Consider the following 57671-nt stretch of genomic DNA (forward strand, 5'->3'; position numbering starts at 1 on the left):
TTACGTTGGGCCTGACGGCCTAACTCCGGCCTGACGGCCGGAAGGTGTTTGATGTGTCATGCCTGACGGCATGACAGTGAGTGGTGTTCGGCCTGACGGCCGATGGGTGGTGGGTGTCAGGCCTGGCGGCCTGACGGTGAGTTGGTGGGTGGGGTTTGCCCTGGCGGGGCAAAGGGTGGGTGGATTAGTGTTTTGTTGGGGTGTCATGCCTGGCTGCATGACAGTGGGTTGGTGTGGTGTCTGCCCCTTCCCTGTCGGTCAGGGGTGGGGTTGTGTGTGCGCCTGTCGGCGCTGATGATGTCATCTTGGTTTTTGGGCAGTGATTTGATTTGGTGTCTCTCTCTTATCGGTCGTTGGAAATGGCTCGTCCGTGGTGGCGCGGTGCAGGGTTTGGCCTGACGGCCTGGCTGTTTCGGGCGAGGGTGTAGCCCCGCCTCGCCAGCAGGCTCTCGCTGGACACCGAAAGCGGCCAGCGTCCGGCACGGCCTTCTCCGGGTTGGCCGGAATCCTTAGTTGCCTGCCGACGTCGAGCGAGCAACGCTCGCTCGACGTCGGCGCTTGTTGGTCAGGGAGCCTCCTTGTGACGTCCTGCGCGTTGGCGCGCGGCCTGCAGCGTGTTTCGCTCGGTAGGGGCGCCGTCTGCCTGCCGCGGCAAGGAGCCGTAGCGATCGGTGGCGATCTGGTCGATGCGGGCGCTGTAACGGCTTGCCGCTGCTTTGAGTGCCTCTGCCGGCGGCAGAAGGTCTTCTGCCGCGCGCAAGGAGCGCAGCACGTCTCTGGTCAGTTGCATGAGCCGGGCCAGCTCGTCGTCGGCCGTGATGCTGCCCAGTTCCGCGTGCCCTTTCCGGGCCGCGGCACGACGGGCTTGTTCCTCCATAGCCAGGATCACTGCTTGGCGTCGGCGCTCGAGAGTGCGGAAAGTGTGGCTTCCGGAGTCGGCCGCTACCGCCTCGGCGGCCTGGACCGCCTTCGACAGCTTCGGTGAGAAGCGGGTGGCGGCCAGCGCGGCAGCCTCTCGTTCCTTCCGAGCAGCTTCCCAACGCTGTTGCTGCAGTCCAGGCCAGGCGGGAAACTCTTCCCTGCCGGCAAGCTGGGCCCTGGTCCGAGGACTCGCCTTCTCGGCCTTTGTCAGACGGCTGTCCCATTCACCACGCAGGGTGAAACTGTAGGCGCTGCATCCGACAGATCCCCATCCACCGTATCCGTGGCGTCCATGCGACCAGCGGCCGTCGAAACTGGTGATCGGCTCTCCACAGTGCCGACACAGCTCGGATTCCTGATTCGTCAAAATCTACCCCCACGGTATGTCTCCCGGCTGACGCGGGCATCGCACGAAAGCCAGCCGGGTCATCCTTCCATCGCGCACTGACAGCAGCACGTTGTGGGCTGGCAGCTGTCTGGCCTGGGTGTGCGTCTGTGCCGTGTGCTGCCGGGGTTGGCGGCCTGGATGCCGGCCAGACCTGCATGTTCACGATGGAGCTGCGGCGGATGGCTGATGACATGGACCGGATGACGGCGCGGCTCTGGACCGGCTCATGGCCAGGCAGCACACCGGGGGCGGCGTTGGCGGTCTGAGGCAGGGGTGAGATCCAGACAAGTCTGACGGGGCCTGGATGAGGCAAGGCGGGACACCCCTGAACCATGGTGAACACCGACGGACAACCACGACCGGCAACACCCGCCGTCGGGGGCTGGCGGAACCTCGCCGCTCTGCAGCCCTCGTTCGTTTCGGACCAGCGTCAGTGCGCCACACTCCCCCTATGCCGAGCTTTCAGCACAGGAAGGCCGTAGGCGACGCGCACGAACTGCGGGTCACCCAAGAACTCACCTCACGCGGATGGGACGTCAACGCATGGGGCCAAGGTATCTTGACCGACCTCGTCCGGTTCGCACTGCAGGGAACATCCAGCGCGTTGCGCTGGACCCCCGACCTGATCGCCGCCAAGGAGCAGCACATCGCGCTGATTGACTGCAAGAGCCGGATGACCAGCCGCACCACCAGCCGCCATGCCGTGGAACGGGCCGCGGTCACAGCCCACTTCCAACTGGTCGCCTGGACACTGCTCCCCGTCTACTACGTCTTCGACAACCTGGACGTACTCACACCTCACGAAGTGCTGGCCACCGGTCGGCACGGTCCCTACTCGGAGGCAGGTTCCGGCTCCCGTACTACCTCGTCGCCACAGACCGCACCCTGGCCTTCGACACCGCCTTCGGGGCCCAACAGGCCACCGAGCTGCCCGCTGCTGCCTGACGACCGGTCCAGGCCATCCGCCAGGCAAGAAGCCAGGAAGACTCACGATTCTGTGCCTTGAGCAGAGCCCCTACACTGCGACAAAAACCCGCCTGCGCCTTCGCATCCAAGACGCAGGGGCGCAGCCTCACCTTCGATTGGCAGATCCCTGTCCGTGAACGGTCGAACGCTCTGCTCAGCCTGTGGAAGGCACGCATTTCCTCTTGGCCCCTGCTTTATGTCTGCGGCACCCGAGCGCGGTGCCTGACGTAGGCGGTCGGCGCAGAGATCGGTGGAAGCCTCTTGTCGCGCACGCTCGGCGGTTGTCTCATGTCCCCGTCGTCTCCGGGCTGGTGTCTGAAATGGCGGCGTGGGTCACGGTCACAGCCTGCTATCGACTGAGCGTATTGGCTGCTGGCGGGTGTACAGCCAGACGTTTCAGTCTCGGCTTTCGGCGGGCCGGGGCACTATGAGCTTGAAGGCGCGCCTGGGCTGTTGAGGGAAGTCTCTTGTTGCCTACCGAATCGAGTGACAGCGGCCACAGCCGGGGCTGGTCCTTCAGGTCTGCGGATCCGTATGGAGGCTTCAATCCGTACGGATGGAACGCTGCTGATCAGGCGCGGTTCGCTGCGGTGTGGACGAAAGACGGCGACGAGCTTGTCGATTCTCTGATCGATGTGTACGGAGCGATGTGGCCCTGGGTGTGTTCACGGCGCCTTCTCACGCGCCTGCCGACGCTCGCAGAAAGTCTGCACGATCTTGCCCGCCGAAGGCTGATCGGACGGGGCCACACTTACCGGGACCGGGCAGAGATCGTGTATGAGCACGCTGCCATGTACGGCTCCTTCTACACTGCGCGCGCCTGCAGGTCCTGGCCTGATGCGCTCCCACAGACCTGCCCTCTGTGCGCAGCCGCTTTCACGGCCGGGGAGCTCAACCCATGGATCATTCGCCAATTCGGGCCGGCACGCTGGTGTAAACAGTGCTGCGTCCGGGCTCGCGACGGTCATGACGGTACGTTGGCGCCTCGCGCAGCCTGCCAGGCGCTGACCGCTCTCTCGGCGAGTATGCGCGCCGCACCACCGCAGGACTTCTCCAAACGCCCGTCCCTCTCGACCTTCCGGCCGAACAGAGGGACGCTATCGTCGGCGCCATGGCTGCATGCCCGCAGGCCGCGACCCTCCGCGGCCTGCTGAGGGCTGGCATCCGGATCGAAGTCCTGCGCATGACGGACATCGTCTCCGATGCCTGGAGCCCCGCCCGGGGAACCTACTGCATCGCCTCGGACGGCCATCCATGCCGGTCTCTGGCCGAGCGCACTATCGATGGCTGGCTGAGCCGCCACAATGTTGAGCACCAGATCGAACCCGCATGGCCGCACCACCCCGAGCACAACGCAAACAGCCGACGCCGCGCTGACTGGCGGCTGCCTGACGGCACCTACATTGAATACGCAGGCCTGGCCAGTGACGACTACCTCGCGAAGATCCAGGCCCAGCGTCAACTCGCACAGCACGCCGGTATCAAGCTCATCGTCATCACTCCGCTCGATCTGGCGAACCTGACCCAGGTGCTCGGAGCGTGGAGCAGCAAGATCCGCACCTCATAGTGCAGGCAGGCCATCCGGTTGAAGATCCATGTAGGTGCGTTGTCAGGGCCGAGCTGGCCGCGCTCAGGAGCTTCCGCTGAGCGCGGGTGACCACCCGAGCGCCTGGATCTGGGCCCCGATCGCACCGGCCTCCTCTTACCGTAACCACACGAGCTGGCCCGGCTCCCTCGAACACAGTGCAGCAGCCCTGTACAGCCGCTGCTGTGGTGTCGTCCGCCCCACAGCGGTTGGGAAAGGACGCCACGGCACCGCGGTGGCGGAGGCAGCCTGTGGGATTTCAGGGCTTCGGTGAGTTAGAGGTCATCTCATTTGGGTAACTCGGTAGTCTGTGCGCCATGGTGGGGATCGTTGAGCGGCTGGTACCGGACGAGTTGTGGGAGCTGTTCCAGCGGGTCGTGCCGGAGCCGCCACCCCGGCCTCAGGGCGGTGGTCGGCGTCGACACGGCGACCGGGAAGTGCTGGCCGCGATCGTGTTCGTGGCCACGTCGGGTTGCACCTGGCAGCAACTGCCTTCGGCGTCGTTCGGCCCGTCCGGAGCGACCGCCCACCGGCGGTTCTCGGAGTGGTCGAAAGCCAGGGTATGGGCCAAGCTCCACCGCCTGGTCCTCGACGAACTCGGCGCCCGCGGCGAGCTGGACTGGTCGCGTTGCGCGATCGACTCGGTGAACATGCGGGCCCTGAAAAGGGGGACCTGACAGATCCGAATCCTGTCGACCGGGGCAAGTACGGCTCGAAGATCCACCTGATCACGGAACGATCAGGTCTGCCCATATCCATCGGCATCTCCGGGGCCAACCTCCACGACAGCCAGGCCCTCATCCCGCTCGTGAAGGGCATCCCGCCCATCCGCTCACGCCGCGGCCGACGGCGGCGCAAGCCCGGCAAACTCCACGCCGACAAAGGCTACGACTACGCCCACCTGCGGCGATGGTTACGAGAACGCGGCATCACCCACCGCATCGCCCGCAAGGGAGCCGAGTCCACGCAACGACTGGGCCGCCACCGCTGGACCGTCGAACGCACCATGGCCTGGCTCGCCGGCTGGCGCCGCACCTGCCACCGTCCTGCCCGCGCCTGTACTGGCACCTGGAGGCCGACGACTGGAGCATCCTCGGCTACGAGGTAATCGACGGCCGGCACGCCAACTACACGCCGGGCTCGGCCGACCTACCACTCGTCGAAGCGGCTCTGACCGAGCTGCAAACGATCACGGCACAGGCCGACGTCGAAATCAAAGCTGCTGCTGCCCGATGGGCGCACTACGCACTACCGGGCACCCTCCACCACTTTGCGAGCGACGCACCGCTGCACACCGACTTCGCCCCGGACAACATCCTGATCACGCAAGGACGAGCTCGACTCGTTGACTGGGCGTGGCCCACGCGGGGAGCCGCGTGGATCAACCCCGGCGCCCTGGCGCTGCGCCTCGTGCATGCAGGCCACTCAGCCGAGCAGGCCGTCGCCTTCGCCGGCCGCTTCCCGTCGTGGCGTAACGCTGCACCTGAAGCGCTGGCCGCGTTCGGCACCGCGACAGCGACGCTGTGGCGGGAGATCGCGGAGCAGGACAGCGACGCATGGAAACAGGGCATGGCTGCGCACGCTGCAGACTTGGAGCGAGTGCTCGGCGCGAACCTGTAGGCACATGCTCTGGGCAGGCAGCCTGATCGCGCCGAGCACTCGTCTCCACGACGGACGATCAGTCCTTCCCGCTCTCCGAGCGGGCCCACCGCTCGGCGGCGCTGCCCGGCTGGCCTGGGACGGGAAGGCCTGGCCATCGTCGCGTTCTGGGAAACAAGATCGGATTGGTGAGTGTAGGTGTGGGTGGGCTGGGGGAGGACGGGAGTGGGCGCCCGGAGAAGGGCGCTGCAGCGGTCCGTCCCAGGGCCGCTGCAGAATTTGACCAGGGGGACGAGCATGGCCAGCGGCACCGTGAAGTGGTTCAACTCCGAGAAGGGCTTTGGCTTCATCGCCCAGGACGGAGGCGGACCGGATGTCTTCGCGCACTACTCCAACATCACAGGCAACGGTTACCGCGAGCTGGCCGAGGGCGAAGCCGTGACATTCGAGATCACGCAGGGCCAGAAGGGGCCTCAGGCAGAGAATGTCGTCCGGGGCTGAGTCTCCGGCCCCGCTCATCTTCCTTCCCTCGGCGCCCGCACCGTGCACGGGCGCCGTCGGCATGTCGTGACCACTCGTGCTACGCCAGCGACCTCGGACAGCGAAGGCCGATTCACGCGCAAGCAGGCGCAGCCTCGCTGTCAGTGCGCGGTGAAGCCTGTGCAGGTGATGAAGTAGCTCGAGCCGTCGCCAACCGACCAGACAACGGTGTACGTACCTGGCGGGTAAAGAGCAGCAGCGCCAGAAAAGTCTCCGGGCCACGTCACGCTGGCCGAAGTATCGGATTGCACTGCTGATCGCGCCAGCCGTGAGGTGCCGTCGGGCATGTACACCCTGGCCAGCACCGGCATTTCGGCCTGCACAGGATCGAAGTTGCCGTACTTGTTGCGCAGAGAGAGTTCCACAGCGTCTCCGGCGCGGACCTCACCGGGGGCAACGTACTGCCATGCCCCGTCGATCTCGGCCTGCTTCTGCGGCCTGCAGTCCATCTGGTCCGGGAGATAGACGAACGGGGGAGGCTGAGGTGGCGAGGACGGCGGCAACGCCTCGACGGAAACCAGTGAGGTTGTGTCGGGGGAGGGGAGCGGCGCGGAACTGGCCGGGTCCCCACTTTCGCCCGGCACCGTCGCGGTTCCGGCGCTGGACACCGCAGTCCTCGGTGTACTGCCCGGCGCAGCTGCCGCTCGTTGCCCGGGTTGGGAGGCGAATGAAGCAGCAACTGCTCCGCCGATGCCGCCCACGACAAGCGCGGCTGCAACAACAGAGCCATACAGCCTCACTCGCCGGCGCCCCCGCGGGGCGACAGCCCACACAGGGTCCTCGTACGCCAGATCCCAGTGGAGGCTCACCAGGTCAGCCACAAGAGTCGGCTGTTCCTCAGGACGAGACGCGACAGCCGTGGCCTGGACAGCGAGCAACCTTGCGCAGCCGAGGCTGAGTTCAGCCGCGGTCGGCCGGTCGCCGGGATTCTTGGCCAGTGCCTGCTCAACCAGAGGCTGCAGATCGCCAGGCACGCCGACCAGGTCTGGTTCAGCCGACATGACGCGGAAGGCCACCGCATCGGAGGCACCCGTGCCGAACGGCAGGCGGCCGGTCGCAGCATTGGCAATGAGAGCGCCCCAGGCGAAGACATCACCTTCCGGACCGACCACACCGGTGCGGTAGTGCTCAGGGCTGATCCAGCCCGGCGTGCCCGTCATCACCCCTGTGCGCGTCACTGACGTGCCGTCCAGGGCGTGAGCGATCCCGAAGTCCAGTACCCGTGGACCGCGAGATCCGAGGATGACGTTTCGCGGTTTGACATCCCGGTGGACGATGCCTGCATCATGCACCGCGGCGAGCGCGGCCGCGGTTCCCGCAGCGAGAGCGCACAGCCGCGCCCCGGACAGCGCGCCGTTCGCAGCCAAGAACTGGTCGAGGGTGGGACCGGGAACGAACGCTGTAGCGAGCCACGGGACAGGACCGTGGGTCTCGGCGTCGAGCACCGGCACCAAGCAGGGGCCCGTGACCCGTCTGGACAGCTGCACCTCCCGGCGGAACCGGGCCCGGAACTCGTCGTCCGCAGCATGCGCCGGATGCACGACCTTCACAGCGATCCGCATTCCCGAAGGGCCGAGCGCGGCATACACCGTCCCCATACCGCCTGCCCCGAGCCGGCCGACAACACGGTAGGGACCTATACGGCGGGGGTCACCAGACTGCGCCGACTGAAGACGGCTGGACACAAAAGCACCTCTAACGTGATCAGCGGCACGAAGCGACCGGGCCGGCGACGCATGCTATCGGGCTCTCGTCTCGCTTCCGTAAGGCTGCTCCTGATCCGGGCAAGGCCGATCCGCCGCGGGGCCGTATCGCATCGCTTCGTGCAGCCCGCTGCTGCCACAACGGATTACCCGCCAACCCGCTCACCAGGGGATTCCTCCTTTCTCACCCTGGTTGTCAGTGCATGCACCTACGGTTATGAAGTGCCCTTCCAGGGGTGGATGTTGGACAGGGGAGGACTGGTGCACAGGGTTCCGTCGGACATGTTCCGTTTCACGACGGGAGACCGGGCCGAGCTGTACGGGGCGATCCTGCAGGCGTTCGGCACAGCGAACGAACGACTGGAGACCGCGCTCGGCCTGGACGAGGTCCGGGTACGCCTTCGAGATGTCGGCTGGCTGGACGCGATAGCCGATGACGACCTGCACGAGGCTTTGAGGCAACTGCAGCGGTGGCAACTGCTGGACCTGGTGCAAAACCACGCCGAGAACTACCGCACCGCAGAGGAATACGAGCGCCGCAACCTGCAGTACTCGCTCACCGGTCGCGGCGAGGCAGCTTTCGCCGGCGTGCAGCATGCCATGTCGGTCCTAGCGGCAACCGGCGCGCTACAGAAGGCAGTTCTGGAAGCAATCACCGATCGTCTGGACGAGCTCTACCAGCTTCTGGGAGAGCCCAACTCGGCCGACCGAAGGATCTTCAGCACCCTGCAGGAGCTTGAGGCGCATCTCGAGGCCCTGCTCGACAACACCAAAGCCTTCAACGGGGAACTGCCAGAGGCTGTTGCGTGCGGAAGGCGTCGACCTGACGGTCTTCAGGGAGGTGAAAGCCGCCACCGTCGCCTACCTACAGGAGTTCCTGGTCAACTTGGACCGCCGAGGCCACGGTGTCGCCGCCGCCGTGGCACGCGTCCAGAGCAGGTCGGTGAGCATCCTGCACGAGCGGGACCTGCGCGGTGCGGAGCTCCCTCCGGTCACCGGCGCGGACCCGGGCACGGTGTGGCTGGAGCGCCGCCGCGCACGCTGGGCCGGCCTGCAAGCCTGGTTCCTGCCCTCTGACGAATCCCGCCCCAGGGTGGAGCAGCTTCACGACGTCGCCCGCCGCGCCATTGTTTCCCTGCTGCAGGTCCTGGACTGCATCACCGAAGCACGCCGCCGCTCCTCCAGCGCGGTGCAGGACTTCCGCGAGCTCGCCCGCTGATTCGCCGCCGCGCCTCGCAAGCAGGATCTGCACCGATTGTGGAGTGCCGCGTTCGGGCTCGGCCCTGCCCGTCACGCCCACTTGATGCACCCGGATCCCGAACTGATCCCCGCAGCCACTCCATGGTCCGAGGCGCCGCCGGTGGAAGCGTCAGCACTGCTACGCACCAGTGGCCGCACCGAACGCTTCTCCCGCACAGCGAAGGTCCGCGACATCGCCGTGGTAAAAGCTGCCCGCGCCGAACAGGCACGCCTGAAACGTGCACAGCTGGAAGCCGCCTGGGACCAACTGGCCACCGACGGCCCGGTACGCCTCTCCTCGGTCGGCGCGCTCGACCACACTGTCTTCGAGCGCCTGCTGGACCTGCTCGGCAGGGCCCTGGCCGCCCGCCCCGACCACCACGGCAACCGCCGAGCACTCACTGCGGACGGCCGGGTGGAAATCGTGCTGCAGCCGCTGACGGACGACCGTTCCGTCATGCTGCGCACCACGCACGGGACCCTGACCACCGGCGACTACACGGTCGACATCCGCACACCCGGCACGCAGCCCACCACCGCACCTCGAAGGGCCGCAGGATGAGCACGCTTGCCAACCAGCTCGTCGCCGCCGAACGGGAAGACATCGCCCGCGCCATCCGGCTGCTCCTGGCCAAGCCACTGATCACCGAGCGCAGCGACGCCGCCATCTTCGACATCATCCGGCGACGCCAGGAACCGCTGACCAAGTGGTTCGACTACACCTGCGGCTGGAGCCTCGTCGTCGAATCCCGACGCGGCTACGCCCGGCTCCTCAAAATCCGCCACACCCTGGACTCATCCCGCCCCGCCCGCAGACTGCGCTCCGGCCGCGCCCCCTTCGACCGCCGCCGCTACATCCTCCTGTGCGTGACCGCAGCCGAACTTCTCGCCATCCCCGTGACGACCATCGGTCTCCTCGCCGGCCGAGTCGTCCAGGCAATAGCCGCCGACCCCGCACTGCCGCCCTTCGACACCACCAGCCGTACCGAACGCATGGCGTTCGTCGACGTACTGCGCCTCCTCGAGTCCTACGGCGCCCTCCAAGTCCTCGACGGCACCACGGAAACCTTCGTCGACTCGGAGCAGGCCAAGGTCCTCTACCGCGTCGATGCAACCCTGCTGATGCGCCTTCCCGCAGCGCCCATCGGCCCCTCCAGCCTCGCTCCGGCGCCGGACCAGATCACCGACCGCTTCGATGACCTGCTGCACAGCCTGGTACGCGAGCGCCGATACGGCGAAGCACCCACCCACACCACCACAGGCGCCGAACAGGCCCCAGTTTCCGACACCCAGCGCAACCTGTGGCTGCGCCACTCCATCCTGCGCCGCCTCTTTGACGACCCCGTCCTCTACCGAGATGACCTCAGCGACGACGAGGAGGCCTACCTTGCCTCGCCCACCGGCCGTCAGATCCTGCGCCGGGCCGCGGAACAGGCCGGCTTCGCTTTGGAAGAGCGTGCCGAAGGGCTCCTCCTGATCGACCCCGACGCTCTCGCCACCAACACCACGTTCCCCGATGACTCCTCCACCGCCCGCATCGCCGCTCTCCTCCTCCTCGAGGAGGTCACCGGCCCAGCGGGCGGCACCACCCCCGAACAGCTATCGTCCGCCGCCTCTGACCTGCTGCGCCGCTTTCCCCAATGGGCCAAGGCCTATCAGTCCACCGAAGGAGCCGGGCGGCTGGCGGACGATGCCTGCACGGTCCTGGCCGACTTCCACCTCATTCACCGGTCCGCCGGCCGAACCCTGGCCAGCCCCGCCGCCTGGCGCTACCGCGTCACCACCACCCCACCCGCGGCCACGAACGCCCCTGCCACCCGCTCTGCCAGTGACAACACCTTCGAGGAAGAAGCCCTGTGGTAGCCGTCACCCAGCTTCCGCTCACCAACAGCCACCAGACACAGCCACAGCCTCACTCCCCACCAGGCCGCTGGCGGCCTCAGCGTGCAGGCATCCTCAACATCTGGCGCTACTACGACGAGACCTTCACCTTCCACAACGGACGACTCCTGCTACGCGGCCAGAACGGCACGGGCAAGTCCAAGGCCCTCGAGCTGCTGCTGCCGTTCCTCTTCGACGCCAACCTGCGACCCAACCGGCTGTCCACCTTCGGCGGCTCCGAGCGCACCATGCACTGGAACCTGATGGGGGAGGGCACCCAGGGCAAGACCCGCGTCGGCTACGTGTGGATGGAGTTCGCCAAACCCCACCCGGACACAGGGGAACTGAAGTGGTTCACCTGCGGAGCACGACTGCAGGCCAGCGTCCACACCAGCACCGTCCGTCCCGACTACTTCACCACCAGCCAGCGCATCGACGCGCATACCGGACTGTCCCTGGTCAACGAATCGGGCCAGCCCCCCCCCCACCCGCCAAGCACTCACCGACGCCCTCCACGGCCAAGGCGAAATGCACGCCTCCGCGGCTGACTACCGCACCACGGTCCGCCAAACCCTCTTCGACGGCATGACCGAACAGCGCTACGAGGCACTGATCACAGCCCTGCTGCAACTACGCCAGCCCAAACTCTCCGAACGCCTCGACCCCTCTCTGCTCTCCGCCCTTCTCTCCCGCGCCCTGCCCCCGCTCGGCCACGGCGAGATCACCGAACTCGCCGAGGGCTTTGAACGCCTGGACCGGCAGCGCGAGCAGCTCAAACAACTCGACGAAGAGGTCACCGCCGCCACCCAGATCGCCACCCAGCAGCGCGGCTACACCCAACGCGTCCTGCGCGCCGCCGCAGCCACGCTCATCTCGGCCACCACCGACATGGACAACTACACCCGCACTGCCCGCGAGAGCGCCGACAACCTCCACCAGGCCACCACCGGACACACCGAAGGCACCGAACGCCTCAACGAGCTCCGCCAACGCGAACAGGAACTCGAAGGCGCCGTCGAAGGCCTGATCGACAGCGACGACTACAAGAAGGCAAAGAGCTCGACCGGCTGCGCCGCCGTACCGAAGAAGCCCAGGCAACCGCCCGCACCTCGCGTCAGAACGCCACCACGAAGCAGAACACCGCCGCCACTGATACCCAGCAGGCAGCCAGCGCTGCCGACCAGGCCGACCAACATGCCGACCACGTGCGCGCCGTCCTCGACGACCCCCAGCAAGCAGCACGCCGAACCGGCATGGAATCCGCCTGCCTCGAAGCCCAGACCGCCTTCACCACCCCCGTCGACCCGGCCACCGCCCCCGACCGGATCCGCTCCCTGCTGCGGGGCGCCACGACCGCACGCCGCGACCAGATCAACCAGGTCGACTCAGCAATCAACACCCACCAACACGCCGTACGCGACCGCACCCGCGCCGAGAGCGACCTGGACGGCGCCCGCAGCCGACTGAGCGAGGCAATCAGCCGACGCGACCAAGTAGCCAACGCCTACACCGACGCACTGCAGCACCACACATCCCTCCTGCTCGAATGGGCCACCAACTGCCGCGAGCTGCGCATCACGGACCTCGACAACCTCGCCTCCCGCGCCGCCTCGGAAAGCGACATCCTCGCCCTGGTCGAACCCGCGCTGCGCACCGCCGATCAGGACATCACTACCCACGACACCCAGGCCCGCGCCCAGCGCGACAACGCTCTGGCCGACCGCACCGACCGCACCGACCGCACCGACCGCACCGACCGCACCGACCGCATCGAACAGCTGCGCCAGCAAGCCGACCTGCCACCACCGACCCCAGCCACCCGCACGACCGACCGCACCACCCTGCCCGGCGCCCCCCTGTGGCAGCTGATCACCTTCACCGAGGACACCCCCACCACCGTCCAGGCAGGCGTCGAAGCGGCCCTGCAGGCCGCAGGCCTCCTCGACGCCTGGATCACACCCCACGGCGAACTCAACCTCCCCGGCCACGACACCCTCGCCGAAGCCACCTTCACCCACCCAGCCCACGGCTCCTCCCTGCTGCACGTCCTGCGCCCCGAACCCGACATCCCGGTTCCCGAACAACGGGTGACCCAGCTTCTCGCCGGCATCGCCTACGGCACCCGCCTGCCCACCGACCACCCAGCTGCCATCGGCGCCGACGGCAGCTGGCGCCTGGCCGCCGCCACCGGCACCTGGAACAAACCCGAACCGGCCTACATCGGAGCCCTCGCCCGCCACCGAGCCCGCCAACGCCACATCGCCCACCTCACCGAGCAGCTCACCCACGTCCACACCGTCATCGCCGCCCTCGACACCGACATCCGCGCCCTGGCGGACCGCCGCACCCGCCTCGACGCCGACCTCGCCCCCCCACCACGCACCGACCTGGAGACCACACTCCGGGCATGGGACCGAGCAGAAGAAGGACTCGGCTCCCGCAACGACGCCGTTCAGGCCGCCGCCTCCCACCTCGAGGACCGCGAAGCCGACGTCACCCGGGCCATGCGCACCCTGAGCACGCTGTCCGCCCAGCACAGCCTGCCCACCGACCGACAACTGCTGACCGACCTGACCACCGCCCTCAACACCTTCCAGGAAACAGCCAGCCTCTGGGCAGATGCCCTCATGACCTTCACCAGCGCCCAGGGCCGGTCCACCACCGCCCACGCCCACGCCCAAGCCGAACGCTCCCGCGAAGCCGCCCACGAACAAGAAGAACAGGCCACCCAGGCTGAAGCCGAAGCCCTTTCCCTCGCCGCAACCCTGCAAGCCGTCGAAAGCACCACCGGCGAAGACTTCCGCCACGTAGCCACCCGCATCAGCGTCCTGCGCACCGAGCGCAACACTTGCCGAAACCACGTCACCACCACCGACACCCAGCTCCGCAGCCTCGAGCGCCGCATGGCCACCCTGGAAGCCACAGTGGCCCAGGACACCAAAGACCGGGACGAAGCCGCCCGCATACGGGACAGGGCAGCCCACCGCCTCCGACACCTCTGCTTGACAGGCCTCACCGACGACGCCGACCTGACCCTCCAACTCACCGCCCACGACGGCGCCCGCGCCACCCTGGAAGCAGCCCGCACCACCGCCGCACGCTGGCCCAACCTGCCCCACGAACCCCGCAACCTCAGCGACGCCCTCAACCGGCTCTCCGAAGCCATCCACGAAGCCCGCCAACATCTAGGGCCTGTCTGACAAATGATCACCCGTGGACTCGCGGAGCCAGAGGATCAAGGAAGCCAGGACAACTCCGGCACGGTAGCGGTCGCCGAGCTTGTCGAACCGGGTCGCGATCGCGCGGAACTGCTTGAGGCGGGCGAAGCATCGTTCGACGACGTTGCGGTCGCGATAGGTGACCTTGTCGAAGGCCGGCGGCCGGCCGCCGAGGGCTCCGCGTCGGCGGCGGTTCGCCGCCTGGTCGCGGCGCTCGGGGATCGTGGCAGCGATGCCCCGGCGCCTCAGCAGATGACGGATGGACCTGCTGGAATACGCCTTGTCACCCAGCACACGATCCGGTGTCGTGCGCGGGCGGCCCGTGCCGAGGCGCGGGGCGCGGATGCCGTCGAGGACCTGGCCGAACGCCGTAGCGTCGTTGACGTTGCCGGGCGTGAACACAATCGACAGGGGCAGGCCCCGGCCATCGACGGCGAGATGGACTTTGGTGGTCAGTCCGCCTCGGGAGCGGCCGAGGGCCTGGCACGCTTGCGAGCCGCCCGGATCTTCCAGTTCGTCCCCGTTCGCATCCCCTTTTTGCGGGCGCCCACTGCGTGCTGGTGGGCTCGGTTGATGGTGGAGTCGACGGAGACCGTCCATTCCACCCGGCCCACCGCGTCATCGCGGACCTGAACATGCTCCAGCAACCGTGCCCAGGTGCCGTCCGCCTCCCAGCGGGCGAACCGCTCGTAGACGGTCTGCCACGGCCCGAACCGGTCGGGAAGATCCCGCCACGGAGCCCCGGTCCGCAGCCGCCACAGCACCCCGTTGACCACCTGCCGGTGATCACGCCACGGACGGCCCCGTCCGCCCACATGAGGCAAAAGGGGCTCTATCCGCCTCCATGCCGCGTCCGTCAGCTCACCTCGACCTGCCACAAGATCAATTATCAGACCGGCTATAGAGTCCTGCCCGTGGTGAATCATCAGGACGAGACCAGGACGGCCTACGACGGTGTCGTTGAGCTGTACGCATCGCTGTTCGCAAACCGGCTGGAGACACAACCTTTCTCCCGGGCCATGATCGGCACCTTCGCCGAACTGGTGCGCGCGACGGGCAACCCGCGGGCAGCGGACGTCGGGTGCGGGCCCGGACATCTGACAGCCATGCTGCACGAACTCGGCCTGGACGCCTTCGGACTCGACCTTGCCCCCGGCATGGTCGACCACGCCCGGCAGGCCCATCCGGCGCTGCGCTTCCAAGAGGCGCGGATGGAATCCCTGCCGATCGAGGACGCCGCGCTCGGCGGCGTGCTGGCCCACTACTCAATGATCCACACCCCTCCTGGAGAACTACCGGAGCTGCTCACCGAACTGGTGCGCGTCCTGGCGCCGGACGGTCTGCTCCTGGTCTCCTTCTTCGGGACCGACGGACAAGAACCGGTCCGGTTCGACCACAAGGTGGCGCCCGCCTACAGCTGGCCGGTGGATCGCCTCGCCGAACTGCTGGGCGATGCTGGGCTCAACCCTTCGCCCGGCTGCTCCACGATCCAGCCTCTGATCGGGGCTTCCTCGACGCCCATCTGCTGGCCCGCCGTTCGTAGCCACTGCCCAGTCCCCGGCCGCTCGGCGCACCTCCAGATTGCCAGCTCAGCCGAATCTCGCTGATCAGACTGGAATTGTCAGACAGGCCCTAGGCCGTTGAGCCGACCTCGACCTGCAAGCAGACGACGACGCCCACATCTTCACCGCCTCCATGGACGGCCTGCGCGTCGGCGCCACCGGCCTGCTCGACACACTCACCGCCGAACGCGACAGCAGCCGCCAAGACATCACCACCGCCGAACGTCGTCTCTTCGACCAGACCCTCACCGGCGACACCCGCCGCCACCTCGCCGCCCGCATCCGCCAGGCCAACGAACTCGTCGACAAGACGAACGGCCACCTCAAACGCGTCCGCACCGCATCCAACGTTGCCGTACGACCTACCACCCGGCACCAAAGCAGCCCGCGAACTCCTCCTCAAAGACCCCGACCGCATCACCGACGAAGACCGCGAAGCCCTCCACACCTTCTTCCGCGGCCGCATCGAAGAAGCCAAAGCCAAGAACACCGCAGCCACCTGGGAAGAACAACTCTCCGAGGTCCTTGACTACACCGCCTGGCACCAGTTCGTCGTCAAACTCGACCGCACAGGCGGCACCGACTGGCAACTACTCACCAAGAAACTCCATGGAGCCCTCTCCGGCGGAGAAAAGGCAATCGCCCTACACCTGCCTCTCTTCGCCGCAGTCGCCGCCCACCATGAAGCCGTCCCACACGCCCCGCGCCTGATCCTCCTCGACGAAGTATTCGTCGGCGTCGACACCACCAACCGCGGCCAGGCCTTCACCCTCCTCAGCGCCCTCGACCTCGACCTCATGCTCACCTCGGACCACGAATGGTGCACCTACCGGGAACTCCCGGCATCGCCATCCACCAACTCATCACCGGAGCCGACGGCGACGATGCCGTCACCAGCGCCCGCTCGTATGGAACGGCACCGGAATCCACCCCGACGACACTCCCGAGACCTCAGCATGACCACACCAACCCCAGCCGCCCGACTGAACCGACCCGCCCTGCGCCCCGTGTGGCAAACCATCCACAACCGCCTATCCTCCGGCCGCCCCGTCGCCCGCGTACGCCTCGGACCCCTCGGCGACGAACAATGCGAAGCCCTCGCCGACCTCATGGGCTGGGACCGCCTCCCCGACACCCACCCCACCCTCACACTCACCCACCTCCAAGCAGCCCTCGCCGTAACCAGCCCTCTCACCTGACCGAGATCCTCACCCACATCATTGGCCCCCTCCACGATCGCGCCGGCGACCGCCACCGCCGCAACAACGAACGAGCCGCCCTGTGGAAATGGCTCGACAACCACCCCACAATCCACGCACAACCCGCCCTGCTCGCATGGACCGCTCACTGCCGCACCACCGGCCTCATAGACAACTCCACCACCCGCACCCGCGACCTGCTCACCTCAGCACTGACCGTCCTGTGCGCACTCCCCGCCAGCGGCGAACCACTTCCCACTTCGCCGCCCGCCTCCTCCACGGCAACTCCCACGCCCTCGACGACGGCACCCGACTGTCCACCCTCACCCTGCGCGCCCTCGCCACCCTCTACGACCAAGACCCGCCCGAAAGCGCACAACAACGCCGCGCCCTGTGGACCCGCGCCGGCGTCGCCGACGACGGACTCTCCACCACCGTCCTGGCCGCAGGCCTCCGCCCCACCGGCTCCGGGCTCCTGAGCCGACTCACGGCTCTCTCCACCGAAGCTGGCCACGCGACCTCTCTCACCCTGGCCCAACTGCGCACACCCGAAGACTTCGGCCTTCCTGCCGGACCCGTCCACATCACCGAGAACCCCAGCATCATGGCCATGGCACTCAAGCGTTTCGGCAGACGCTGCCCCGCCCTGGTATGCACCTCGGGTTGGCCCAACAGCGCAGCGATCCATCTCCTGCGACTTCTCGCCGAGAAAGGAGCCACCTTGCACTACCACGGCGACTTCGACGGCGAAGGAATCCGCATCGCCGCCCACGTCATGGATAAGACATCGGCAACTCCCTGGCGGATGGCAGCGACGCACTACCTCGATGCCCTGAGCCTCACCCCGCGAGGTCCCTCGATAGGGCGGCTTACTCCGGTGCCTTGGGACCCGGCGCTGACCACAGCCATGACAGAGCACGGGACAGCCGTGCTGGAGGAGACAGTCGCCTCCGGTTTCCTGGACGACCTGGCGCGCTGAGCACCACCCCGCCACCCTCCTGAGGAGAGCAAGGGGACTGCTGCACGGATGAGTGACACCTGACCTGGCTTGCTGAGAAGCGGCCTGGAAGGATGTTGCAGTGCCCAAGCCGTATCCGAGGGAGTTCCGCGAGGACGTCGTGCGGGTCGCGCGCAACCGTGAGCCCGGCGTCACGCTGGAACAGATCGCCGCCGACTTCGGCGTCCACCCGATCACGCTGTCAAAGTGGCTGCGCCGTGCGGACACCGACGAGGGCGCCAGGCCCGCGACAGCGTCGGGTGAGTCCGCCGAGCTGCGCGAGGCCCGCAAGCGCATCCGGCTGCTGGAGCAGGAGAACGAGGTCCTGCGCCGGGCTGCGGCGTATCTGTCGCAGGCGAACCTGCCGGCAAAATGATGTCCCCGCTCGTCCGCGAGCTGGCCGCCGCCGCTGCCCCTCACCGGGTGCCGGTGGCGGTGACGTGCCGGGTGCTCAAGCTGGCCCGCCAGCCCTACTACCGGTGGCTGGACCGGCCGGTCACGGACGCCGAACTGTCCGAGGCATACCGTGCCAACGCCCTGTTCGACGCGCACCGCGACGATCCCGAGTTCGGTCACCGCTTCCTTCTCGACGAGGCCCGGGCCGCCGGTGAGGCGATGGCGGAGCGGACCGCCTGGCGGATCTGCCGGGACAACGGCTGGTGGAGTGCCTTCGGTAAACGCAGGGGCCGCGGGAAGAACGCCAAGTCCGGGCCGCCGGTCCATGACGACCTGGTGCGGCGCGACTTCACCGCGGACGGGCCGAACCGGTTGTGGCTCACGGACATCACCGAGCACGCGACCGGCGAGGGCAAGCTGTATCTGTGTGCCGTCAAGGACGTGTACTCGGGCCGCATCGTGGGCTACTCCATCGACGCCCGGATGGAGTCCCGCCTCGCCGTGGCCGCGCTGGAGTCCGCCGTCGCCCGCCGCGGCCAGGTGGCCGGTTGCGTGGTGCATTCGGACCGCGGCTCGCAGTTCCGCTCACGGAAGGTTGCTGCCGTACTCACTCGGCACGGCCTGGTCGGCTCGATGGGCCGCGTCGGGGCCGCAGGCGACAACGCCGCCATGGAGAGCTTCTTCGCGCTGCTGCAGAAGAACGTCCTCGACCGCCGCACCTGGGCCACCCGCCAGGAGCTGCGGATCGCGATCGTCACCTGGATCGAGCGGACCTACCACCGGCGCCGACGCCAGAGACGCCTGGCCCGATTGACCCCCGTCGAGTACGAGACCATCATGACCCCACCCGCAGCCCTGGCTGCATAAACACCGCTGTCACCTACTGGTGCAGCAGTCCCCTCCTCGGAGACCGTTGCTGGTTGGTGCGACAGCTCCGCGGGGTCGGTGAGGGTCCGTGGGGTCCTTCTCCCTCTTGTGGCCGTACATATGACGTGCTGTCATCAGGACTACTGCAGTCGCTTGGGCCTCAGGGGGAAGTTATGGCCGGACGCCGCCGTCTCAGGGAAGAAATGCGTCAGGCTGAACGGATGGCCCGCGCCATCCCGGACACGCATCAGAGGGCTGCCGCCCTGACCGCCTCGCCATTGAGGTGGCCATCCGACCGGGTGACATCGCCGAGGCCGAACGCATCGCGAACTCCATCACTTACGAGGACCGCGTCGTACGGAACGGCCGGGACTTCCCGGTGCGCGTGCTGGTCAAGCGGTTGGTCGCCGTCAATGCCCGTGAAGCCGAGCGCATCGCGCTGACCATCAAGGCAGATTACGAACGAGACGAGGCGTTCGCCAGCATGGCGAGGACGCTGGCGACGACGGACAAGCGCACCGCCGCGCGACTGATCGACACATCGGCATGGCCCCCGTGAAGGAGAGCATGCTGCACGATCTCGCCAAGGGCCGCCTGCAAGCCGTCGCAACATACGGGGAACGGATGAATGGGGGACAAATGGACGAGCAGATGGAACAGCAGTACCGCGAAGCAGCCGAGGGCGGGGACCCGAACGCGATGATCGAGCTGGGATGGCTGCTCCATCAGCGGGAGGACCACTCCGAAGCCGAGCAGTGGTATCGGCTCGCCGCCGCGGCAGGGTATGCCGAGGGCATGTTTTATTTCGGAGGGATGCTGCAGCAGCGCGGGGAGTTCGCCGAGGCCGAGCGCTGGAATCGTCAGGCCGCCGACGCGGGAAGCGTCCGGGCGATGGGCGGAGTGGGATCCCTCCTAGAGGATCGCGGCGATCTCGCGGGGGCCGAGGAGTGGTACCGCAAGGGGGCGGATCGTGGTGACGCCTTCTCGATGCGGCGCGGCGGGCTCCTGCTGGAGCAGAGCGGCCGCCTGGACGAAGCGCAGGAGTGGCTGCGCAGAGCTGCGGACTGCACTGGCCAGATTCTGGTGCAGGGCGATGCGATGAGGGACCTCGCGCGGCTGGCGATCCAGCGCGGTGACTCGGCCGAGGCGGAGCGGCTGCTGCGGGAGGCCGCCGCGATGCTGACGAAGGCGGACGACGTGCCCGAGAAGCAGCGGCACGCGCTCATGGCCGATCTGCTGAGTCTGCTCGCCTCCCTGCTGCGGGAGCGTGGCGAGTCAGCCGAGGCCGAGGAGCTCTTCCGACGGGCCGCTGCCACCGGGCACGCCCCCGCAATCCTCGAACTCGGGTTGTTCCTCGAGGAGCAGGAACAGCCCGCCGAAGCCGAGGAGTGGCACCGGCGAGGGGCCGAGGCCGGACATCTCCGCTCAGCGCTGATGCTGGCGTTGCTGCTGCTGGAGCAGGGGCGTCTGGCCGAGGCGGAGCCGTGGTTCCGGCAGGCGGCCGAGGCGGGGGTCCCGTCGGCGATGGACTTCCTGGGCAACCTGCTGGAGGAGCGGGGGGACTTCGCCGAGGCGGAACAGTGGTACCGGGAGGCCGCCGAGGCCAGGATCGACCGTTCGCTGCTCCGGCTGGCCTATCTGCTCGAGAAGCGCGGCGCCCTGGCTGAGGCGCTGAGCTGGTATAGGGAGTCTGCCGCCACCGGAAACGACTTGGCCATGATCAAAGCTGGGGCGCTAGCGGGGCGGCAGGGGGACTTGGACGAAGCCGATACGTGGTACGAGCAAGCCGCCCAGGCGGGGAACGAATCCGGCATGTACCTGGTGGCCAACCTCCGAATGCAGCGAGGCGAGTTGGAAGATGCCGAGATGTGGTTCCGCAGGGGATCCGCCGTCGGCAACGGCGGCTGTATGGCGATGCTCGGGCTCCTCCTGGCCCAGCGGGGGGACGTGGCTGCCGGGGAGCAGTGGTGCCGGCGGGCGGTCGACGCCGGGGTGGCCAACGCCATGACAGACCTGAAGGTCGTACTGGAAGCACAGCATGGGCCCGGGGCCTGAACTGAACGGGAGAACGATGAAGGCACACATCCGGCTGACCGGCGAAACGGCCCAGGCAGAGCTGACTGCGCTGGCCGACTGGCTGTCGCGCGAGGGCGAACTCCGCGGCAGGTCTGACATCGAGCGACCCGAAGCGCGCCCCGGCCACATGGGCGGGATCTCCGAAGTCGTGATCGTGGCCCTCGGCGTCCAGGGAGCTGGCACTGTACTGGCGGCCTCGCTGTCCGTGTGGATCAGGCATCGTCGTCCGTCGGCGGACATCGAGGTGACCGGCCCCGGCGGGCAAAGCGTCAAGATCTCCTTGCGCAACGTCCCGGAGGCGGACCTGGAAGCCGTGTTGCGACGTGTCCTGGAGCAATGAATGCGCTTGCCCGACCCGCTGCGGTCCCGGGTGGTGCTGCTGGGCTTCGACACGTTCACCGATCCGGGCCTGTCCGACCTGCCCGCCGTAACGCACAACATCGACGACCTGGCCGAGGTGCTCACCAGCCCGTGGGGGACAGCCCTCCCGGACAAGCACTGCACAAGGCAGCGCGAGGCGGCGCCGACCGTCGGCCTCGCTGACTTGACATCCATCGGAGCCCGCTTGGTCGCCGCCGCCGAGGAGGCCGAGGACCTCTTACTCGTCTACTACGCCGGTCACGGCCTCGTCGGCCCGGACGGCGACCTGTACCTGGCCCTGCCCGGAACCTCCAGCGAACCGGATCTGGTGGCGTGGACGGCAATACCGTTCACTCTGGTGCGCCGTACGCTGGCGAACGCCCGTGCGGACAGCCGAGTTCTCATTCTGGACTGCTGCTTCTCCGGACTGGCCATCGGCGCGATGGCCACCGCCACCTCGGTGGTGGCCGGTCACCTGGAGGTGGCCGGCACCTGCACTCTGGCGTCCTCGCCAGCGAATCGCCCTTCCAGCGCGCCCGTTGGCGCGCGCCACACGGCGTACACCGGCGAGTTGCTCGATCTCCTGCGGCACGGAACCACCGACGCCACGGAGTTCCTCACTCTGCAGACCATCCACGAACACCTCACCAGGGTTCTGCCCAGCAAGGGGCATCCGCGTCCCGAACTGCGCAACACCCACACGGTCGGCCGTCTCGCACTGGCCAGGAACCGGGCGCACTCGGGCATCTCCGATCCGGCCGCGATGGTCAGGGAGGCCACGCGACTGGAGCGGCTCGGTGACAGCGCGGGCGCGGTGCGCTGGTACCGGGAGGCGGCGGGCGCCGGGCGATCCGACGCCATGAGGGAGCTGGGCCGGTTGCTGGAACGGAACGGAAATCGCGTGCAGGCAGGAATGTGGCGTCGTAGGGCCGCCGAATCCGGGGATCCCGCCACCATGCACGAGCTGGGAGTCAGCTCATGGCACTCCGGGGACCTCACTCAGGCCGAGAGCTGGCTCAGGAGGGCCGCGGCTGTCGGGCTGCCGGAGGCGGTAGCTGACCTGGAGAGGCTGCTGAGGCGGCGGAAGTGAGAGACCGTCAGCAGGTCCTGGAGCGTGCCGGAACCGCCGACCGGCAGGCCCGCTGACCTCCAGGCTGGGAGGGGGAGCGTGCAGAGGACTGCGGACATCAGCGCAGACGGCTACGGAATCTGACACGCAGGTCTTCTGACGAACCGTTGGGGACTCTGTTCCGCTCCCAAGGATGTGGAACAAGGTCGGATGAGGTCGAGGCGCCCCAGTTCACAGGCGCTGGGCAGGAACTCGGCGGGGACGCCTTCCTCGAGCAGGGAGGCGCACTCCATCTCGAAGTGATCGAGGGTGCGGCATCCGATGGTCAGCAGGGCGAGAAGCTGTCGCGCGGTGGGTGGGTCGGTGCGGGCCATGGCCAGCGTCGCCTCGAACGCGGTCATGAAGTCCTGCCAGGCATTGCGGTACGGGGAGGGCTCGTCGCCGTCGTAGACGTGCGGGAGCAGGGGCTGGAGCGCGGAACCGAGGCGACCCCGAGCGGAGATCAAGCCCTCGGTGGCCAGCTGGAGCGCGGTGGCAGCGGCGTCCCGCATAGCCTCCCGGATCTCGTCTCTGAGCTGCTCGAAGGGGCGCCAGACGTTCAGTCCTGCGCGCTCCGGTGGCCAGTGTCTTGCCAGATGAGCTGCAACGTGCCCTTGCCATGGGCGCCTTGGCTGCTGGTGGCGGGGCTGACCTCGTTCAGGAGAGAGCGCAGGAGGCGGAACCACACCCCGGCGTGCACAGCCCTGCCGGGCAGGTCTACTCGGCCGGTGGTGAGTGCCTGGTGGGTGTAGCGGTCCCGGGCTTCTTCACCAGCCACCGGGCAGTACCGGACCGGACACCCTCACGGGACGCGTACACCCAGCCCACCCCACGGGCCGAGGACCCGCGCTTGTGCCAGTGGTGGACCACGGCCCCCGGACGGCACCCGGAGCCCTTCCCCGCAGAGTCACGGACCCGGGTATCCACGTAGGCCCGTGCCGCCAGCGGCGCAGCCGACACGGCGGGAGCGACGGCCACCGGGGCCAGCACGGCGGCCAGAGCGGCGGCGGTGATCATTCGTCGGTTCATGATCAGCCCAACCGGCGCGGCGGGCCACTGTCACGGGCTGCGGGGGCCGTTCACTCAGTCGATGTCGGCGCTGGCGAGGGTGACCGCGAGTGCGCGATGAGGCACGGCGGCCAGGCACCACTCGGCCGCCTTGCTCGGGTCGGCCGTGACGGCGGTGCGGGCCTCGCTCAGGGCCAGCAGCCCGTTCACCACCATGGTGTCGGCTGCCGCGTCCAGGACCTCATCGGCCACGAACTCACCGTCGGCCGTCAGCTCGCGCACCAGGGCGACGGCCTCCTCGGAATCGTCCCGGCAGCACCAGGCAACCCGGTCACCCGCCTCCACCAGCTCCGTCCGGGCGCCCTGGTCCACGGTAGGCAGCGGCACCAGGCCCCGGTCCGTTGCCGCCCGGCGCACCGCGTCCCGGGCATCGGTCAGCGCGCACCGGGCCGCGTACGTCCGCCGGGCCGTCGCCTCCTGCCGGACCACCGCACCCGGCCACCGGGCAGCGTCCTCGCTCCGGGCCAGGTCCAGCAGCAGCGGGGCGGACATCGCGACCTGGGCTCATCCAGCACTCGAAATCGCTCACCACCTGGGCCACGATCACCCTCATGACCAGAATCGCCCGCCGAAGCTCCCGCAGGAGCGGACAGCTGGCCTCCCGCGAGGCTCACCGCGACTGATCGTCTTGGCCTTGACGGTCAGCAGGGCCACCAAGAGCTCACCAGGCCCGGATTCCGGCCCCGAACACCACTCCCCCACCGCCGCCGAAGCCCGTCAGCGACTTCCGGCGCACCCCAGGTTGCGCAGGTCGCCGACTGCGATGGTCCGTGAGGACTACGCCCAAGGCCGCATCCCGCCTGCACCTCAGGCCCGATCTGTATACGCAGGACGACGCCATAGCGTGCTGCTGGCATTCAGATCGTCCGCGTAGGGGAGAAGACATGAGCACCGCTGCACCAGTCTCGCTGGTCACGGGCGCCAACCGAGGAATCGGCCAGGAGACCGCGCGTCAGCTCGCCGCGCTCGGCCACACCGTCTTGCTGTGCGCCCGCCGTCCAAAGGACGCCGAACAGGCCGTCGCCGGCCTTGCCCCCGGAGTGCCTGGCACGCTGCTGCCATACCGCCTGGACGTGACCGACGCCGACGACGTCCGTACCCTCGCCCGCAGCGTGGAGGAAGAGTTCGGGCTCCTCGACGTCCTCGTCAACAACGCCGCCATCAACTACGACACCACCCAGCGCGCCGTCTTCGCCGACCTCGACGAGGTCCTGCATACCCTGGAGACCAACCTCCTCGGCGCCTGGCGAACCGCGCAGGCGTTCCTGCCGCTCCTGCGCCGCTCATCCCATCCCCGGCTGGTGAACGTCTCCAGCGAGTCCGGCTCCCTGGAGCACATGTCCGGCGGAACCCCCGCCTATGGAGTCTCGAAAGCGGCCCTCAACGCCCTCACCCGCAAGCTCGCTGACGAACTGCGCACCGAGCGGATCCTGGTCAACGCCGTCTGTCCGGGTTGGATCGCCACCGACATGGGCGGCCCCGGCGGCGGCCCCGGCGAGCAGGGCGCCGCCAGTGTCGTCTGGGCCACCACCCTGCCCGATTCCGGACCTACCGGCGGCTTCTTCCGGGAAGGCGAGCCCATGGCCTGGTAGGAGTCCCCTACTCGGCTGTCGCTCACCGCGCTGGACCTGCTCTAGGAAATCTCCCGGCTCCGCGACGAAGCCCGCAGCCTACGTGAAGGTATGCGCCTTCAACTCGGCCATCAGGTGGACCTGATGACCGGCCGTGACCTGCAGAAACGTCTCACGGAGCTGTCCAGTGAGAACCACCGCCTCGCTGCGGACGCCCGCGCAGTGCAGACCGAGAACCGCCGGCTCAAGGAACGAGTCCAGGCCCTCGAATACGACCTCACGGCCGCCCGCACAAGCCTCCGTCGCATGATCCGTGACGAGAACCGACTACTGCCACCTCCCTGGAAATCTTCTGAGATCTTGAGAATGCGCCCGGCCTGCACTGGATCCCCCCGATCAACTCTCGCGGGCGAACCAGTGCAATCCGGGCGGCCAAAGCGAGATACTTAGGACGCTTCTAGTGCATTAGCTCGATGTGGGGGTGCTCCGGTGCGGCCCGGCAGACGTAGAGCTGCTGGTCGTAGCCACTGCCGATTTGGACCGCCGTGGGTGTCATGGGGTCGAAGCCGGCAGGCAATTGGTCGTCCGGTTCCCTGCGTGCGAACCAGGGGCAGTCCTCCCCATTCCTTTCGAATGAGGCGATGGTCAGCAACGCGTCCATCTCGGTGCCGCATTCGGGGCAAGGGCGCGGCTGCGGATCGGTGGCGCCCCAGCGGGGCCAGCCGCCGAGCTTCCAGCCGGGTGCGGCGGACAAGGCGTTGTCGTAGAACCCTGCCGGGGACGACTTGTAGTCCGAGCCTTCCTCGGCGATCTCCCACGGGCTCCAGTTCTCAATCTGCCTCCGGAGTTCCTTGCTCAGCTCCAGGTGGTCCGGGTACTCGGTGATCTGCTCCGGGTTAAGCAGGCACGGTTTTGGCAGGTAGCCGTCGAACTGCGTTGCAGGCGGGTCGGGGGGCGTGTCGAGGATGTCGGTGACAGAGGCGGCCGATCGCCAGAACAGCTCGGTCCTGGGCATGATCGGGTGATCGAAGGGGCACCACAGGACCTGGAGCAGGTCCGCTCCTTCAGGCGTGGGCAGACCGGGCACGTCCCGTGCGTACAGTTGCGCGACGGGCAGCATCGCTATCGGCCCGTGGTACGGCGTGGCGACCGCCGGCCCCACCGGATACGTCTGCGGAGGCCGGATCCGGTCCAGGGTCTCCCGTTCCTGCGGCGTCAGACTCCTGCCGTGCGAGGCGGCGCGGATGCGACGCTCCGACCGCAAATCCGCAGGCGCCATAGGCAGGTTGATTCCGTCGACCACATGAGGGCTGTCGCAATGGGGCCACGGCTCGTTCGCGGGCCACAGCAGCGGGCCGCCGATCGAACTGTCGTGGGGTGTCGGAGAACCGGGACGTGGGTGCAAGCGCGTCGCCGTGCGTGCCAGCGGGGCCAGTTGCGGAAAGAGCGCCACCGCGTCGTACGGCCGAGGCGGGCTGACAGGCGCACTGCCCGTGGCCTGCTCGGGGCAAGCCGACCAGATCTCGCACAAAAGTTCTGGATAGTGCTCGCCGTAGGTGGCGATGGCGTGCCACACGGCGTCCAGCGCGGCCGTGAGCGGGGTGGGATCGGCAGCGGCGATCACGGCGGGGAGGGCGAAGTGCGGTTGCGAGATCTCTCCCAGGTCGGGAGGCGTGGGGTTGGGCAGCACGACCGAGACTGTGTGCCGCCCCGTGTCCGGCGGGCAGTACCGCGGACGCTCCGGAGGCCACGCCATAAGCGCCGACCTCTTCGGTATGGGGAAGTCGGACCGCAGGGTATTCCGCATCTGGTCGGCGTCGTCGAATGGTGGCGGAAGAGGGCGTCCCTCCGTAAGCGCTGTGAGCGCCTGCGCAACCCACAGTTTGTCGGCCAGGCCCGCTTCCTCACAGGCCAGCCGCGCAGCCAACAAGGCCACTGCGCGCTGGACTTCGGGGCCTGCAGCATCGAGGGTGTGTGCCAGGTCGCGGTCAAAGCGCACCAGGCCGAGAACGTTGCTTCCCCCCTGGACATGCCGCAGCGCCGCGCTCGGCAGCCGTCCGCCCCATTCCCACCTCTCATAGTGCAGCCGTAGCTCCTCGGCGGCCCATTCCTTGTTGGTGGCCGGGTTGTGCACAAGGCGTCCCTTCATCGCGGACGGCCTCGGGAGGTCTTGTCGGGCGGCCGTCGGGATACATCATGCAGCGGGCCACCGACAACAGGGCTCGCGGCCGATCGGTCAGACCCCAGCACCAGCGGCTCGGCCTTCCCTGCCGCTCATCGCGGCCATCCACTTGTGAGCCGCACGATGATCCGAAAGACAGAACCGAATGTCCCTCACGCTGCCAGATCAATCTGACCTGCGGAGAACGCGCCGCGACCCGAGATAATGGTCTGTCGCAGGGCCGTGACGAAATAGCTGACGCGGACTCCGTCGACGTCATCGGTGTAGTCGCGCAGCAGGGTGCCGGGCACCTCGGCGCCCAGCTCGGGATTGACGCTGATCGCGACGATCGTGCGGTCCAGGCGGTGTGTCTCGGCGGCGGTCAGTTCGCCAGCTGGCTCAGCGCAGGCTCCACGAGGACGGCCTGGGACCGGCGCGGGGCATGCTCAGGCGACACGGGGCTCCTCACCAGCCAGGTGCGCCAGGTGATCGTCCCGCGCTGCCTCCCACCGCACACCTGTCTCGGGGGACGGGTAGCCGTTCGCGGCGATGTCCTCAAGCACCGAGGCGAGGACGTCGACCCGCGCGCGCTGCTCGGCGGCGTACGCGCGGGCCGAGGCCGCGCCGTGCTCATCGAGGGGTTGGCGGTCTGGCGCGGGCGCCGACTGCTCGCTCATGGCCACCTCCAAGGGGGCGGGTCCGGGGCTGCGTCGGCACCACCGTATCGCCGATGTGGATCCGCCATGGCGGGATCGGCGGGGCAGGACACGAGCGCCGTCACGGATCCCGGCCACCCGGGAGTGAAGAAGATCCTCGCCCTCCGCTGTCGCGCAGGAAGAGGTGTCGGCAGAAGATCACGCTGACCCGCAGGCGCTGACCTGGGGCGGAGACCGACGAGGCGCGACGGGCGGAAACCTTGTTGCCACACCTGCTCGACGACGAGTTGAGCAACCGGATGGGCAAGGTGCTGCGCTGCGGCATGCGCAACGGCGCTACGCCTTGATGTTCCGTCTCAGCGACGGCGTCAAAACCAGCTGCGCAGCCCACGACGAGGCTCCGGAGCAGCTCTCGGGGAGGGGGGCGTCTGGGTTGGTATCGGAGGAGCAGCAGGTGGTGGTGAGGGCGGGGAGGGCGGTTTGGTCGGGGGTTCGGCGGGGGGTCTCGGGGAGGGGCTTCGGTTCCTCGGCCGGTGTACCGGCTAAGGGAGGATTCAGAGGCGGGCCCGGCTGAGGTTCTTCTCGACGCCGTCGGCGACCTGAAGGTTGTTGAGGAGGTGATCGTAGAAGCTGGTCACGGCGGAGACCATCGCGGCGCGGGTGGCCAGGGGCAGGGCGTGGCTCTGGCTCCGGTCGCTGACCCAGACGGCGATCTGCGCCCGGTCGCAGGTGTAGGGGTCGATCGGGCGCTGCCGCTGTCGCGCCAGTTCAGCCAGTCGGTGACGTGGGCCCGGTAGTGCCGCCGGGACTCCGCCGGAGAACGTGCCGGACCCCAGTTTGTACCGGGAGCCGGGCGCGATCCACGTGTCGGCGTGCGTATGCCTCGTGGGCCCCGCAGCTCTCCGGTCGGCAGCCGGGGGTGTGCTGGTGCGTTTCGGCACCGCTGTGGTGCGCCGCTCACCAGCCCGTCCACAGGAGGTGGTTGATCAGCAGAGCCGGAACGGCCGACGCGACCAGCCAGTACCGCACCCTCCGGCGGGGGAGCAGCGCCGCAGCGGGCAGTAGCCACAGCAGGAACGGCTGCCAGATGCGTTCGGTCTCCGCCTTGCTCATGCCGGAGAGATCCGCGGCGAGCAGTGCCGCCAGCGCCGCCAGCACGAGCAACGCCAGTCGCCCTTCCGGGGAGGCTGTCGCGGGGCCGCTTCGCAGTGCCCGTACGGCACCGGGAGCGGCCACCGCGCTCCGGCGCAGCCCGGCGACGGCGGCGAGCCCGGCCGCGAGGGTCGCGCAGGCCAGGTTGGCCCAGACCCAGTAGCCGTACGGGCGGACGCCGCCCGCGCCCTGGTAGTAGCGCTCGACCAGCAGGTGGTAGGCGGTCCACCAGTTGAACCCGGCGAACGTGAAGGCCACCGGGACCACCAGCGCGCCGAGCAGGAACAGCGGCACCGGGCGGGCGGTCCGGGTGAGCATCAGCACGGCCAGCAGCACAGCCGCCATCAGCCCCAGCCCGTAACTGAGGTAGCAGGTCCACCCGAACAGCAGACCCCCGCCGAGTGCCGCCACGGCCGGGAAGCGGACCCGGCCGGTGGCGGCCAGGGCGAGCAGCGCCACCGACCAGGCGGCGACCGCCGTGAAGTAGCCGTCGGCCGACACGCCCGCCCAGACGGCCGCCGGGGCGAGGACGAGGAAGGGCGCGGCGCGGCGGGCCAGGCGCTCGTCGGCCAGCACGCGCACGGTGATCAGGACGGCCAGCGCGGCCGAACTGCCCACCACGACACACCAGAGCGCCGCCCAGGCGCCGCCGCCGAGACCGATACGGTCCAGCCACACGAAGGTCAGCGTCGCGCCCGGCGGGTGCCCGGCGACATGGGCGGGCCAGTTGCCGGGCTCGCCGATCACGATGTGGTTCGTGAAGTCGCGCAGGGTGGCGGGGATGTCCTCGAAGCGGTCGATGACCCGCAGGTACTCGTGCTTCGTGGTGAGCCGCTTCGCGACGCCCCGGTGCCAGCCGTCGATCAGCGCCATCGAGAAGACCCAGGCCATCGACCCGCCCCAGGCCACCGCCAGCAGCCCGCGCCAGGGAAGCCGGGCGGCGAGCGGCGGGCCGTAGGAGACCACCAGGACCGCCATGATCAGGGCGGCCGGAGTGCCCGGACCCAGATGCGGGTCCCAGGAGGCCAGCAGCGGCGGCCACTGGGCGCGCAGACTCCCGTCCCGGTTCTGGATGACATGGCCGACGACCACCGCGGCCGCGATCAGCAGCACGCCCGCGGTGGCGGCGATCAGGTCCGACCGCCCCGCGCGCCGGGCGCGGTCGTGGTTGCGGTCCGGCGGTGCGGGCGGGCCGTGCCCCGTGCCGCCGGCGGTGTCCGTGGGGGTGGCGTCCTCGGTCTTCACGCTGGCACGCTATGCACACCGGGCGGCAATCGGGTGGTCCGGCAGGGCCGCGTCACCGAACCGTCAGATTCCTCCCGCCGGGATACCGGTTCCCCTCCTGGCCGCGGCCTCGGTCCTCGCTCCAGGCCGCGACGTCACATTTCCCCAGGTCTCCAGGGCCGCAACGTCACATTTCCCCAGGCATCCAGGCCCGCGACGCCAGAATTTCGTCAGGCATCCAGGCCGCGACGTCAGAATTTCGTCAGCAGCCACATCCGCCCGTCGACGGTGTTCCCCGCCTAGCGTCGGCCTCATGCCCGAACGCCGCCGGATGATCCGCTCCCTCCCCCGCCCCCTCCGTGCCCCGCGTACGCCCGCCGACCCGGGATTCTGGCGCAGCCCCGTGCGCGGGGTGCGCTTCACCGCCCTGCTCGGCGTCGTCCTGCTCGCCGGACTCACGCTGCTGTTCGTCACCGGTCTGCTCTCGTACGCCGCCTACAACCCGGACCTGAACCGGGTCAACGACAAGACTCCGGGCAAGGGGTGGCTCGGCTTCTACCTGTTCTCCTGGCCGACCGGCCCGCACTGGCTCTACCGGCTGACCCAGGGCCTGCACGTCACCGTCGGCATCGTGCTCGTGCCCGTCCTGCTCGCCAAGCTGTGGTCGGTGATTCCCCGGCTCTTCGCGCTGCCGCCCGCCCGTTCCGTGGGCCACGCCCTGGAGCGGATCTCGCTGCTGCTGCTCGTGGGCGGGGTGCTGTTCGAATTCCTCACCGGACTGCTCAACATCCAGCTGGACTACGTCTTCCCCGGGTCCTTCTATCCCCTGCACCTCTACGGGGCCTGGGTCTTCCTCGCCGGCTTCGTCACCCATGTGGCCCTCAAACTGCCCCAGGCCGTACGGGTGTTGCGCAACGGCATCCCGCGCGGCGAACCGGACACCCTCGCCGCCCCCGACCCGCTGCCGGCCACTCTGTCCCGGCGCGGCGCGCTGGCCATGGTGGGGGCCGGTTCGTTCCTTCTCCTGGTCACCTCGGCCGGTCGCAGCTTCGACGGGCCGCTGCGCAGCATCGCGCTCCTCACCCCGCGCGGCGGCACCGACCCGGGGCCGGGCCCGAACGCCTTCCAGATCAACAAGACCGCCGCCGCCATAGGGATCACGCCCGCGGACACCGGTGAGCGCTGGCGGCTGACGGTACGGGGGCCGGCCGGGGAGTTCCGCTTCTCCCGGGCCGAACTACTGGCCATGGAACAGCACAGTGCGGCGCTCCCGATCGCCTGTGTGGAGGGCTGGTCGACCTCGGACCAGCTCTGGCGCGGGGTGCGGCTCTTCGACCTGGCGGTGCTCGCCGGCTACCCGGACCGGCCGCCGGGCGTCTTCGTCGAGTCGCTCCAGCGCAGCGGCTCCTTCCGCAAGGCAGCGCTGCGCGACAACCAGGTCCGCGACAGCCGCTCGCTGCTCGCACTGGAGGTGAACGGCGCGCCGCTGTCACCCGACCACGGCTACCCGGCCCGGATCATCGTCCCCGCCGCGCCCGGGGTGCTGAACACCAAGTGGGTCGAGACCCTGACGTTCGGAGAGCTGTGATGTCCACCCGAGCCGTGCCGCCCCTGTCCGCAGCACCCCGCCGCCCGCGTTTCTCGCCGCGCCGGCTCTACGGCGAGGGCCCGCTCCATCTGCTCCTGCTCGCCGCCACGTTCTGCCTGGCCGGCTACGCGGGCGTACGGCTGCTGGACGGGGACACCGTCGGCGTGCTGCTCTGGTTCGCGGGGTCGGCCGTTCTGCACGACCTGGTGCTACTGCCGGTGTACGCCGGGGCCGACCGGGCGCTGTGCGCCGCGCTCGGCCCCCGGCGGGCCCTGGTGAACTTCGTGCGGGTGCCGGCGTTCCTCTCCGGGCTGCTCCTGCTGATCTGGTTCCCGCTGATCACCCGGCGGACCGAACGGCGGTACGAGGCCGCCGCCGGCACCAGCCCGGACGTCTACTTCGGCAACTGGCTGCTGATCACCGGCGCGCTGTTCGCGCTCTCCGCGCTCTGGCTGCTGGTCCGGGCGCTCCGCTCCCGTACGGGCCGGCGCAACGAGACGAAGGTCCGCCCCTGCGCACCCCACTGATCGGCCGTACGCCAGCCGCCCGCGCGGGCGTGCCGCAGCAGCGCCGGCGTCCCGATCCGCGCCCAGGGGAACGGCTCGGCGGCACCGTCGTGCCCGGCTGCGTGGGCGGTCCTTCCGTCCGGTCCGCCCCGGCCGTCGTCGAGACGGACCCGGACCCGTTCGTCCACGTCGACGGGGGCGGTCTCGGCGATCAGCAGCCCGCCGGCGCCCAGCAGATCGGCCGCCCGGTCCAGCAGGGCGGCCGGGTCGCCCCCGATGCCGATATTGCCGTCGAGGAGCAGGAGGGTGCCCCAACGGCCCTCCCCGGGCAGCGGTTCGAACACGCTGCGGAGCAGCGCCGCGCCGCCAAGACCGCGCGTACGGGCCACCGCCGCCTCGCTGACGTCGATGCCCAGCGCCCGGTGTCCGAGTGAGGCCAGCTCGGCGACCAGCCGCCCCGGCCCGCAGCCGATGTCCAGCACCGGCCCCTCGCACCGGTGCAGGGCGGACAGGTCGGCGGAACCCGCCCCCGAGCACCAGCGCTCCACGTCCAGGGGCAGCAGCCAGCCGTCGCTGCGGCGCAGGAACAGCGGACCCCGGCCGGTGCGCAGGGCGTTGGCGTACGGGTCGGCGCCCCAGGGGGCGGCGCGGTCCGCGCCCGACCGGGCCGGCGGGCCGGAGGCGCAGGCGCCGTCGGCGGCCGCCTCGTGCGTGTCGGGCACCTCGTACGCCTCGTACGTCTCATGTGCCCTGTGCGTGTCGGGGGCTTCGGCGGAGTCGGCGGGGGCCGGTGCGGTGAACCCGGACGAGGGCACGGTCGTACTCATCGCACCCCCGCCCCGGTCAGCCGGCCGAGCGCTGCGGCGAACCGGCCGCCCGGCGCGGCCGACGCGACCCGGTGGGCGTCGGCCGCGGTGTCCACGTCGGTCAGGACCGGCAGATCGCGCACCACGAGCCCCGCCTCCACCAGCCTGCGCCGCTGCACCGCACCGGTCTCCGGGACGGACATCGGCACCCCGCGCAACAGGGCGGGATCGGGTTCCGCCAGACCCAGGGCCCAGAAGCCGCCGTCCTCGGCCGGACCGAACCAGGCCCCGGTGCCCTCCCAGGCGTCCGGCGCGAGAGCGGGGGCGAGCAGCGCGGCCGTGACCTGCGGGGTGTCCATGCCGACCAGGAGGGCCGGCCCCCTACACCCGCCGAAGGCCGCCGCGAGCCGCTCGTCGAGGCCGCCCGCGCTCTGCGGAACCACCTCGAACCCCGGCGGCAACCAGGGGCCCGGCCGCCCGTCGAGGACCAGGACGCGCCGCCGGGCGGGGAGGGCGAGCACGGCCTCCAGGGTGTCCGCGAGGGAGGCGGCGGCCAGCTCGGCGGCCTCGGCGGGGGAGAAAGGCGGGCAGAGCCGGGTCTTGACCCGCCCGGCCACCGGTTCCTTCGCGATGACCAGCAACTCCGTGGGCCCGGGCGCGCTCGTCGAACGAACCCTGTCTCCGGACATGCCCACCGGACGATCCCTGCCCTCGGACGCGCTCGTCGAACGACCTCCGTCTCCGGGCGCGCTCATCGGGCGGTCCCTGTCTCCGCGCGTGCGGCCCGGCCGGGCGCGCGGTCCGCCGGTGGCTCCCGCAGGACGCCCCGCATGTCGCGCACCGCCTGCCAGGTCCCGCGCCAGGTGCCGGTCACCTTCGACCTGCCGGTGCGCGGCCGGTAGGGGACGTCGCTCTCGGTGACCCGTAGCCCGGCGTCCGAGGCCCGGACCACCATCTGGAGCGGATAGCCGCTGCGCCGGTCGGTGAGGTCCAGGGCGAGCAGGTCGCTGCGGCGGGCAGCCCGCAGCGGGCCGAGGTCGTGCAGGCGCAGGCCGGTGCGGCGGCGCAGCATCCGGGCCAGCGCCAGATTGCCCGCGCGGGCGTGCGGCGGCCAGGCGCCCCGGCCCTCGGGGCGGCGGCGGCCGAGCAGCAGATCGCACTCACCGTCCGCGATCCGCCGCACGAAGCCGGTCAGCAGCGCCGGGTCAAGCGAGCCGTCGCAGTCGCAGAAGCAGACGAACTCGGCCTCAGCGGCGAGCAGCCCGGCGTGGCAGGCCGCGCCGAACCCCCGCCGTTCCTCCGTGACGACGCTCGCGCCGAGGGAGCGGGCGAGTTCGGCCGAACCGTCGGTCGAGCCGTTGTCGACCACGATCGCGCGCCAGCCGTCGGGGATGCGGTCGAGCACCCAGGGCAGTGCGGCCGCCTCGTCGAGACAGGGCAGAACGATGTCGGCCTTCGGGAGGCCGGTGTGCGGGGCGGGCGGGAACGGAACAGCGGCAGAAGAATCGGTCACCCGCCTCACCCTACGGAGACAACTCCGTCATTTCGGGCATCAGGTTCTTACGAATCATGGACATCGGCCGGATGAGGGTGGCAGGCCCCCGACGCGCCGGGAGGAGGTTGCCACAGTGGAGGCCATGGAGAACACCCCACCCGCCCTGCATCCGGAGCCCGCCCTTGAGGGGACGCGCGGTCGGGTCCTCGTCGTGGACGACGACCCGACCGTCGCCGAGGTCGTCGTCGGCTATCTGCACCGCGCCCGTTACGCCGTCGAGCAGGCCGGTGACGGACCCGCCGCGCTGCGACGGTTCGCGGCCTGCCGACCCGACCTCGTCGTCCTGGACCTGACGCTCCCCGCCATGGACGGATTCGAGGTCTGCCACCGGATGCGCGCGTACGGGCCGGTCCCGGTCATCATGCTCACCGCCCGCGGCGACGAGGAGGACCGCATCCTCGGCCTGGAGACCGGCGCCGACGACTACGTCACCAAGCCGTTCAGCCCGCGCGAACTGGTCCTGCGGGTCGATTCCGTGCTGCGCCGCGCGCGGGCCGCCGCCCCGGCGGACGAGTCGGGCCCGCTGTCCGGCGCCGGGCTGAGCCTCGACCCGGCGGCCCGGCAGGCCTACCGCGACGGGCGCGGACTCACCCTGACACTGCGGGAGTTCGACCTGCTCGCCTTTCTGCTCCGGCACCCCGGGAAGGTGTTCGGGCGGGAGGAGCTTATGCGGGAGGTCTGGGGGTGGGACTTCGGTGATCTGTCCACGGTCACCGTTCATATCCGCAGGCTGCGCGGCAAGGTCGAGAAAGATCCGGCCAGCCCCCGGCTGATCCGCACCGTGTGGGGCGTGGGGTACCGCCTGGACCTGGAAGCGGGCGGCACGGAAGGGGGCCGCACGGAAGCGGGCCCCGACAGCCCGGAAACCGGCCCGGCCACCGTCCCCGTCGAGCCCCCCGGGGGACGGTCGCTGTGAACGACGTCCCGCTCATCGCGCCCTTCGCCTTTCTCGGAGCGGTGGCCGCCGCTCCTCGGAGCGGGCGTCCTGCGTCTCCTGCGCCACCGTTCGCTGGTGGTCTCGCTGAGCGTCGTCGCCGGGGTGGCCGTCACGGCGATGCCCGCCGGGACCGCTGACGGTCGCCTGGGCGATGTTCCTCTCTCCCCATGATCTCCACGTCGTCACGACCGTCGTCGCCACGGCCGCCCCGGTCTACCCTGGCCACCGCCATCCTGCCAGGCCGCTGGGTGGCCGCCCAGAACCGTGAACTGACCCTTGCCACACGGCCGTCCGGGGACGGACGGCGGTACCGTCGCCGCGCCCGCCGGGCAGCCCACCGCCGAGCCGGCCGGGCTTGCCCGCGAACCGGCCGCCACCAGTGCCGAACCGGACAGCTCCCGGGTGCGCGAACGTACGCTGGAGGCCGCGCGGCGCGAACTCGTCGCGTGGATCTCGCACGATCTGCGCACCCCGCCCGAAAGCACCGCGGCCGTCACGGCACACCACTCGGACGGGGGCGTCGTGCTGTCGGTGACCGACGGCTGCGGCGGCATCCCGGAGGAGGACCTGCCACGGGTCTTCGACACCGGCCGGCGCGGGGTCACGTCCGCACCCCGCCGGCCGGGGCAGGCCTCGGTCACACCATCGTGCGCAGCATCGTCGAGGCACACGCCGGACGGGCCGAGGTCCGCAACGTGCAGGGCGGCTGCCGTTTCTCGGTCACGCTCCCGACAGCGTGACGGCACCTTCCTCCCGGCGGCCCCGCGAACCGCGCAGCGGGGCCGCCGCGAAGTCCGCCATCCCCTCGGCGAAGGACACCCGGGGCCGCCAGCCCAGCTCCTCGCGCAGCGCCCGCGAGTCCGCCGTTACATGGCGTACGTCGCCGAGGCGGTACTCCCCGGTCACCACCGGGTCCGGCCCGCCGTGGGCGCCGGCCAGCGCGGCGGCCATCTCGCCGATGGTGTGCGGCTCGCCGCTGCCGGTGTTGTACGCGGCGAAGGACGCGGGCCGCCGCTCCTTCACCGCCGCCAGGGCCACCGCGTTCGCCGCCGCCACATCGTGGACATGGACGAAGTCGCGCCGCTGGCCCCCGTCCTCGTAGACCCGGGGGGCCTCACCGCGGGCCAGGGCCGAGCGGAAGAACGAGGCGACACCGGCGTACGGGGTGTCGCGCGGCATCCCCGGCCCGTACACGTTGTGGTAGCGCAGGGACACCGCCCGGCCGCCCGTCGCCCGTGCCCACCCGGCGGCCAGGTGTTCCTGCGCCAGCTTGGTCGACGCGTACACATTGCGCGGGTCCACCGGCGCGTCCTCGGCCACCAGGCCCGGTGAGAGCACCGCTGCGCAGTCCGGGCAGCGCGGCTCGAATCTCCCCGCCCGCAGATCGGCCTCCGCGCGCGGTCCGGGGCGGACCGTGCCGTGGCGCGGGCAGTCGTAGCGGCCCTCGCCGTAGACCACCATCGACCCGGCCAGCACCAAGTCGCGCACCCCGGCCGCGGCCATCTCCGCCAGCAGCACCGCCGTACCGAGGTCGTTGCACCCGACGTACAGCGGGGCGTCCGCGAAGTCCTTTCCGAGGCCGACCATGGCCGCCTGGTGGCACACGGCGTCCACCCCCGCCAGCGCGTCCGCCACCGCCTCCCGGTCCCGGACGTCCCCGACGACCACCCGCTCGCCCGGCAGCTGCGGGGGCGCACCTCCGACGTGGGCCGAGGGCAGCAGGGCGTCCAGCACCACACTCTCGTGCCCGGCCGCGCCGAGGGCGGTGACGACATGTGACCCGATGAACCCGGCTCCGCCGGTGACCAGTACGCGCATGACCGCCACGCTAGGGCCCGGCAGTCCCCCGGGCCGGGCACGGCACGCACACGTCACGGGTCCGTAAGGACGTGTGCCATGGGCCGGTCAGCGCAGGTGCCGACCGGGGGCCGCGTCGAGCCGTACGAAGAGGAGGTACATGGTGGGCGGCGCGTCCCTCAGGTTAAGCGTCGGTGAGCAGGGGGTCATACGGGGTGTTCGTGCGTCGGCCTGACATGAAGGAGAGGAAGTCGCCCACGAAGGCGCTGCGGCCGTAGGTGGCGTCGGTGGTGGTGAGGTCGCGGTGGAAGGCAGTGCGGAAGAGCGTCCGGTGTTCGTCCGCGTCGATGGTGCCGCTGCCGTCCTTGTCGGTGACGTCGAAGAGGACCTCGGCGACGCGGATGAGCGCGGGCCCGGCGAGGGAGGGGACCGCGGCGGCGTACTCGTCGGCGCTGACGCGGCCGTCGCCGTCGGTGTCGAGGGCGGCCTGGAGCTCGCGCCACCAGGCGGCGAAGGCGTCGTAGAGCCGAGTTTCCTCGGGTTCGTCCAGGTCGAGGCGGGTGGCCAGTTCGCGTGCCATGGCGGCAAGGTCGGGCCAGTCGAGGTGGCCGTCGCCTGTCTGGTCCAGTACCTGGCGGAAGAACTCCTCTGCCGAGCGCCGGCCCTCTCCCGTGGCCGTCGACGGGGCCGGGACGGGGCCGGGTCCGGTGTCGCCGCCCAGTGGGGTGAGGAGGCGGAGCAGGGCCGAGGCCCGCTTCATGCGGGTGCACAGCGCGGCCACGGTCCGGGCGCGGGGGTCGTCCCTTTCGGGGGAGAGGGAGAGGGTCTCGATGATGGTTTCGGCGTTGATCCAGCCCTCGGGCAGGAAACGGGTGAGCCCGGCGGTGAGGTAGGCGCCCTGCATGAGGGTCGAGGTGCCGGGCATCTCGGGCAGGCCGGCCTTGCGCCGGTAGGGCTCGGGGAGCGAGGCGACGGTGATCGCGCCGAGGAGCGGACCGACGACAGCCCGGCCGGCCGCCCACAGGGTCGGCATGCCGTCGAGCAGTGCCGGGGCGGGCAGGTGGTCGAAGAGCCTGTAGAGGATGACGCGGGCTGCCTCGGTGTTCTCCAGCTCGTCCTCGACGACCCGGTCGTAGTACCGCCAGAAGTCGTTCAGCTCCTCCGGTAGCGCCCCGGCGTCGCCGTCGAGCGCGGCGAGGAACGCACGGTACTCGGCGTACATGCGCTCCATCGTGTCCTGGTCGAGCGGCTGGCCGCTGAGCCGGCACATGGTGACGGCGCTCTCGAAGAGGGTGGCGACCACCCACGCACGGGCCGCACGATCCGTCGCGTCGTAGGCGCGGCCGCGGGGGTCGGAGCCGCTCATGCGGGCGTGCAGCCTGTTGAGCCGGGCGGCCTCGCGTTCGCGTACTGCCGGGTCGGCGTCGAACATGCGCAGCATGCTGAGGAAGGTGTTGCGCAGTCGGCGCCAGGGGTGGGTGATGAAGGTGGAGTTGTCGGCGAGGGCGGCGCCGATCTGCGGGTGGGCGGCCTCCAGCACGGTGGCGCGGATCATGGCCAGTGCCCAGCGCGGGTCGTCGAAGAAGGCACGGAACTGCGACTCCGGCCCGAACAGGGGTGTTTCTCCGGCTGTTGTGGTGGTTCCGGTCGTCATGAGGGGTGTCCGTTCGTCTGGGGCGGCACGCCGCCGAAGCGGCGTTCACGGCGCCGGTAGGTGTGCAGGCAGGCAAGGAAGTCCGCCGCCCGGAAGTCGGGCCAGAGGGCTTGAGGGAAGACCCACTCGGCGTAGGCGACCTGCCAGAGCATGAAGTTGGAGATGCGCTGCTCGCCGGAGGTGCGGATGGCCAGGTCCACGTCGGGGGTGTCGGGAAATGGCAGGTGGTCCGCGAAGAGCCGCTCGCTCACCTCGTCGGCCGGCGTCCCGCTGCGAATCAGCGACCGGGCGGCCTCCACAATGTCCCGGCGTCCCCCGTGGTCGAAGGCGACGGTCAGCGTCATCCCCCGGCTGTCGGCGGTAAGCGTCGCCAGATCCTCGAAGTCCTGCGCGAGCTCAGGGGGGATGCGCGGGTCCGCGGCTCCCAGGAAGCGGCAGCGGATACCGCGGGCGAGCAGCAGTGGCGCGTGCTTGCGCACAACCCGACGCACCAGGCGCATCAGGTAGTCCACCTCGGAATCAGGACGGCTCCAGTTCTCGGTGGAGAAGGCGTACAGGCTGAGCCACTGCACGCCGGACGCCCGGGCCGCCTCGATGATGTCGATGACGGTGCTCTCCGCAGCCCGATGGCCCGCCGTCCGGGGAAGCGAACGCGACTGTGCCCAGCGGCCATTGCCGTCCATCACGCAGGCCACGTGCCGCGGCACCGCACGTACCGACCCGCCGGCTCGCCACAGCTCGTCGCTGTCCTGTCGCCCATTCACCCGGTCCCCCGTCACGGCGCATGCGCGGTGGATGCTGTGGCCCGTCACGCCCAGCTCCGTCTCGCCCTGAGCAGCACGGTCGTACCGTGCTCGGTCACACTCACTGTGAATCGCCCCCTGCACACGCCCCACCGGCGCGTCCCTCTCCAGGAGTCTGGCGGAATGGAAGGGGCCTGATCGATTGAACTGGGGCGCGTCACCCCTGGTTCATCTGCACGATTCTCTTTGGCATCGGCGCTCTGGACGGGCCATGGGCAGCGCCGGTTCTTCCTACTCGGCCATTTCCAGTTGCAGGTGGCCCGCAGCTCCCAGCTGCCGCGCGACGCGAGGGCGACCGGGCCTCGGCAGCCCCCGTGGCGTGACGACAGGGGGCTGTCCCAGGCTTCACCGTATGGGTCGCAGAGCCGGTGCTTTCGTCGCGGTGTGACAGCCAGCCAATCGGCGCCGCCGACGACGGTGACCGTCCACATGCCCTCGCCGTCGCCAGAGCCGATTCCCGGGCCCTCTTTGTCCGGACCCGAACCCTTCCGCCCTCGCCTGGTGACACGCTTGTGGTTGACCGACCCGCCTCTCGGGAATCCCGTTCGCCCCGTCGAGCCCCTCCGGGTGTCCCGGGTGCCCGGAGGGCCGCCAAGAGCTCCGCCGTGTGCCCGGGCACCGGGCTTCGGCGGCGTGGACCTCCCGATCGGAGCACCGCGTGCCCTGCGGCTTCCAGGGTGATCCCGACGTCGGCGACGGCCAGGCGGTGCAGGATCCGCTCGCTCGACGGCCGTGGGGCGCTCAGCCCGGTGCCGACGACCCGGGTGCCGCGCTCGGTGCCACACCACGGTCCCCGCCCAGCGCGCGTCCCCGCCCCGGTGGAGCAATCCGGCCTCGGTCATCAGCCGCACCCGCCGTGCAGCCTCGATCCGTCCATCCCGGCATGCGTACGCGGCCTGGTGAAGCGTCAACGTGCTGTACCGGGTGGCCAGTCTCAGCAGGTGCTCGTCCTCATCGGTCCGCTGCCAGCCGTCGCCCCGGGTCTCACCCGTGCCGTGCTTCTGCCGGCGGCGCTCCGCCCGTTCTTGATACACCCCCGGCCCCCCTGCCCCCATCTCCACTGCCTTGCCCTCTCCCTGTAGTTGGAGCGCTGCCACGCGAGTGCGGACGGCACGGGAGGGAGCGTGACCTGCTAAGCGGACACCGGCAGCGAAGTGCATCATGCACCGCCTGGCGGAGGACCGAGCGGCGGAGCGCCCGGTGGAGCCGATAGGCAGTGAGCCGTTCAGGACTGTTGGACCCAACCGTGCCAACTTGTCTCCGCCTGAGCCTGCCCAAACAGCACCGGGCCCGCGATCAGGCCGAACTCGCCGCCGGCACCCGCCGCTCCTTCCTCCGACGCCAGCCTCAACCACACATCGTCCACGGCTACTTCGGAGGTCCGCACGTCCGTTACGTCCTGGACGAGAAACCTCATAAGTTTCTGATCGCTAGAAAGCTGCCTCACCGAGACCGGCCTGACCATCAGACCCGCCTGATCAGCAGCACGACATCCGAGTTCAACCTCAGTAATTGCCCCGTTCGGGACGAACTGGGGGGCTTCTTGCCCCACAGGTATCGCACCGGCACCGGAGGGGAAGGCCGGGTAGGCGGTCGCACGAAGCTCGCGGTTGGGCTTGCAGAGTGGACCGCAGGCTGCCGGTTGTGGCTGTGACGAGAACAAGGTGATCGCGGGGCCGGTATTGCTGCGTCGGCCCGCCATCAGGCGGGGCTGACCAGCGCCACGAGGTGATGCCGGTCAGCGTGTCGCAGTCCACGTTCACGTTCACCGTCTTTCTCAGACGTGTGTCGGGGGTATCTCAATGAGTCCCTGACCGCGTATGGCAAGGTATGCCGACGACTCACGCTGGCCGGGCTCCGCGCGGGACTCCGCCCCGGCTGTTCTCCGGGCACCGGGACCCTGCGGCTCCAGGGGGGCCGGACAGCCGCAAGCCATACGGGACAGTTCCGTACGGTTCACGCCCGACCTATCAGGAGTACGCACGTGAACAGCAAGCGCCGCCGACTTCTTCTGGCCGCCATCGACCCCATGATCGAGCCCGGGGAGCAGGTTGAGGTGACGACCATCGTGAACCTGAGTTCCGTCACCGTGCGCCGGACGGCAGCGTTCGCGGCAGCCTCGGCCATCCTGAGCGGCGGTGGAATGGCCGTGATCCCGGCGCCGACCCCCATGTACCTGGCAATGACCGACCGCCGCATCTTCATCTTCCGGGCGAACCCGACGTTCGCCCGGCCCGAAGAACACCTGATGACGATCCCGCGCGCCGGTCTCGTCCGCTCGGAGATCAAGGAGCGGGTGCTCAACTCATCCTTCATCATCTCCTCGACGGACAGCGAGCAAGGACTGAAGATCATCTTCCCGCTGGTCGGCCGCAAGGAGCGGAACGTGATAGCGGCCGCCTTGCCTCTGGCCGACTGACTGCCCGGGACAGGGCGGGAGCGGAGTGACCGCCAGGACCATGTGGACAGGACCGCTCGCCACCGCACCCTTCCATGTCCGGGCATGGGCCGCTGCGACGGGCTCGATTGAGGTCAGTGCCATGGGCTCAGCACCCATTCCCCCACCGCGGAAGTATCACAAGACAGCACAGCCTCGGTGGTCCGTGGGGGGCATGCCCGGGTGCGAACGACGGAACGCGACGCCAGATGATCAAGGTTACTGACACCGAAGATCGACCTGGAGCCGCGTCCGCGTGCCATCTTCTCTGAACGCCTTCCTCGCGCGCCACTGCGAGGACGCCGCACCCTGCCCGCCCACGAACCCCGGTGAACTGGCCACGCTGGCAGAGGTGTTCGAGCGTCATCCGGACCCTCGTCGGGTACGCGGGCGCCGCTACCGGCTCGGCTCGCTGCTGGGGCTGTGCCTGGTCGCGGTGCTCGGTGGCGCCAAGTCGCTGGCGCGGATCTCCCGCTTCGCGGCCGACGCCCCACCGTGAGCGGTCCTGGGCGTCGGGACACGGCCCGCTGCCTCGGTGGCGGTCCGCCGCCGAGGCCGAGACCCTGCTGCCACCGGAAGGGACGGCCGGTCCCGCCGAACCGCTCACCAGACGTGTGGTCGGCGGCCTGATCACACGGATGGGAGCGACGCCGCCGCGCAGCCGGAAGCCGGCGACCACTTCGTGACCGACGTGCCCGTCATCGTCCGACAAACGCCCGCACGGCGGGAAGCCGTGCCGGGCGGTCGAAGAACGGCGGCGGTGCGTTTCGGCGTTGCGCCCCGCCGCCGGGACCAGCCCCGTGTGGCGGCCGGTCCCGGGGCCACCGCCTCCCACGGCGGCCCCGGAGTCGAGAGGGCCGCTCAGCCGGGGAGCGCCCACTTCTGGTTGGCGCCGGTGTGGCAGGTCCACAGGTGGAGCTTGGTGCCGTCCGCCGAGGAAGCCCCGGAAGCGCCCAGGCACTTGCCCGACGCCGGGTTCTTCAACGTTCCCTCGGTCTGCGGCACCCACTTCTGGGCGCCCGTGCCGTTGCACCCGTACAGCTGGATCTTGGTGCCGTCGGCCGTACCGGCACCGCTGACGTCCAGGCACTAGCCCAGCGCCCGCAGCGTGTCGTCCGTGCCCGCCGTCCACTTCTGCGCGGCGCTTTGGTTGCGCGTCCACAACTGGATCTGCGTCCCGTCGGCGCTCGACCCGCCTGCGGCCTCCGCGCACTTACCTCCGATGCCCCTGAGTTCTCCGCCGGGCACGGTGGCCCCGCTGGTGGTGAAGGCGAAGTCGTCGAGGTCGAAGAGCGAGCCACTGCCACCCTTGAAGACGAGGTACAGGGTGGTGGTGCCCGCCGGACGGTCGGTCAGGTCCGCGCTCACGTCCCGGAAGGTGTCCCAGCCTCCGGTCACGGGGACCGCGGCCGAGCCGAGCAGGGTGCCGGTGGGTGAGCCGGCCCGTACCTCCAGCGTGCCTCCCGCGCCGCCGGAGGAGACCCGGGCGGTCAGCTTGGTGGCGTTGCCGAGGATGTACGGGGCGAAGGAGATCCAGTCGTTGCTGTCGATGTAGCCGACGGTCTTGCCGCCGTTCGCTGCGGCCTTGTCGACGATCGTGACGCCGGCGGAGCCGCTGAAGTGCTCGGCCTGCCGCTTGCTGCCCTGGCTGATGTTCTGGTCGTGCGTGGTCAGGGCGGGCTGCCCGCCCGCCCCCTTGTCGGTGTACTCGGCGTCCCAGACGCCGAAGATGTTCGCGTTGGGGTCGTGCTCGCCGTCGGCGATGGTCTGTACGGTGCCGGAGCAGCCCGTGGCGGAGGTCTGTGGGTGGCCGTGGCTGTCGTGGCCGATGATGAAGGTGACCTTCACCTTGGAGCAGTCGATCGTGCCGTCCTCGGGGTCGGTGACGGTGACCGTGAAGGGTACGGCGGCGCCCGGGTCGATGATGGAGCCGTCGGCGGGCAGGTTGAGGGTGACGGTGGGGGCGGTGTTGCCGACGGTGATGACGACGGAGGCGGTGGCGGTGTTGCCGGTGCCGTCGGAGGCGGTCAGTTCGGCGGTGTAGCGGCCGTTGGCGGTGTAGGTGTGCGAGGGGTTCGCGGCGGCGGAGGTGGCCCCGTCACCGAACTTCCAGGCGTACGTGAGCGGGTCGCCGTCGGGGTCGGAGGTCCCGGCCGAGGAGAACGCCACCGCGAGCGGCGCCTGGCCCGAGGTGCGGTTCGCGGTGGCCTTGGCGAGCGGGGCGCGCCCGTCGGTGACGTACTCGACGCGGTAGACCGCGCTGTTGGCGTCCCCGTTGAAGTAGCCGGTGCCGTAGTCGAGGACGTACAGCGCGCCGTCCGGTCCGAAGGCCATGTCCATGACCTGGGTGCCCTGCCAGGGGAACGCGTTGATCGACTGGACGGTGCCGTCGGAGCCCTGCTCGATGCGCTTGATCCACTTGCGGCCGAACTCGCCGGCGAAGTAGTCACCGTCGAAGCTCTGCGGGAACTTGACCGGGGAGGTCGAGGCCGCGTCGTAACGGTAGACGGGCCCGCCCATGGGTGACTCGGAGCCATTGCCGAACTCGGGGACCGAGCCCCCGTCGTACGGTATCCAGGCGGGCTGGGCCGGGGGCAGGTCGGTCAGGCCGGTGTTGTTCGGCGAGGTGTTCTTCGGCGCGGCGCAGGAGAAGGCTGCGCCCGATGTGGAGGTGGCGAAGTTGTAGTCCACATAAGGGCTGTTGTCGCCGACGCAGTAGGGCCAGCCGTAGTTGCCGGCCTTGGTGATGCGGTTGAACTCGACCTGTCCGGCGGGTCCGCGCCCCGCGTTCGCCGTGCCCGCGTCGGGGCCGTAGTCGCCGAGGTAGACGGTGCCGGTGGGCTTGTCCACGCTCATCCGGAAGGGGTTGCGGAAGCCCATGGCGTAGATCTCCGGCCTGGTCCTCGCGGTTCCGGGCGCGAAGAGGTTGCCGGACGGGATGGTGTAGCTCCCGTCGGCGGCGACCTTGATCCGCAGCACCTTGCCACGCAGGTCATTGGTGTTGCCGGAGGAACGCTGCGCGTCGTATGCGGGGTTGCGGCCCGGGCGCTCGTCGATGGGGGTGTAGCCGTCGGAGGCGAAGGGGTTGCTGTCGTCGCCGGTGGAGAGGTACAGGTTGCCCTGGGCATCGAAGTCGATGTCTCCGCCGACGTGGCAGCACAGACCGCGGCTCGCAGGGACGTCGAGGACCTTCTTCTCGCTGTCGACGTCGAGCGTGCCGTCGGTTCTGAGGACGAAGCGGGAGAGCCGGTTGACGCCGTCGAAGGGGGCGAAGTCCGCCGCGGACCCGTTCGCGGGCGCGTCACCCGCGGGAGTGGTCAGCTTCGGCGCGTAGTAGAGGTAGACGAAGCGGTTGGTGGTGAACCCGGGGTCCACGCCCACGCCTTGGAGTCCCTCCTCGTCGTGCGAGTAGACGTCCAATCTTCCCGCCGCCTTTGTGGTGCCCGCGGCGTCGGTGAGGCGGAGGGTGCCGTCCCGCGAGGTGTGCAGGACGGACCGGTCGGGCAGCACGGCGAGCGTCATGGGCTCGCCGGTCTCGGCCACCCCCTTGGCGAGGGTGACCTGCTGGAACTCGTCGGCAGCAACGCTTGCCACGGGTTCGGGCGCCGCTGCGGCGGGTTTCTGTTGGGCGGTGAGCGCACCCGCTGCGGCGAGCAAGGCGCAGGCCAGCGCCGCGACGGGTCGGGAGAGTCTCCTGTGCACGTGCGTCCTCCGTGTGGTGACGGGGTGAGGTTGGAGCACAGGCGCGCGCCGTCGCGCCGCGGACATGGGTGCCCCCGGGGGAGGAGGAAGGAGCACCCGGCCCTTTGCCGTTCGGTACAGGGCAGGAAGGTAATGGCTTTTCCACGGACCAGAAAGCCCTTTGACGTACCTGGTCTCATCTTTCTCTACTGGGGGGACAAAGTTGCTGGTCGGGCTTCCGGTCGAGCTCCGCAGGTGGTAACGGAGCCGTGGCTCCGGTACCACCGCCGACCGTGGAGCCGCCCCGGTGCCGTCCGGTGGAATACCAACCTGACCTGCGGTGAAGGGAATTGGTCCAGACGGACACCTTGACGGACCTCCAGCACGCTCCTTAAATCGTTATCGCCAACTGTTGAACACTGCTTCCCCCGAGGATCCCCGGATCGCTTCATTTCGTGTTCGCACGTGACGGTTGGCGCTCCGACCTGTCATGCACGCGTCACCCGGCAAGTCCCCCGCTCTCCCCCACACCCCCACACCCCCACGAAAGCGATGTGATGCCCCGTGCGCACGCCTTGGCGCCACAGGTCCCTCACCTGGCTGGCAGCGGCCGCCGTTCTCGGTCTCGCCTCCCTCAGCCCGACCACCGTGCTGGCCGCCCCCGCCCCGACCCCGGTATCCGACGATGCCGCCCCCCTTGCGGTGACCTTCAACGAGGACTTCGACGGTCCGGCCGGTTCTGGCGTCAACAGCTCAAGGTGGCAGCTGGAGACCGGCGACAACGTCAACAACCACGAGCGGCAGTACTACACCTCGGGCACGAACAACGCCGCGCTCGACGGTCAGGGCAATCTCGTCATCACGGCGAAGAGGGAGAATCCGGCCAACTACAACTGCTGGTACGGCCGGTGCGAGTACACCTCAGCCCGGCTCAACACGGCCGGGAAGTTCACCGCCCAGTACGGGCGCGTCGAGGCCCGCATGAAGCTCCCGCGCGGCCAGGGCATCTGGCCCGCCTTCTGGATGCTCGGCAACGACATGGGCGACATCGGCTGGCCCGACGCGGGCGAGATCGACATCATGGAGAACGTCGGCTTCGAGCCGGGCACCGTACACGGCACCCTCCACGGACCGGGCTACTCCGGCTCCGGCGGCATCGGCGCGAGCTACACCCTGCCGGGTGGCGCGGCCTTCGCGGACGACTTCCACACCTTCGCCATCGACTGGAGCCCCAACTCCATCAGGTGGTCGGTGGACGGGAATGTCTACCAGACCCGCACCCCCGCCGACCTCGGCGGCCGGCAGTGGGTCTTCAACAAGCCCTTCTTCATGATCCTGAACCTCGCGGTCGGCGGCTACTGGCCCGGCGACCCCGACAGTTCCACCCGGTTCCCGCAGCAGCTCGTCGTGGATTACGTGCGAGTGAGCACCGACGACGGCACTGGCCCGCCGACCGGTACCAGGACCATCCGGGGCCTCGGCGGGAAGTGCCTCGACGTGGCGGGAGCCAGCTCCGCCAACGGCACCGCCGTGCAGCTCTATGACTGCAACGGCACCGCAGCCCAGCAGTGGGACGTACGCTCCGACGGCACCATCCGGGCCCTCGGCAAGTGCCTCGACGTGACCGGCAACAGCACCGCGAACGGGGCGCGGCTCCAACTCTGGGACTGCAGCGCCGGCCCGAACCAGCGATGGACCGTCACCGGCGCCCGCGACATCGTCAACCCACAGGCAGACAAGTGCATGGACGCCACCGGCAACTCCTCGGCCAACGGCACCCGTGCCCAGCTGTGGACCTGCACCGGGGCCGCCAACCAGAAGTGGACAGTCGCCTGAACAGCCACCGTGACCACGGTGAACGGCCTCCGCACGGGCTGACCATGGGACGCACCGCATACGCGCCCGGGACTGCGAACACGGTCCCGGGTGCGTCGTACATGAACGTGCGCCGGCCACACCCATCGGCTTGTGACCTGCGCCGGCGCGGCATCGCCTCGCCCCTCCCGCCGTCTCCATCGCTCCGATCGACTGTTGGGAGCCCTGTACCAACCGAACGTGATCCGTTGATTTCTGCTGGTCAGGCATGGTGTGGCTCGGAATGAGAGTGACCTCCGGCGTCCTGTTTCCGCTCCGCGAGCGAGGGGTGCGCGATGGCGTCGGCGCTGGGAATGCTGGAGGAGGGGGGAGACAGCGGTCCGTGTGCGGGTGGTAGGGCGACGGGAGGAAGTCACCCGGTTGGCTGAGGTGTCGGAGGCCGCCGAGATCGAGCTGGACTGGCGGGTGACCGCGCGGGAGGAACTGGTCGAGGCCCTGGCAGCCTGGGCTGCCGAGACCACCGCCGGGACCGAGGTCGAGGAGAAAGCGGTGCTGTCGCTCGCGCCCGTGCCGGGATCGACGGTGCCGCCCTGGCGGGAAGGGCTGCCGGTGACGGTTTCGGCACCGGACTATCAGCGCATTCTGGGCGTGCTGGAACGGCAGCGATCCACGGGTCACGGACCCCTTCGGGCCAAGGGGTCGCGGTGGAGCCGGGCCTTGACGCGACGTCGCCGGAGGTCGAGGGGCTGCGGTCGAAAGCCTGGCGTCTGGCGGAGCGCGGGGGGCTCCTCCTGGAGACGTCGGGGGCGTTCGGTGCCGTCCGGCGGGCCGTGGCCGCCCGAGACGCCGGTTCATCCGCGTGACCATCGACCACCGGATCATCGCCTCGCTGATGGCGGGCAGGGTCTCGTAGGCCCGGGCCAGACGGCGGGAGTTCGTCAACCACGCGAACGTGTGCTCTGCCACCCACCGCCTCGGCGGCACCACGAACCCTGCCATGTCGTCGGTGCGCTTGACGATCTCCAAGGTCGGGGCGAGTTTGTCCCGGCACCAGCCGAGGAGGGAGCCGGTGCATCCGCTGTCGGCCCACACGAGGGTGATGGCGCGGTGCAGATGGCGAAGCCGCATCAGCAGGCCCGCCGCGGCGTCCCGGTCACCGATGTTCGCAGCCGTGACCGGGACGGCCAGGAGCAGGCACACTTGGCCGGCGATCCGGTGGAGGCCGGAGTGGAGCTGGGCGAGGCCGCGGACTCCGAGCTCGCGCAGCAGGGCGTCGGCTGTGAGCACCTGGACGTCGATGCCGGTGTGGTCTCCAGGGACGACCTGGATCTCTCCCAGCTGAAGACTCCCGCAAGGTCAAGCACTCGTTCATCGACGCCCCGGATGGATGGACCTTCCCGAGGACGAGATGTGCTCGAACGAGCAGGGCAGATCAGTGCCGACACATTCCGACCACCAAGGTGCCCGGTGGCCGAGGTCCTGCGCGTCTCCGTTCCTGCGTCCTACTCCGGTGAAGGATCGGGGTAGGTACCGAAGGTCCACAGGTTGCCCTCAGGGTCCCGCACCGTGCACACGTACGCCGCCGCACCCGACCCGAACCGGGTCTCATGCGGCGCTTCGAGGACCTCGCCGCCGACGCCGACCACTCGCCGGTACACCGCGTCCACGTCATCGCTCACCACGTAGACCGCGCTGGTTCCCGCCCGCATCCGCCCGTGCACGCTGTCCGTGTGCCGGGTTGAGCCGAACACCAGCGCACCACCGCCAGTCCAGCGCAGCTCCGCGTGCCCGATTCCGCCGTACTCGTCCGGCACGGCGACCACCTGCTCGAACCCCAGCACATCGACCAGAAAGCGCAGCGCCGCCTTCGTGTCGTCGTAGTGCAGGACCGGCCATACAGAGGACATGGGGGCATCGGGCGACATGCTGCTCATCGTAGACGTCTGGCTAGCCGCTGTTTCAGTTGAGGCTGTTGGGTGGCTGAGCGGGGTTGCTCGGTGCGGTTTCGGTCGGTGGGGACTGCTGCACGGATAGGTGGCACCTGACCTGGCTTGCTGAGAGGCGGCCTGGAAGGACGTCGCAGTACCCAAGCCGTATCCGAAGGAGTTCCGCGAGGACGTCCGTGCGGGTCGCGCGTAACCGTGAGCCCCGCGTCGCACTGGAACCAATGCCCCCCAGTCGAGTACGAGACCATCATGACCCCGCCCGCAGCCCTGGCTGCATAAACCCCACTGTCACCCGATCATGCGGCAGTCCCGTCTGGCGCGCCCCCAGAAGTGACACCACCACTGGCGGTGCGCATCGTGTGGGTGCTGGTCGCAATTCCGGCGTGCGTTGTCCTTGGCGTACTCGTGCTGGTCGTGGGCGGCAGTCTGAGGTCTGGCTGTTGGTCGGGCCGCTGCGGGAGCAGCGGCCCGACCGGTTAATCGGTTGCGGACCTTCGGTAGGGCATGTCTGATCCCGGCTATGACGATTGTGCTGGGTACGCCGACTGTCGACGGGGTGCGCGAGGCCATGGCTGCGCTGCGGGAGTGGCAGTACGACGAAGCGCCGATGCAGATGCATGCCGGGGACATCGGCTGGAACTACCGGTTCGGAGCGGCCGAGACGGCCGCGGTGGTCCGGACCTGGAGTCGGGGCGGGCGGATTCTCGCGGTCGGGATGCTCGACTCGCCGACGCTGGTGCGGATGACGGTCGCTCCGGACGCATACCAGGACGAGGACTTGGCGCGGCGGCTTGTCGAGGACTTCTCGCTGCCTGAGCGCGGCGTGCTGCCGGAAGGAGCGGTGTCCGTCGAAGCTCCGCTGGGACTGCTGGTCCACGATTTGCTGAGCAAGGAGGGCTGGGGCGTCGACGAGCCGTGGACGCCGCTCTACCGCGGCCTCACCCAGCCGGTGGAGGACCCCGGCGTGCGGATCAAGCCGATCGGCCCGGAGCAGGCGCAGGACCTCGCTGACGTCCTGCGGTCGGCGTTCAACACCTCGCGGCCCACGCGCGAGTACTGGCACGCGATGTCAGCGGGACCGTTCTACGCAGACGCCCGCTGCCTGGGCGCCTATGACGACCAGGGAAGCGTGGCGGCGGTGGTGACGGTGTGGTCGGCCGGCCCGGGGAAGCCGGGGCTGGTCGAGCCGATGGGCGTCCACGAGGACCTCCGCGGTCGCGGCTACGGCCGGGCGATCACCTTGGCCGGGGCGGCCGCGCTGCAGGAGATGGGCTCGTCGAGCGTACGTGTATGCACGCCGAGTTCCAATGTCGGCGGCGTCGCCACGTACAAGGCAGCCGGGTTCGAAGTATGGCCGGAGGTGCGGGACCGGATCCGGACGGCCTGACGCCGGGGCTGCTCGCTTGGGCGGCAGTCTGGGGCATGGACGTCCGGCAGGTGCGGGTTTCCAGTTTCTCATCCGCCCTCTCGGATTGCGGTTGTACACCCCGGCGCATGGCGGACCCCGAGGTGCCTGAGCGGATCACCACGCGCCGCGCAGAGCTGGATGAACTCGAAGGGCAGTCGGCCAAACAGCTGTCCGAGGTGCGGGCCGAACGGGAAGAGCCGGCCGTGGCAGTGCGGGCGTGGCGGTGCGGGTGTTGAAGTGCGGGCGTGGCAGCGGATGAGCGAGCAGCTCGCTGACGAGCGGGAACGGCCGGGGCGGTGCGGCCGGCCCTGGACCGGGTGTCAGGGGTGGCCGAGGCCGCGCTGCCCGCGGACTACCAACGCGTCCTGGTCGCCGTACGGCAGGCCGGCGGGCCGGTCGCCCCTCGGGCCGTCGGTGAGGCGTTGGGTCAGGACACGGAGGTGCGGGACAAGCTGGAGCCGCTGCGCGGGACGTTGGCCAAGCTGGCCGATCGCGACTCAATGCACCAACGAGGTGAAGGCGAGTACACCTTGCGCCCGTAGGCTCGCTGATACGCACCCGCCGCCGCACCGGAGACGCGAACCGGAAAAGCTACTCCGGTAAAAGCACATGCCCAGGGACTACTCGGATCGCACTCACCGACGATCGTGGCCGACTGCTCTGGCTCTCCGCAGCCCGGCCGGGGCGCAGCTCGGAGATCACCGCCTGTCGGCACGACGACCTCACCGCCCATCTTCGCGCGACCGGCCTCGGCGCCATCGTCGACCTGGGCTTCATCGGCCTCGACCACAACGACGCCCCGGACGCGGACCGGCCGTGATCACCGGCCACGAGGCCGCCCGCAACCGGCCCCTGACCACCGGCCAGAAGCTGTCGAGCACCGTGCTGGCCGCAGTCCGAGCCCCGGGCAAGCACGGCTTCGCCCACCTGTAGAACCGGCGCGTCCTCACCCAGCTCCGCACCGACCCGAAGTCGGCGACCGCCCCGGTCAGGGCCCTGCTGGTGCTGACCAACCGTGAACTGGCCACGGCCTCGGTGATGCCGTGGGCGGCACCGCCCTCCAACTTCGCTGGGACTCGGACGCGTCGCCGAACGCACTCGTCACGAACCCCCTTCGCCTTTGCACCGTGGACTCGCTGCACCCAGCCGACGCTACTCACCAGCCCCAGACGTCGTATGTGACATCCGCTCCCACCCGCAGGAGTGATCCGCGCTGTCCCCCTCTCGCAAACGACGGTCTATGAGAGCGGTCTCTACCGGGTCGTCAAGCGCGGTCTCCTTCAGGGCGACTGCGGTCGCCGCAGCCCTTGGAGGAGCAGGTCGATCAATCGGCGGGGGTCGTAGCGGGGGTCGCTGTCGTGCCCGATGCAGAGGTTTCCGATGCCGCGCATCAGTTCGTAGGCGTGCGTGCCGGGATTGATCTCGTCGGCGTCGGCTGCGGCATCGAGCAGTTGCGTGCAGACGGGCACCAGGCGGTCGAGGAAATAGGCGTGGAGTGCGTCGAAGCCGCCGCTGTCCGATTGCAGCGCACCCGCGAGTCCGTGCTTGGTGACCAGGAAGTCGACGAAGAGGTCGACCCATTGGCGGAGCGCCGCGAGCGGGGAGTCGGCACTGGCGAGCAGGTTCGGACCGGCCTCGGCACAGGCCTCGACCTGGTGGCGGTAGACGGCGATGACGAGATCCGCGCGCGTCGGGAAGTGGCGGTAGATCGTTCCCATCCCGACACCCGCTCTGGCCGCGATCTCCCGGATGGGCGCGTCGACGCCGGAGCTGACGAACACCTCGGCGGCGGCTTCGAGCAGCGTCTGCTGGTTGCGCACCGCGTCGGCCCGCTTGCTGCGCGCCGACACCCCCCTGGACTGGCCTGTAGTGGGCACCACGTTCTCCTTCCTGCCGCCATTGACAATACGGAACGCTGTTCCGTATATTAAACGGAACGATGCTCCGCTTAAGGATAGCTGAGAGCAGGGCACCCCTGCCCCCCGTCTCGCCCGCCGCCCGGCTGCATGAGCCGACGCGGCGGAGGCCATCGAAGGGAAAATGCGCGTTATGAGTGAATCGACTTGCATGGCCGACACATTCAGCTCGCCCACCCCAGTCCTCTCGGTCAGTCCGGTCGTACTGCCGACCCCCGGCCGAGCCGTGGACCTTCAAGTGCGCGTCTCCGCCCCGGTAAGCGGGACCGAGCTGCCAGTCATCCTCCTCTCGCACGGCCTCGGCTTCTCGAACAGTCTCTCCTCGCTGAACGGCTATGCCCCCCTCGCCAACTTCTGGGCAGCACACGGCTTTGTCGTCATCCAGCCCACCCACCTGGACTCCAGGACACTGAGCCTGAATCCCGACACCCCCGGCGCTCCCCCGCACTGGCGCTCACGAGCCGATGACATGACGCGCATCCTCGACCAGCTCGACGTGATCGAGGCCGCCGTCCCCCAGCTCGCCGGGCGCCTGGACCGGAGCAAGGTCGCCGTGGCCGGGCACTCGATGGGTGGGCACACCGCGAGCCTGCTCCTGGGCACCCGGCTCACCGATCCCCACGACGGAACGGAAGTGAACCTGGTCGAGCCCCGGATCAAGGCGGGTGTGCTGCTGGCCGCGCCCGGCCGGGGCGGCGACGCCCTCACCGAGTTCACCGTCGAGAACTACTCGTTCTTCCTGACCACGGACTTCTCCGAGATGACCACGCCCGCGCTCGTGGTCGTCGGCGACAAGGACGACTCCGCTTTCCTGACGGTCCAGGGCCCGGACTGGCACGCCGATCCCTACGTCCTGGCCCCGGGCCCCAAGTCCCTGCTCACCCTGTTCGACGCGGAGCACGGGCTCGGCGGGGTCTCCGGATACGACGTCGCCGAGACCACGGACGAGAACCCCGAGCGAGTCGCCGCGATCGGACGGCTCACCTGGGCCTACCTCCGCACCCAGCTGTATCCGGCCGACTCCGCCTGGCAGGCGGCGCGTGACGCACTGACGGCCGACCCCAACCCGCTCGGACGAATCGAATCCAAGTAAAGCCAACACCACTCCCGCGACGCTGCCGGGGCCCGGGGCCGCCGGTCAGCTGACCTCTCTCCCCCCCCCGGTGGGCCTGGGCCCTCTCCGTGATCAAGCCGCCTGGCCGCAGCCGTCCGTGCCGGGCGGACCGTCGCACGATCTCGGCGATGTCCGGGGCGTTGTGGAAGATCACCGCGTTCGCGAGCAGCACGTTGAATTTCGCGGCCCCCTCCTGCTCGAAGGGGTCGTTGTCGGTGATGACACCGCCGTCGCCGGACCCGATCCGCTGGGAGAAGCCGTTGAACGCCTTGGCCTTGTCGGTCGCTGCGGTCAACCGTCGCCGTAGCGGAGCGTCGGAGAGGTAGCGCAGCAACTGGACGGTTCGGATGACGCGGCCGACCTCGCGTAAGGCGGTACAGGTGACGCTCTCGCGGGAGCCCGCGCGCGGGCGACGCAGCAGCAGAGTGGAGGAGATGGCGCCCTCCCGTACGGAGACCGCCACCCGCGTCAGCTGCCGGAACTGGGACTCCATCGGGTCGAAGTCGATGACGTTGCGGCCGCTCTTGCCGAACACGGCATCGATATGGGCGTACTCGGTCTGCTTCGCAGGCCGGTAGAGGCTGAGGTCCTGCCAGTTCCCGGTCCTGGGCATCAGGCCGAAGCCCGGCAGGTGGGCCAGCGCGAAGACCGGGAACGACTGCTCCTGCGTATCCGCGTGCACGGTGCTCGGCTTCAGCTCGGAGGTGTTCTTGAGCAGGCCCTCGATGATGTAGGCGGCCTCTCGTACCCGCACGGGATGACGTGCGTGAACAGCGCCACGTACGTGTCCGAGATGCCGTGGTAGGCGATGCCGCCCGGCTTGCCGTGGCGCATGGTCGTCTCGGACAGCAGGTTGTTTGAGGTAGGTGTCCATGCGCGTGCCGTCCGACGCGACCGTCGAGCCGTCGCTACACGCCTGGGCCACTTGGCATCATCTGCGGCCAGACCGGTGACATCGGCAGCGGGCCTGGACCGAGGTCTCCTCGTCGCTGGAGATCACGTACTCGTCCGGGCCGAGGGGCTCACCCTCGTAGGTGCGGACGTAGAGGTCAAGGATGCGCTGGGCCTTGGCGCGGAAGTCCCGGTCCCGGATGAAGATCCAGGACTGGTACTGCCAGGGCTTGAGCGCGTCCTGGCGAAGCCAGCGGCGCACGGTGGACGCCGAGACGGTGTCGGTGACGCCGCGCGCGGTCAGTTCGGCGGCCAGGTCCGGGCACGACCAGCGCGCCAGCGGCACCCCGGTCTCGGCCGGGAGCTGGCAGGCCAGGACCTCGGCCGTCAGGGCTATGCGGCGGGCGGCAGGAACTGGCGCAGCAGACAGGCCGATCAGCAGAAGTGGATCACAGCGCCATGGGGATCTTACTCATGCGGCTCCCTGGTGGAGTGCGTCCAAAGCGGTGAGTTCGTCCTCGGACAGGCGCAGGGAGCCGACAGCCACGTTCTGGGCGAGGTGGTCGAGGTCGCCGGTGCCGGGGATGGCCAGAACGTGGGAGCCCTGGTGCAGGGTCCACGCCAGCCGGATCTGGGCCGTGCTCACGCCGTGGGCGCGGGCGATGGCGACCACCTGCGAGTTGGTGTCGGTGGTCGCGCCGCCTTCGCGTCCGGTGCCGGCGATCGAATAGAACGGCACGAACGCGATGCGCTGTTCGCCGCAGAGGTTCAGGAACTCCTTCTGCTCGGGTGATGCGCCGATGCCGTACATGTTCTGGACGCAGACCACGGGCGCGATGGCCTGGGCCTCGGCGAGGTGGTGGGGGCGGATGTTGGACAGGCCCAGGTGACGGATGAGTCCGGCCTCGCGCAGTTCGGCGAGTGCGCCGAAGCGTTCGGCGATCGAGTCGGTGCCGACGATGCGCAGGTTCACCACGTCGAGGTGGTCGCGGCCGAGCTGGCGCAGGTTCTCCTCGACCTGGCCGCGCAGTTTCTCGGGGGTGGCATGCGGCAGCCACTGGCCTGAGGGATCGCGGCCCGGTCCGACCTTGGTGGTGATGACGAGGTCGTCTCCGTAGGGGGCCAAGGCGCGGTTGATCAGCTCGTTGGCGGAGCGCAGCGGCGAGAAGTAGAACGCGGCGGTGTCGATGTGGTTCACGCCGAGCTCGACCGCACGGCGCAGCACATGGATCGCCTGGTCACGGTCGCGGGAGACGGCGTTGGGCGCGAACGCCTCGCCGTGCTGGGGCAAACGCATCGCGCCGAAACCGATTCGGTGGACCGTCAGGTCGCCGAGTCTCCAGGTGCCCGATGTCGCTGCGGTGATCGTCTGTGAGGTCATGGCGGGATGATCTCCACTCGGTAGGCTGGCCCGCCATTCATTCACACATACCTGAATCCATTGAGGAGTGGTCGTCCTGGCAGAGTTGGCGTTCTCGACGAGCGATCTGGCGCAGGTGCGGTTTACCGTCTCGCCGATGTGGGAGGTCGCGCCCAGCTTCCGGCTGCTGACATCCGCCGCCGCACATCCAGTCCACCGGGCCTGGGCGGACCAGGTGCGCCCGCGCCTGGTGGCCGCCGGGCTGGACCGGGGCTGGCTGGCCGAGTTGATCCCGCCCACCGGCGACTACGTCCCCGACTTCCTCAACCCGGCCCCCGCCGGACCGGCCCCCAGGCCGGCGGCAGAGTGGGATGCGATCCTCGCCTCACACGCCGACCGGGTACGCCAGGACCTCGACCACCTGGCCCGCCACCAGGGGTATCTCGGCCCCCGGCTACGGACCCTGCGGGCAGACCCGCAGACCCGCCTGGCCAAGGTCGCAGAAGAGATCGCAGCGTACTGGGAACTGGCACTCGCCCCCTACTGGGCACGAATCCAGGCGGTGTTGGACACAGACATCCTCTACCGGGCCCGCATGATCGCCGAGCACGGCGCGGGCCGTCTCTTCAACGACCTGCACACCTCCGTGAGCTGGGACGACAACGGGCTACGGCTGGCCCGCCGAAAGCAGCCGCTGACCCGTAACACGGCAGGCGCAGGACTGCTGTTGATCCCCTCGGCCTTCACTGGTCCAGGACTGCGCACCCGGACGACGCCTCCGGACCCGCCTCAGCTCGCCTATCCCGCGCGCGGTGTCGGCTCACTGTGGAAGACGCGGCCCGCGCCCCGGGCCGACGCTCTCGCCGCTGTACTGGGCCGCTCGCGGACTCTGCTGCTGATCGAACTGGAGACACCGGCCTCCACCACGCAGTTGGCCCACCGCACCGGGCTGTCCCCGGCCGGGGTATCCCAATACCTCACCGCGCTACGCAACGCGGGCCTGGTCAGCGCCCACCGCGC

At 69.5% G+C, this 57671-nt stretch carries 47 protein-coding genes and 8 pseudogenes (1 of these 55 running past the window's edge); 29 read left to right on the forward strand and 26 right to left on the reverse strand.

Annotation, left to right across the window (positions count from 1 at the left end; all coding sequences use genetic code 11):
- Positions 1 to 565 precede the first annotated feature (565 nt).
- Positions 566 to 1288 (reverse strand): hypothetical protein, encoded by a 723-nt coding sequence (locus RI138_RS00005; protein WP_311118175.1) that lies wholly within the window; start codon positions 1286 to 1288, stop codon positions 566 to 568.
- Between the two features lie 472 nt (positions 1289 to 1760).
- Between RI138_RS00005 and RI138_RS00010 the strand changes: the two genes are divergently transcribed.
- The 4 genes and pseudogenes from RI138_RS00010 to RI138_RS00025 all read left to right on the forward strand — a co-directional run bounded on the left by RI138_RS00010 (position 1761) and on the right by RI138_RS00025 (position 5960).
- Positions 1761 to 2315 (forward strand): hypothetical protein, encoded by a 555-nt coding sequence (locus tag RI138_RS00010; protein ID WP_311118176.1) that lies wholly within the window; start codon positions 1761 to 1763, stop codon positions 2313 to 2315.
- Positions 2316 to 3386: 1071 nt separating this feature from the next.
- Positions 3387 to 3842: a hypothetical protein gene (locus RI138_RS00015; protein ID WP_311118177.1), complete on the forward strand. Its 456-nt coding sequence runs from the start codon at positions 3387 to 3389 to the stop codon at positions 3840 to 3842.
- A 335-nt stretch (positions 3843 to 4177) separates the two neighbouring features.
- Positions 4178 to 4893, forward strand: a pseudogene (locus RI138_RS00020) (IS5 family transposase); the annotation flags it as partial.
- Positions 4894 to 5756: 863 nt separating this feature from the next.
- Positions 5757 to 5960, forward strand: coding sequence for a cold-shock protein (locus RI138_RS00025; RefSeq protein WP_311118178.1), 204 nt, complete (start codon positions 5757 to 5759; stop codon positions 5958 to 5960).
- Positions 5961 to 6100: 140 nt separating this feature from the next.
- On the opposite strand, the gene RI138_RS00030 is transcribed toward RI138_RS00025, so the two are convergent.
- Positions 6101 to 7597, reverse strand: a complete 1497-nt coding sequence (locus RI138_RS00030) for a protein kinase domain-containing protein (protein ID WP_398862027.1) — start codon at positions 7595 to 7597, stop codon at positions 6101 to 6103.
- Positions 7598 to 7984: 387 nt separating this feature from the next.
- Between RI138_RS00030 and RI138_RS32515 the strand changes: the two are divergent.
- Positions 7985 to 8434: pseudogene (locus RI138_RS32515) on the forward strand (DUF2397 family protein); the annotation flags it as partial.
- Here RI138_RS32515 and RI138_RS32520 read toward each other — a convergent pair.
- On the reverse strand, positions 8330 to 8557 hold the full coding sequence (locus tag RI138_RS32520) for a hypothetical protein (RefSeq protein WP_449343306.1): 228 nt from the start codon (positions 8555 to 8557) through the stop codon (positions 8330 to 8332). The pseudogene RI138_RS32515 and the gene RI138_RS32520 sit on opposite strands and share 105 nt — an antisense overlap.
- Here RI138_RS32520 and RI138_RS32525 point away from each other — a divergent pair.
- The 4 genes and pseudogenes from RI138_RS32525 to RI138_RS00050 all read left to right on the forward strand — a co-directional run bounded on the left by RI138_RS32525 (position 8544) and on the right by RI138_RS00050 (position 14022).
- Positions 8544 to 9503, forward strand: a pseudogene (locus RI138_RS32525) (TIGR02677 family protein). The gene RI138_RS32520 and the pseudogene RI138_RS32525 sit on opposite strands and share 14 nt — an antisense overlap.
- Positions 9500 to 10804, forward strand: a complete 1305-nt coding sequence (locus RI138_RS00040) for a TIGR02678 family protein (protein WP_311118180.1) — start codon at positions 9500 to 9502, stop codon at positions 10802 to 10804. The pseudogene RI138_RS32525 and the gene RI138_RS00040 overlap by 4 nt, the downstream one beginning before the upstream one ends.
- Positions 10798 to 11370, forward strand: a complete 573-nt coding sequence (locus RI138_RS00045; RefSeq protein WP_311118181.1) for a hypothetical protein — start codon at positions 10798 to 10800, stop codon at positions 11368 to 11370. The genes RI138_RS00040 and RI138_RS00045 overlap by 7 nt, the downstream gene beginning before the upstream one ends.
- Positions 11371 to 12075: 705 nt before the next feature.
- The gene (locus tag RI138_RS00050; RefSeq protein ID WP_311118182.1) at positions 12076 to 14022 is read left to right on the forward strand and encodes a hypothetical protein; all 1947 of its coding nucleotides are present in this window, start codon (positions 12076 to 12078) and stop codon (positions 14020 to 14022) included.
- Here RI138_RS00050 and RI138_RS00055 read toward each other — a convergent pair.
- Positions 14008 to 14918 (reverse strand): IS5 family transposase gene (locus RI138_RS00055; RefSeq protein ID WP_398862030.1). Its coding sequence is split into 2 segments (ribosomal slippage): positions 14008 to 14564 and positions 14564 to 14918, totalling 912 coding nucleotides; the frame shifts between segments, so codons are not numbered across the junction. The two genes, RI138_RS00050 and RI138_RS00055, sit on opposite strands and share 15 nt — an antisense overlap.
- A gap of 36 nt (positions 14919 to 14954) precedes the next feature.
- Here RI138_RS00055 and RI138_RS00060 point away from each other — a divergent pair.
- Positions 14955 to 15583: pseudogene (locus RI138_RS00060) on the forward strand (class I SAM-dependent methyltransferase).
- Positions 15584 to 15672: 89 nt separating this feature from the next.
- On the opposite strand, the gene RI138_RS00065 reads toward RI138_RS00060, so the two are convergent.
- Complete coding sequence (locus RI138_RS00065; RefSeq protein WP_311118184.1) at positions 15673 to 15924, reverse strand: hypothetical protein; 252 nt, start codon at positions 15922 to 15924, stop codon at positions 15673 to 15675.
- 28 nt (positions 15925 to 15952) lie between these two features.
- Here RI138_RS00065 and RI138_RS00070 point away from each other — a divergent pair, with 28 nt between their 5' ends.
- From RI138_RS00070 to RI138_RS00100, 7 genes and pseudogenes are all read left to right on the forward strand, one after another.
- The gene (locus tag RI138_RS00070) at positions 15953 to 16801 is read left to right on the forward strand and encodes an SbcC/MukB-like Walker B domain-containing protein (RefSeq protein ID WP_311118185.1); all 849 of its coding nucleotides are present in this window, start codon (positions 15953 to 15955) and stop codon (positions 16799 to 16801) included.
- Positions 16690 to 17780: pseudogene (locus tag RI138_RS00075) on the forward strand (TIGR02679 family protein). The gene RI138_RS00070 and the pseudogene RI138_RS00075 overlap by 112 nt, the downstream one beginning before the upstream one ends.
- Positions 17781 to 17880: 100 nt before the next feature.
- Positions 17881 to 19061 (forward strand): IS3 family transposase gene (locus RI138_RS00080; RefSeq protein WP_311118187.1). Its coding sequence is split into 2 segments (ribosomal slippage): positions 17881 to 18165 and positions 18168 to 19061, totalling 1179 coding nucleotides; the frame shifts between segments, so codons are not numbered across the junction.
- A gap of 283 nt (positions 19062 to 19344) precedes the next feature.
- Positions 19345 to 19620 carry a hypothetical protein gene (locus tag RI138_RS00085; RefSeq protein WP_311118188.1) on the forward strand — a complete coding sequence of 92 codons (276 nt, stop codon included), beginning with the start codon at positions 19345 to 19347 and terminating at the stop codon, positions 19618 to 19620.
- An 8-nt stretch (positions 19621 to 19628) separates the two neighbouring features.
- The gene (locus tag RI138_RS00090; protein WP_311118189.1) at positions 19629 to 21116 is read left to right on the forward strand and encodes a tetratricopeptide repeat protein; all 1488 of its coding nucleotides are present in this window, start codon (positions 19629 to 19631) and stop codon (positions 21114 to 21116) included.
- A 16-nt stretch (positions 21117 to 21132) separates the two neighbouring features.
- Positions 21133 to 21477: an effector-associated constant component EACC1 gene (locus RI138_RS00095; protein WP_311118190.1), complete on the forward strand. Its 345-nt coding sequence runs from the start codon at positions 21133 to 21135 to the stop codon at positions 21475 to 21477.
- Positions 21478 to 22587, forward strand: a complete 1110-nt coding sequence (locus RI138_RS00100; RefSeq protein ID WP_311118191.1) for a caspase, EACC1-associated type — start codon at positions 21478 to 21480, stop codon at positions 22585 to 22587.
- 110 nt (positions 22588 to 22697) lie between these two features.
- Here the strand turns inward: RI138_RS00100 and RI138_RS00105 are convergent, their stop codons facing one another.
- The 3 genes from RI138_RS00105 to RI138_RS00115 form a co-directional block, all read right to left on the reverse strand.
- Positions 22698 to 23117, reverse strand: coding sequence for a hypothetical protein (locus RI138_RS00105; RefSeq protein ID WP_311118192.1), 420 nt, complete (start codon positions 23115 to 23117; stop codon positions 22698 to 22700).
- A gap of 47 nt (positions 23118 to 23164) precedes the next feature.
- On the reverse strand, positions 23165 to 23383 hold the full coding sequence (locus RI138_RS00110; RefSeq protein WP_311118193.1) for a hypothetical protein: 219 nt from the start codon (positions 23381 to 23383) through the stop codon (positions 23165 to 23167).
- A 305-nt stretch (positions 23384 to 23688) separates the two neighbouring features.
- Complete coding sequence (locus tag RI138_RS00115; protein ID WP_311118194.1) at positions 23689 to 24165, reverse strand: hypothetical protein; 477 nt, start codon at positions 24163 to 24165, stop codon at positions 23689 to 23691.
- A gap of 392 nt (positions 24166 to 24557) precedes the next feature.
- On the opposite strand from RI138_RS00115, the gene RI138_RS00120 reads away from it, so the two are divergent.
- Positions 24558 to 25265, forward strand: a complete 708-nt coding sequence (locus tag RI138_RS00120) for an SDR family NAD(P)-dependent oxidoreductase (RefSeq protein ID WP_311118195.1) — start codon at positions 24558 to 24560, stop codon at positions 25263 to 25265.
- A 436-nt stretch (positions 25266 to 25701) separates the two neighbouring features.
- On the opposite strand, the gene RI138_RS00125 is transcribed toward RI138_RS00120, so the two are convergent.
- From RI138_RS00125 to RI138_RS00145, 5 genes are all read right to left on the reverse strand, one after another.
- On the reverse strand, positions 25702 to 27378 hold the full coding sequence (locus RI138_RS00125) for a hypothetical protein (RefSeq protein ID WP_311118196.1): 1677 nt from the start codon (positions 27376 to 27378) through the stop codon (positions 25702 to 25704).
- A 200-nt stretch (positions 27379 to 27578) separates the two neighbouring features.
- Positions 27579 to 27716, reverse strand: a complete 138-nt coding sequence (locus RI138_RS00130; RefSeq protein WP_311118197.1) for a hypothetical protein — start codon at positions 27714 to 27716, stop codon at positions 27579 to 27581.
- Between the two features lie 135 nt (positions 27717 to 27851).
- On the reverse strand, positions 27852 to 28082 hold the full coding sequence (locus RI138_RS00135; RefSeq protein ID WP_311118198.1) for a hypothetical protein: 231 nt from the start codon (positions 28080 to 28082) through the stop codon (positions 27852 to 27854).
- Between the two features lie 533 nt (positions 28083 to 28615).
- The gene (locus RI138_RS00140) at positions 28616 to 29002 is read right to left on the reverse strand and encodes a hypothetical protein (protein WP_311118199.1); all 387 of its coding nucleotides are present in this window, start codon (positions 29000 to 29002) and stop codon (positions 28616 to 28618) included.
- 16 nt (positions 29003 to 29018) lie between these two features.
- Entirely contained in the window at positions 29019 to 30458 is a 1440-nt protein-coding gene (locus tag RI138_RS00145) for a hypothetical protein (RefSeq protein WP_311118200.1), read from the reverse strand.
- 292 nt (positions 30459 to 30750) lie between these two features.
- Here RI138_RS00145 and RI138_RS00150 point away from each other — a divergent pair, with 292 nt between their 5' ends.
- Positions 30751 to 32025: a molybdopterin-dependent oxidoreductase gene (locus RI138_RS00150; protein WP_311118201.1), complete on the forward strand. Its 1275-nt coding sequence runs from the start codon at positions 30751 to 30753 to the stop codon at positions 32023 to 32025.
- Between the two features lie 394 nt (positions 32026 to 32419).
- On the opposite strand, the gene RI138_RS00155 is transcribed toward RI138_RS00150, so the two are convergent.
- From RI138_RS00155 to RI138_RS00165, 3 genes are all read right to left on the reverse strand, one after another.
- A complete protein-coding gene (locus tag RI138_RS00155; RefSeq protein ID WP_311118202.1) occupies positions 32420 to 33358 on the reverse strand; it encodes a class I SAM-dependent methyltransferase in 939 nt (312 codons plus the stop codon).
- Positions 33355 to 34026, reverse strand: coding sequence for a TIGR04282 family arsenosugar biosynthesis glycosyltransferase (locus RI138_RS00160; RefSeq protein WP_311118203.1), 672 nt, complete (start codon positions 34024 to 34026; stop codon positions 33355 to 33357). The genes RI138_RS00155 and RI138_RS00160 overlap by 4 nt, the downstream gene beginning before the upstream one ends.
- 62 nt (positions 34027 to 34088) lie before the next feature.
- Positions 34089 to 34850 (reverse strand): glycosyltransferase family 2 protein, encoded by a 762-nt coding sequence (locus RI138_RS00165; protein WP_311118204.1) that lies wholly within the window; start codon positions 34848 to 34850, stop codon positions 34089 to 34091.
- Between the two features lie 124 nt (positions 34851 to 34974).
- On the opposite strand from RI138_RS00165, the gene RI138_RS00170 reads away from it, so the two are divergent.
- Positions 34975 to 35808, forward strand: a complete 834-nt coding sequence (locus RI138_RS00170) for a response regulator transcription factor (RefSeq protein ID WP_311118205.1) — start codon at positions 34975 to 34977, stop codon at positions 35806 to 35808.
- Positions 35805 to 36569: pseudogene (locus RI138_RS00175) on the forward strand (sensor histidine kinase). The gene RI138_RS00170 and the pseudogene RI138_RS00175 overlap by 4 nt, the downstream one beginning before the upstream one ends.
- Here RI138_RS00175 and RI138_RS00180 read toward each other — a convergent pair.
- From RI138_RS00180 to uppS, 3 genes are all read right to left on the reverse strand, one after another.
- Entirely contained in the window at positions 36550 to 37647 is a 1098-nt protein-coding gene (locus RI138_RS00180; protein ID WP_311118206.1) for an NAD-dependent epimerase/dehydratase family protein, read from the reverse strand. The pseudogene RI138_RS00175 and the gene RI138_RS00180 sit on opposite strands and share 20 nt — an antisense overlap.
- A 163-nt stretch (positions 37648 to 37810) precedes the next feature.
- Positions 37811 to 39280: an oxygenase MpaB family protein gene (locus RI138_RS00185; protein ID WP_311118207.1), complete on the reverse strand. Its 1470-nt coding sequence runs from the start codon at positions 39278 to 39280 to the stop codon at positions 37811 to 37813.
- Complete coding sequence (uppS, locus tag RI138_RS00190; protein WP_311122770.1) at positions 39277 to 40017, reverse strand: polyprenyl diphosphate synthase; 741 nt, start codon at positions 40015 to 40017, stop codon at positions 39277 to 39279. The genes RI138_RS00185 and uppS overlap by 4 nt, the downstream gene beginning before the upstream one ends.
- A 2050-nt stretch (positions 40018 to 42067) precedes the next feature.
- Between uppS and RI138_RS00195 the strand changes: the two genes are divergently transcribed.
- Positions 42068 to 42502 carry a hypothetical protein gene (locus RI138_RS00195; RefSeq protein ID WP_311118208.1) on the forward strand — a complete coding sequence of 145 codons (435 nt, stop codon included), beginning with the start codon at positions 42068 to 42070 and terminating at the stop codon, positions 42500 to 42502.
- 274 nt (positions 42503 to 42776) lie between these two features.
- Positions 42777 to 43019, forward strand: coding sequence for a transposase family protein (locus tag RI138_RS00200; RefSeq protein ID WP_311118209.1), 243 nt, complete (start codon positions 42777 to 42779; stop codon positions 43017 to 43019).
- Positions 43020 to 43381: 362 nt separating this feature from the next.
- Here the strand turns inward: RI138_RS00200 and RI138_RS00205 are convergent.
- Positions 43382 to 46222, reverse strand: a pseudogene (locus RI138_RS00205) (PQQ-dependent sugar dehydrogenase).
- A gap of 543 nt (positions 46223 to 46765) precedes the next feature.
- Here RI138_RS00205 and RI138_RS00210 point away from each other — a divergent pair.
- A complete protein-coding gene (locus RI138_RS00210) occupies positions 46766 to 48037 on the forward strand; it encodes a lectin (RefSeq protein ID WP_311118210.1) in 1272 nt (423 codons plus the stop codon).
- Between the two features lie 855 nt (positions 48038 to 48892).
- Here RI138_RS00210 and RI138_RS00215 read toward each other — a convergent pair.
- Positions 48893 to 49303 (reverse strand): annotated as a pseudogene (locus RI138_RS00215) (transposase); the annotation flags it as partial.
- Between the two features lie 215 nt (positions 49304 to 49518).
- On the reverse strand, positions 49519 to 49923 hold the full coding sequence (locus RI138_RS00220; protein WP_311118211.1) for a VOC family protein: 405 nt from the start codon (positions 49921 to 49923) through the stop codon (positions 49519 to 49521).
- 559 nt (positions 49924 to 50482) lie between these two features.
- Here RI138_RS00220 and RI138_RS00225 point away from each other — a divergent pair.
- The 3 genes from RI138_RS00225 (at position 50483) to RI138_RS00235 (ending at position 51912) form a co-directional block, all read left to right on the forward strand.
- Positions 50483 to 51349 carry a GNAT family N-acetyltransferase gene (locus RI138_RS00225; RefSeq protein ID WP_311118212.1) on the forward strand — a complete coding sequence of 289 codons (867 nt, stop codon included), beginning with the start codon at positions 50483 to 50485 and terminating at the stop codon, positions 51347 to 51349.
- A gap of 107 nt (positions 51350 to 51456) precedes the next feature.
- Entirely contained in the window at positions 51457 to 51606 is a 150-nt protein-coding gene (locus RI138_RS00230) for a hypothetical protein (protein WP_311118213.1), read from the forward strand.
- Between the two features lie 60 nt (positions 51607 to 51666).
- On the forward strand, positions 51667 to 51912 hold the full coding sequence (locus RI138_RS00235; protein ID WP_311118214.1) for a hypothetical protein: 246 nt from the start codon (positions 51667 to 51669) through the stop codon (positions 51910 to 51912).
- Between the two features lie 738 nt (positions 51913 to 52650).
- Here the strand turns inward: RI138_RS00235 and RI138_RS00240 are convergent.
- Positions 52651 to 53247, reverse strand: coding sequence for a TetR/AcrR family transcriptional regulator (locus RI138_RS00240; protein ID WP_311118215.1), 597 nt, complete (start codon positions 53245 to 53247; stop codon positions 52651 to 52653).
- A gap of 172 nt (positions 53248 to 53419) precedes the next feature.
- Between RI138_RS00240 and RI138_RS00245 the strand changes: the two genes are divergently transcribed.
- Positions 53420 to 54379: an alpha/beta hydrolase family protein gene (locus tag RI138_RS00245; RefSeq protein WP_311118216.1), complete on the forward strand. Its 960-nt coding sequence runs from the start codon at positions 53420 to 53422 to the stop codon at positions 54377 to 54379.
- On the opposite strand, the gene RI138_RS00250 is transcribed toward RI138_RS00245, so the two are convergent.
- The 3 genes from RI138_RS00250 to RI138_RS00260 all read right to left on the reverse strand — a co-directional run bounded on the left by RI138_RS00250 (position 54267) and on the right by RI138_RS00260 (position 56672).
- Complete coding sequence (locus RI138_RS00250) at positions 54267 to 55325, reverse strand: Tn3 family transposase (RefSeq protein WP_311118217.1); 1059 nt, start codon at positions 55323 to 55325, stop codon at positions 54267 to 54269. The two genes, RI138_RS00245 and RI138_RS00250, sit on opposite strands and share 113 nt — an antisense overlap.
- Before the next feature lie 6 nt (positions 55326 to 55331).
- Positions 55332 to 55637, reverse strand: a complete 306-nt coding sequence (locus RI138_RS00255; RefSeq protein ID WP_311118218.1) for a hypothetical protein — start codon at positions 55635 to 55637, stop codon at positions 55332 to 55334.
- Positions 55638 to 55763: 126 nt separating this feature from the next.
- A complete protein-coding gene (locus RI138_RS00260; RefSeq protein WP_311118219.1) occupies positions 55764 to 56672 on the reverse strand; it encodes an aldo/keto reductase in 909 nt (302 codons plus the stop codon).
- A gap of 67 nt (positions 56673 to 56739) precedes the next feature.
- On the opposite strand from RI138_RS00260, the gene RI138_RS00265 reads away from it, so the two are divergent.
- Positions 56740 to 57671, forward strand: the 5' portion of a protein-coding gene (locus RI138_RS00265) for an ArsR/SmtB family transcription factor (protein WP_311118220.1). It continues 67 nt past the right edge of the window; only the first 932 of its 999 coding nucleotides appear in the window; its start codon is at positions 56740 to 56742; its stop codon lies off the right edge, out of view.

Source organism: Streptomyces durocortorensis (genome assembly GCF_031760065.1).
GTDB lineage: Bacteria > Actinomycetota > Actinomycetes > Streptomycetales > Streptomycetaceae > Streptomyces.

Excerpts from the sequence above, each read along its gene's own strand:
- RI138_RS00115 (WP_311118194.1), bottom strand. The coding sequence starts at position 24,165 with ATGTCCGCCCCGCTGCTGCTGGACCTGGCCCGGAGCGAGGACGCTGCC.
- RI138_RS00225 (WP_311118212.1), top strand. The coding sequence starts at position 50,483 with ATGACGATTGTGCTGGGTACGCCGACTGTCGACGGGGTGCGCGAGGCC.
- RI138_RS00150 (WP_311118201.1), top strand. The coding sequence starts at position 30,751 with ATGCCCGAACGCCGCCGGATGATCCGCTCCCTCCCCCGCCCCCTCCGT.
- RI138_RS00025 (WP_311118178.1), top strand. The coding sequence starts at position 5,757 with ATGGCCAGCGGCACCGTGAAGTGGTTCAACTCCGAGAAGGGCTTTGGC.
- RI138_RS00030 (WP_398862027.1), bottom strand. The coding sequence starts at position 7,597 with ATGGGGACGGTGTATGCCGCGCTCGGCCCTTCGGGAATGCGGATCGCT.
- RI138_RS00155 (WP_311118202.1), bottom strand. The coding sequence starts at position 33,358 with ATGAGTACGACCGTGCCCTCGTCCGGGTTCACCGCACCGGCCCCCGCC.
- RI138_RS00120 (WP_311118195.1), top strand. The coding sequence starts at position 24,558 with ATGAGCACCGCTGCACCAGTCTCGCTGGTCACGGGCGCCAACCGAGGA.
- RI138_RS00105 (WP_311118192.1), bottom strand. The coding sequence starts at position 23,117 with ATGCGGGACGCCGCTGCCACCGCGCTCCAGCTGGCCACCGAGGGCTTG.
- RI138_RS00135 (WP_311118198.1), bottom strand. The coding sequence starts at position 28,082 with ATGAGCGAGCAGTCGGCGCCCGCGCCAGACCGCCAACCCCTCGATGAG.
- RI138_RS00220 (WP_311118211.1), bottom strand. The coding sequence starts at position 49,923 with ATGTCCTCTGTATGGCCGGTCCTGCACTACGACGACACGAAGGCGGCG.
- RI138_RS00040 (WP_311118180.1), top strand. The coding sequence starts at position 9,500 with ATGAGCACGCTTGCCAACCAGCTCGTCGCCGCCGAACGGGAAGACATC.
- RI138_RS00100 (WP_311118191.1), top strand. The coding sequence starts at position 21,478 with ATGCGCTTGCCCGACCCGCTGCGGTCCCGGGTGGTGCTGCTGGGCTTC.
- RI138_RS00160 (WP_311118203.1), bottom strand. The coding sequence starts at position 34,026 with ATGTCCGGAGACAGGGTTCGTTCGACGAGCGCGCCCGGGCCCACGGAG.
- RI138_RS00185 (WP_311118207.1), bottom strand. The coding sequence starts at position 39,280 with ATGACGACCGGAACCACCACAACAGCCGGAGAAACACCCCTGTTCGGG.
- RI138_RS00095 (WP_311118190.1), top strand. The coding sequence starts at position 21,133 with ATGAAGGCACACATCCGGCTGACCGGCGAAACGGCCCAGGCAGAGCTG.
- RI138_RS00010 (WP_311118176.1), top strand. The coding sequence starts at position 1,761 with ATGCCGAGCTTTCAGCACAGGAAGGCCGTAGGCGACGCGCACGAACTG.
- RI138_RS00260 (WP_311118219.1), bottom strand. The coding sequence starts at position 56,672 with ATGACCTCACAGACGATCACCGCAGCGACATCGGGCACCTGGAGACTC.
- RI138_RS00170 (WP_311118205.1), top strand. The coding sequence starts at position 34,975 with ATGGAGAACACCCCACCCGCCCTGCATCCGGAGCCCGCCCTTGAGGGG.
- RI138_RS00180 (WP_311118206.1), bottom strand. The coding sequence starts at position 37,647 with ATGCGCGTACTGGTCACCGGCGGAGCCGGGTTCATCGGGTCACATGTC.
- RI138_RS00090 (WP_311118189.1), top strand. The coding sequence starts at position 19,629 with ATGCTGCACGATCTCGCCAAGGGCCGCCTGCAAGCCGTCGCAACATAC.
- RI138_RS00050 (WP_311118182.1), top strand. The coding sequence starts at position 12,076 with ATGGAATCCGCCTGCCTCGAAGCCCAGACCGCCTTCACCACCCCCGTC.
- RI138_RS00230 (WP_311118213.1), top strand. The coding sequence starts at position 51,457 with ATGGCGGACCCCGAGGTGCCTGAGCGGATCACCACGCGCCGCGCAGAG.
- RI138_RS00015 (WP_311118177.1), top strand. The coding sequence starts at position 3,387 with ATGGCTGCATGCCCGCAGGCCGCGACCCTCCGCGGCCTGCTGAGGGCT.
- RI138_RS00245 (WP_311118216.1), top strand. The coding sequence starts at position 53,420 with ATGAGTGAATCGACTTGCATGGCCGACACATTCAGCTCGCCCACCCCA.